A 49,709-nucleotide genomic window follows, 5' to 3' on the forward strand; every position below is an offset into this window, starting at 1 on the left:
GGGAAAATTAATATCTATAGCTGCATCTCACATACGTCGCTAGAGACAGCACTACACTGCGGATAGATAAAAATACTGCATAGAACAGAACTACAGTCACTGAAATCTCGTCCCAATGTGCAAAAAGACATGATGCATAGATCGTTCCTTGGACTAAAGAGTAGCAATATTAAAAAATCAAGGCTTTTCTATTAATAACAATTGCTTAATCTGATTTTGGCGGAAATTTCCAGAATCCCGGCGGACCCTCAAGTTAACGCAACGAAAGTAAACAAGATAAATTAACACAACAAAAATGCCCACTTAATGTGGGCATTTTTATGGCTACAGAATAAGTTTATCTTTGAGCCAGCGCTTCTGAATCGCTTATCTCAAGACACCTATTCAAGATACAAAGATGATTACTTCACCCAAGGACTCAACACTAATGGCTGGGCACTGAAGCTGAGCGTGGTGATGCTTTCAAGTTCATTAGCGGCTAATTTATAACTGCCTTTTATCGCTTTTTCACGGCCATTAAGGCGTACATAGACTTCTTGTTCAGGTGAGAATTCAAAGTTTAAGCCAGTAATGGATTCCCTAAAATAACGCATCGGGAAGCCTTGCATAGCACCGAGCAGCGTGTCCATCTCAGTCATGATTTGTTGTAAGCGCGTTTTATCGTACTCGGCTAATGTCTGTTTTGCTCTAACTTGCATTGCAATACCACATCCCTCAGCGCTGCCAGCGAAATTCAGATTAACCAAAGCTCGCTGATCTTTTAAATCATCATCTAAGGGAATAAATAACCGCTGAGCATCAGTATACGTCAGTGGCGTTGAGGTTTTTTCACTGGAAATAGAACCACTTTGGATCAAACAATTCTTTTGCATTGGAACACTAAAAGCCACTTCCACGAGTTGATAACCGCCTTTATTGACTTGTTTTAACCTATCATAAAAGCCTTTATATTCAAGGGATACGGTTTCTGCAGCGGCGCTAGTTGCCAAAAAGAACAGGCTACTAAACAACAGTTTTTTATACATCGACATTCACCAAATATTTTTCATTATGACGTAACATATCAAGCAGCTCATCAATATAAGCTTCTTGTCTTTCAGAATAATTCACTAAACCGTAAATCAATTGATCCGCTGTTGGCTCTAGCTCCTGTGAACGTAAATCAGCTCGAATAGAGCGAAATAACGCATAGGCAGTATTAGAATTTAAATTACGCATATAGGATGAAACCGATTCATCGACCGATGAAAACACTTTCACCTCATGACTTTTACCCGAACCACGTGAGGACGGCACTATGCCGCAGCCAGAAGTAAAACACCATTCACCAAAAAAGTTAAAACCTTCTCTAGCAAAACGTGAACTCCCCCAACCCGATTCATTCGCGGCTTGAATTAACACCATAGATTCCGGCACGATATCTACACGTTTAAGTAAGCTTGCTAATGACTTAGCATCTACGTTACGCGCCGCATATTGGTATTTATCGAATAACGCATTGATCTGCGCTAATTCGGTATCAGATAAACTCTCACCATTATCGACTAAGGCAAGCATCTCATTGATAAAGCCACGCTCCATCAAGATAATGGCATTCTGTTGCTGAACAATCGGCCGCAGGAAATCAAAAAAAGCTTTCTTCTTTTCGGTAATGTCGCTGATCGCTGAAAAGTCAGGGACTTGCGTAACAGGATCGACATCGCTAACGAATTGGGGCGCAATAGCGGATGAGTCATTCGAGTGAGGAATGATCCAAACTCGTAATGCAAAAATCGCCACTATGACCATGGCTAATGCCAATGTAAACGAACCGATTCTACCCGTTTTCAATCATTCACCTTAGGTGTAACGCCCTTATTGGGCAAATAAAGGCCGGATTATAAGCTATTTGTCAGATTTCACGAAATTTGCCCATCATCATGATCACGAACTCAGGTACAATATTACGCCTGAGGCACCATTATCGAGTCGAGCTTGCTATTACGCCGTCATTTATAGATGCAAGCATTTGACTGAGTATTTATACTAAGGTTCCTTAGCGTTATCACCATTGCACAACGGCTCATGAGTCATCCCGCTTATAGCGACAATGGATGGCTATGACATTAAATTTTCGGGTATTCAGGAAGGAAAAACCCAGATGCAGCATTTGATGTTAAATCAATTTGAACGTGTCGTCGCCATTGGCGGAGGCCATGGTTTAGGCCGAGTATTATCCTCGCTCGATTTTTTAGGCAACCGCCTTACAGGGATTGTCGCCACCACTGATAATGGCGGTTCTACTGGTCGACTGAGAGCCGAGCAAGACTGTATTGCTTGGGGTGATTTACGTAACTGCTTATCCCATTTAGCTAATCGTCCTTCCGTTGGCTCGCAATTGTTCGAATATCGTTTCCAAGGTGCCACTGAACTCAGTGGCCATAATTTAGGTAATTTAATTTTACTGGCTCTTGATCAACTCTGCGTTCGTCCATTAGAAGCAGTTAATCTCATCCGTAACTTACTTAAGATAGAAACCCAACTTATTCCCATGTCAGAGCAGCCCACTCACTTAGTGGCCCTGCAAGCCTGTGGCAGTAAAGTCTTTGGGGAGATCAATGTCGACAGTATGGATGAAGCGCCTATCGCGCTCTGCCTTGAGCCACAGGTCGATGCCACCTTTGAAGCCTGTGAGGCCGTTCGGCACGCAGATTTAGTTATCCTAGGCCCTGGGAGTTTCTTAACCAGTATCATGCCGCCGCTGCTGTTACCTAAGTTCGCGAAAAGCCTCGCCGCTACTAAAGCACAGGTGATCTTTATCGATAACCTGGCCGAAGAGGCCTCACCCGCGGGTCGGTTTAGCATTGAGCAACGTATCGCTTGGTGTCACCAAGTGATTGGCAAGCCCATTATTCACAAAGTACTTCGCCACGGTGAACAAACGCGTTTAGGGCCACTGATCAACTATTTTCCGTTGAAGAACCGCCATAATCCCAATCTACATGATCAAGCGAACTTATTAGATGCATTAAGCGCCCTGCTGCGGATCAATGATCTCACTCAACAACCGCTTGCCTGCTAACGCTTACCTGTTAATCATTCAATCGAAATAATAAAGGACAGCAAGTGCTGTCCTTTATATTGTAAAGCTAAAAGGAATGTCCCTTTAGTCTGTCTATAAGGCTGCAATAACCATTACAACACTTGTGCTATGGCTTTACAGATAACAGGCATATTCGTCTTAGTCATGCCTGCAACGCTAATGCGTCCAGAGCCGACAATATAAACACCAAATTCGTCTTTCAAACGTGCCACTTGGGCTTTGTTTAAACCTGAGAAACTGAACATGCCATTTTGGCGAGAAATAAAACTGAAGTCCTGAGTCACACCCTCAGCCTTTAAGCTATCAACAAACAGAGTACGCATTTCGGCGATACGTTCACGCATCTCTTTGACTTCCTGCACCCACATGGCTTTCAGAGCTGCATCATTTAATATCGTGCTGACGATCAGTGCGCCGTGGGCTGGCGGATTAGAATAGTTGGCGCGTATGGTACGTTTCACTTGGCTAAAAGCACGTACGGCAGCATCAGCATCTTCAGCCACCACAGTCACGGCGCCAATACGCTCGTTGTATAGACCAAAGTTTTTAGAGAAAGAGTTAGCGACCAGTAACTCAGACACTTTAGACGCGACTAAACGCAGACCTGCCGCATCTTCTTCAATGCCAGCACCAAAACCCTGATAAGCAAAGTCAAACAGTGGCACGAGTTTCTTATCAGCACACAATTGAGCAACAAGTTCCCATTGCGCCAACGTTAAATCGATACCCGTTGGGTTATGGCAGCAACCGTGTAGCAGCACGACATCGCCCGCATTGGCGTGAGACAAGTCAGTCATCATGGTATCGAAATCGATGTCATGGGCTTCTGCTTTGTAATAACCGTACTCTTTAACCGTTAAACCCGCCGTTTCAAAAATATTTTGATGGTTGGCCCACGTTGGATTGCTCACCCAAATAGTGTGCGAATCGGTATTACGCAGTAAAAACTCAGCAGCAATACGCAGTGCTCCTGTACCACCAGGAGCTTGCGCTGTGGCAGCACGGCCAGAAGAAATTAATGCACTGCCTTCGCCGAACAACAAGGTTTGTACTACACGGTTATAAGCTTGAACGCCTTCAATGCCTAAGTAGTTTTTGGTCTTCTCTTGCTCAAGTAAAATGGCCTCGGCTTTTTTCACTGAAGCCAGAACGGGAGTCTGTCCTGCCTCATCCTTATAAATGCCAACACCAAGATTAACTTTATCCTGACGCGGATCAGCTTTAAAGGTATCGGTTAAACCAAGAATTGGATCAGCGGGTGCGAGTAATACTTGAGAGAAAATCATGACTACGTATCCTAATATGCGCGTGTAGGGGAAATTTCGGCTTATTTATACCACTGTCTTTAAGGGGGTAATAGCGACTTAAGCCCCTTCTTAGGGAAATTATTACACTATTGTCGATTCAATAATAAAAAGTACATTTTATTACGCAATTATTATCCAAATAGTGACATTACTTAAATAAAGCCATTTACAACATCTAGATCACAAAATCACTCAGTTTTGTATTGTAGAAAAGAAACAGGTCAGAAGTCGCAATACTGAATGAGTAAAATAGTGGGCTTGGGCCTAACCAATCTATAGCTGTAGTGATACTAGATTAAGAATCATGAAATGTAGATGTAGATGTAGATGTAGAAGTTACAAAGCAAAAAAGCCCTGACATCAGTCAGGGCTTTTTTGTTTTTTGGTACCCGAGGCCAGACTTGAACTGGCACGCTGTTACCAGCGAGGGATTTTAAATCCCTTGTGTCTACCGATTCCACCACTCGGGCAAACTCTTTATATTAACAACGGGAATCATGTCATTAATACTTTAATCTATGGAGGCGCGACCCGGAGTCGAACCGAGATCGACGGATTTGCAATCCGCAGCATAGCCATTCTGCCATCGCGCCCAAACTGCCAAATTTATTAAAATTTGGAGCGACATATCGGGTTCGAACCGATGACCTATACCTTGGCAAGGTATCGCTCTACCAACTGAGCTAATGTCGCCTATCATTGCGCTTAATCATTTGAACTCATGCTCGGCATGCTTTCCCCTGACTGCGGATTGGCATTCTACCGATTTAGACCTCAGAGTCAATCAACAATTTTTAAAAAATGATCTAAGCCGCATCGTTTGCCCAATAAACCGCCACACCTCAGTAAAGTTGATGTTTCATTCATCAATTTAGGCTTTGTACCGATACTGATGCCGATGCTACCGCTAATTAAACGCGGCAGATAAACAGGGGATCATGGAGTCGAGTCCAATAAAATTGTAGAAGTATAGAAAAACAAAAGCGCCCTATTGGGCGCTTTATTCAAAGGTTAGGCAAAGTCATTAATCACTCGAGCAAAAACTACGCGGGCAATTTACGCAGGTAGTGATAGCGTCGTTAAACCTAACATAGTTTGCATTACGCCAACCACTTGGCAACTGTAACCAAATTCGTTGTCATACCATACATAAAGAATGGCACGCTTGCCTTCTGCAATAGTCGCTTGTGAATCAACCACACCCGCGTAGCGAGAACCCACTAAATCGCTCGATACAATCTCAGTAGAGTCTGTGTAATCAATTTGATTTTGCAGTGGTGATTGTAACGCCGTATCTTTCAGATACTCGTTAAGCTCATCTTTACTGGTTTCAGCATTCAGGTTCATGCTGATGATCGCCATAGAGACGTTAGGCGTCGGCACACGAATCGCGTTACCTGTTAACTTACCAGCTAATGCAGGCAAAGCTTTAGCAACCGCTTTTGCTGCACCCGTTTCAGTGATCACCATGTTTAATGGTGCACTACGGCCACGACGGTCAGCGGTATGATAGTTATCAATCAGGTTTTGATCGTTGGTATAAGAATGAATCGTTTCAACGTGACCATTCTCGATACCATATTTATCATTCACAGCTTTCAGTACTGGCGTAATAGCATTGGTGGTACAACTCGCCGCTGAAACGATAATGTCTTCAGGGGTAATATCGCCTTCGTTTACACCGTAAACGATATTCTTAATCGCGCCTTTTGCAGGAGCCGTCAGTAATACTTTGCTGGCACCAGGGCTCTTAAGGTGTAAACCAAGACCCGCTTCATCTTTCCAAATACCCGTGTTATCAACAATCAATGCATCATTGATGTCGTATTTAGTGTAATCCACTTCGTCGGGTGAATTAGCATAGATCACTTGGATATAAGTGCCGTTGGCTATGATGGCGTTGTTCTCTTCGTCAACTTCAACAGAACCATTGAAAGGACCATGAACTGAGTCACGACGCAGTAAACTCGCGCGTTTTTCTAAATCGCCTTTCTTACCGCCACGTAAAACGATAGCGCGTAACCTTAACTTATTGCTGCGACCTGTGCGTTCAATCAGCAAGCGTGCCAATAAGCGACCGATACGGCCAAAACCATAAAGCACGACGTCACGCGGCGCGACATCATCGGCATGGTCGATAGCATCGGCCAATTCTTTTGCCATATAGCTTTCAATTTCGCTGACATCAGTATGGTCGCGCCAGTAATTGACAGCGAGTTTACCAATATCCACTTTACATTGTTTAACTGCGAGTTTGCTCAAAGCTTGAACGAAGGGGAAACTCTCGCGTAAACGTAATTTTTCACCGACATGACGACGAACTAAACGGTGCGCTTTAATGATTTCAATCGTAGAAGCATTGAGTAACGGCTTGCCGTAGACCACGACTTCAACGCCTTGGTTACGGTACAACTTGCCTAACAAAGGCTGCATCGCCTCTGCCATTTCAAAACGTTCTTGCCAACTTTGTAGGTGTTTATCAGCGCTCATTTACAGATCCTTTATCCCACTTTTCAATAAAATGTACTGAAAGGTTTGAGTAACATGACGAAAAGACCAATAATCTAATGCGGGTTTTAGGGAAAACCCTGTTTTGGTCGGCGCCATTGTAATGAAAGTCGCGCTTTGTTGCCAGTAAGATATTTTCTGTAAATCTGTAATTTTATTAGAAAAATTATCGTTTGGAGAGTGTTTTGAGACAAAATCTAGTAATAATTACATCATTTACCTTAGGGATGAGCTTTTTCGGTCTTTTCGGTTGTGATAATGACCGAAATATCTCAGCAATTTGTAAAAATAATCCTGAAATTTGTGCCGATTTGCATAAGGACAGCTGGTGTTTGACTGAAAAGACCAAGCTTATCCAAAACCGCTACATGTTAAAAGACAACGAAAACCTCACAGGTAAGCAGCTCTACTCACAATTAACCTACCTTGAGGATTACAGCCGTTGCATTGAACTCGCCTCTGGCGTTCAGCATATCATCCACACCAATCGCACAGCAGATAGAGCCAGAGCCTTTAGACTAAGCACTCAAAATTTAAGTTTACTACAAGATCAAACCCGTGAACGGCAAGACCCTTTTATGTCCTATTACCAATGGACTCGCTTTGGCGATACCGCTGCGTTAAATAGATTATTAGAACAGGAAAACGCCGGCGAAGTGACTGACCCCTTTCTACTTGCCCAAGTCGCAACCTATTACAGCAATCGAAATGCCATCAAAGCGCAACAACTCTATCTTAAAGTCTTTGCGGAGATCCAATACGATGATTTCGACGTTAACTGGTTACTTGGGCTCGCATCTGCCTATCGCCAGCAACAGGTTTTAGATAAATCCTATATGCTAACAAAAGCAAATTTACTACTTACGCAGCAGAAGTATTCTGAAGAAAAAATGCTAGCCTTGCTCGGTGGCAATAAAACGCTGGCGACTGAACTCGATTTAAAAGCCCAAACCCTTATCGATGCGCTAAAAAAGGGCACTTATTCTATGAGCCCAGTAAGACAATGGCTTGATCCTCAAGCGGTTGCCCAAGCGCCAACTGTAACTGAGGTGGTGCCGCCTGCGCCTGTCGAAAAAGTAAACTAAGCAACTGATGGCAAAATGTTTGCCATCTTGTAATTTTTTACCCAATTAACGCGTAAAAAATGGCGATTTCGCGACCGATGTAAAAAAATACCTAATTTGTTAATCAAGACAGCGGAAAAATGCCGATTTAACTTGACGATAGCTGTCAGTTTGGTAATTTTACTACCAGTTAAATTTTATAATCACCAGAGGGATATGAGATGACTATCCGTGTAGCAATAAATGGCTATGGCCGTATCGGTAGAAACGTATTACGCGCCTTGTACGAAAGCGAAAAAGCTTATCCAATCAAGATTGTCGCTATTAATGATTTAGGCGACGCTTCAATCAACGCTCACCTGACAAAATACGATTCTGTTCATGGTCGTTTCAATGCGAAAGTTGACCATGATGCCGAAGCTATTTATGTGAATGGCGATAAGATCCTCACTTTCCAAGAACGTGATCCTGCAAAACTGCCATGGGCAGAGCTACAGGTTGACGTGGTTTTCGAATGTACCGGTATCTTCACTTCTAAAGAAACCGTTCAACCACATTTAACCGCTGGCGCGAAGAAAGTGATTATTTCTGCTCCAGGTAAAAATGTGGATGCCACAGTTGTTTACGGTGTGAACAACAACGTGCTGACGTCAGACATGACAGTGATTTCAAATGCTTCTTGTACAACAAACTGTTTAGCCCCTTTTGCTAAGCCGTTAAATGACGAGATTGGTATCGAATCAGGCCTGATGACCACCATTCACGCTTATACCAACGATCAACGTTTATCTGACGTGTACCATACAGATTTACGTCGTGCCCGTGCTGCGGCACTGTCAATGATCCCAACTAAAACTGGCGCAGCTGCTGCTGTAGGTTTGGTTGTACCTGAATTACAAGGTAAGTTCGACGGTTTAGCGGTTCGTGTACCTACAGTTAACGTATCACTCGTGGATTTATCTTTCATCGCTGCCCGTGACACTACAGTTGAAGAAGTGAATGCCATTATTGAACGTGCTGCCAGCGTTGCGCCATTGAGCGAAGTGTTAGCGGTAAACAAAGAGCCATTGGTGTCTATCGACTTTAACCACAATGCGTTTTCTTCGAACTTTGACGCCACTCAAACCCGTGTAAACGGTCGTTTAGTGAAAGTGATGTCTTGGTATGATAACGAGTGGGGATTCAGTAACCGTATGTTAGATAACGCGGTTGCACTGATGAACGCCAAGTAAGTAAGCGTAAAGTAATCTAGTCACTAGATTCCGCGTTACTCAATTAAGCCTCGCATTTGCGGGGCTTTTTATTGTCTTAAATTTGATGAAACAACAGACATAAAAAATCCCCACGCTATGGTAGGGATTTTTATTAGGCTGAAGAAAAGCTAAATAATGGGCTTAGGCATTACCCTTCACTTTCATATTCAGTGTCTTGGCAAAATCAAGCATGCGCGTCAGCGGGATCAGCGCTTTAACTCTTAAGTCTTCATCCACAAAAATCTCATGGGTGGTTTTATCGCTGTCGGCGAGTGACGCTTCAATGGCCTGCAAACCGTTCATCGCCATCCAAGGACAGTGGGCACAGCTCTTACAGGTTGCGCCATTTCCGCCCGTTGGAGCTTCAATTAAAATTTTACCTGGCGCCGCCTGCTGCATTTTATAAAAAATGCCGCGATCGGTTGCCACGATAAAACGCTCATTCGGCATGGTCTGCGCTGCTTTAATCAGTTGACTGGTCGAGCCAACTGCATCGGCCATTGCCACCACACTGGCTGGCGACTCAGGGTGCACAAGAATCGCCGCATCTGGGTAAACGCTTTTCATATCGCGCAACGCGTTCGATTTAAACTCGTCGTGAACGATACAATCGCCCTGCCACATCAACATGTCGGCGCCCGTCTGCTTGGCAATATAGCTGCCTAAATGACGATCTGGTCCCCAAATGATCTTTTTGCCTTCGCTGTCTAAGTGCTCAACGATTTCAAGGGCAATGCTCGATGTCACCACCCAATCGGCGCGCGCTTTAACCGCAGCCGAAGTATTGGCGTAAACCACCACAGTATGATCTGGGTGCGCGTCGCAGAAAGCGCTGAACTTATCGATTGGGCAACCTAAGTCCAATGAACAAGTGGCTTCTAAGGTCGGCATTAAAATGGTTTTTTCTGGGCTTAAAATCTTGGCGGTTTCGCCCATAAACTTGACCCCAGCAACGATTAAGGTTTTTGCTGGGTGATCGCGGCCAAAGCGCGCCATTTCTAAGGAGTCTGAAACGCAGCCGCCAGTCTCTTCGGCAAGGGCTTGGATTTCAGGATCGGTATAATAGTGGGCAACCAGAACGGCATCTTTTTCAATGAGCAGTTGCTTGATACGCGCCTTGTAATCGGCTTTTTGCGCATCGGACAAAGGCACTGGTTTAGGCGGAAACGGGTAATCAATGGTTTCTATTGTTGGAGCAAATGGGCTGGGGGCTAACTGACTCATAACACATCCATCAGGATAACTACGTTCGGGAATTATACGTAATCGGGATCAAAAGATTAACCCATTTGTGCAAAGCAAATAAAAAAGGACGCTTTTAGCGTCCTTTTAGTGTCAGTTATTCGTGCCAGCGGCTTAGCGCATCGCTAATAACATCTCTTGAGGCTGCTCAAGATACTGTTTCCACAGATTACAGAAGCGAGCAATCGTACCTCCATCGATCACTCTATGGTCACCTGACCAGCTCACTTGCATGATTTGGCGAGCTTCGACTTCCCCTTTCACGTTAAAGCGCGGTAGGGTTTGCAACTTACCTAAGGCCACAATCGCCACCTCAGGTTTGTTGATGATAGGCGTCGCCACTGTGCCACCTAAGGCGCCAATGTTCGATATGGAAATCGTGCCGTCTTTCAGATCCGCTGGCGCCACGCGGCCGCTGCGGGCAGCTTGGGTCAGGCGGGTGATTTCTGCCGCCACTTCTAAAATACTCTTGTCCTGCACGTCTTTGATGTTAGGCACTAAAAGACCGACTTTAGAATCCACCGCCATGCCGATATTGTGACGCGCCTTGTAAGTTAGTTCAGTGCAATCAGCATTCACTTGACTGTTCATCACAGGGAACTGACCTAACGCGAGCGACATTGACTTCATGAAGAAAGGCATCATGGTCAGCTTCACTTCATCTGACGAATACTTCACTTTCATGCTTTCACGCAGTGCAACTAAGTCTGTTAAATCAAACTCTTCGCAATAGGTAAAGTGCGGAATGCTCGACACAGATTCCACCATCATGCGTGCCATCACAGCTTTTACGCCGCGAATCGGCTCAACCGTGTCAGCGCGTTGAGTCACTGTAGATGTTGGAACTTGGGTTTGAGATGCTTGAGTCGCTTGAACTGGCGCCTCTTTTACCTGAGTCGCACTTGATGCAGAAACATTGCTCGCGCCTTGTTGGAAGCGAGTGATATCTTCCTTATACACACGGCCGTGCTTTCCTGTGCCAAGTACTTGGCTCAAGTCGATATCTAAGGAACGCGCCATGCGACGAACTGCGGGGCTGGCTAAGGCTTTACCTTGGCGAGCAGGCTCTGCACTCACAGCCTGCGCTGCAGGTGCGGCATTGGCCACAGTATCTGTATTTATTGTCGTCGCAGGTGCAGAAGCCATCTGCTCAACTTCAATGGCAAATAAAGGCGCATGTACTTTAGCTAGCTGACCTTTGCGATAATGCAGTTTGGCTATTTTACCCGCTTTAATGGCAGGAATTTGCACCAGCGCTTTATCTGTCATCACGTCGGCAATCGGTTGATCTTCCTCAACCCAATCACCTTCACTCACCAACCATTCGACTAGCTCACATTCAACTATGCCTTCGCCGATATCTGGTAGCAAGAATTCTTCAATGCTGACAGACGAACTGGATGACGTGGTCGCGTTTGTGACTGCCACTGGCTCAGCAGCTTTTGCGATTGTCGCAGCTGCAGCCGCAACAGATTCTTCGCCCGCGATTTCAACGGCATCTTCAATTTTTACGGCATAGAGCGGCGCATGCACTTTCGCAATATCGCCCTTGGCGTAATACAGCTTAGTGACTACGCCCGCAAAAGGCGCTGGGATTTGAACAAGTGCTTTGTCTGTCATGACATCGGCAATCGGCTGATCTTCAACGACTGTGTCGCCTTCTTTGACCAACCATTCAACCAACTCACACTCCACAACACCTTCGCCAATATCCGGCAAAATAAAATCTTTAATCATACCGGACTCCTAGAAGGTCACTGATGCTTTGATGGCTTCAAACGTTTTGAATGCATCTGGCATGTATTCTTTTTCATGAATGAGTGGGTACGGGGTATCTAAACCACAAACGCGGCTGATGGGTGACTCTAAATACAAGAAGCATTCTTGCTGAATCGTCGCCGCTATCTCACCAGCAAAACCACCGGTTAATGGCGCTTCATGGTTAACCAGTAAACGTCCGGTCTTTTTGACTGAATCGGCAACGGTATCGATATCCCAGGGTGACAAGGTGCGTAAATCGATAACTTCACAGGAGATCCCTTCTTTAGCGGCCATGTCGGCGGCTTTTTCAAGGATTTCCATTTGCGCGCCCCACGCCACTAAGGTGATGTCTTTACCTTCGCGAACCACTTCAGCCTTACCCAGTTCAATTTCATAATCGCCCGCTGGCACTTCGCCAACCGATGCACGATATAAACGCTTAGGCTCAAAGAAGATCACCGGATTTTTGTCACGGATTGACGCCAACAGCAGACCTTTGGCTTGCTCAGGGTTACGTGGCACCACCACTTTTAATCCCGGTGTCTGGGTAAAATAAGCTTCGGGTGATTGAGAGTGATAATGGCCGCCCGCGATACCGCCGCCATAGGGCGTACGGAACACTAATCCACCGACATCGAACTCATTACCGCTACGGTAACGGAACTTAGCCGACTCGTTAACGATTTGATCAAACGCCGGAAAGATATAATCGGCGAATTGAATTTCAGCCACGGCGGTCATGCCATTTGAGGCTAAACCATTGGCAAAACCGGCAATACCTTGCTCTGTCAGCGGCGTATTAAAGCAGCGAGCGCGACCGAATTTTTCTTGAAGACCGGAGGTGGCGCGAAATACCCCGCCAAAGTGGCCCACATCTTCACCAAAAACCACCATGCGTTCATCGGCTTGCATGGCAATCGACAAGGCCTCATTGACGGCCTGTAACATATTCATTTCAGCCACGGCTTATAGTCTCCCTGCACTTTTTGGATAGGCTTGCGGATATTTCTTGATATGTTCTTTAAGATCGGCGAGTTGCTTTTTCAGCACTGGCGTCGGCTTGTCGTACACATCTTCAATAATTTCATCCAGCATAGGCACAGGAATTTTTTCAGCCACTTTTACCGCAGCCAATACTTCTTCACGATATTTTTCATGCAGTTTCACATCATCCGCTTCAGCCAACCAACCTTTGTTGATAAGCCATAATTTGAAGCGTTTAACCGGATCGTGTTGCTGCCACTTGGCTTCTTCATCTTTCGAGCGATAACCTGAGGGATCGTCTGAAGAAGAGTGTGCGCCGAGACGGTAAGTCATGGCTTCAATCAGCACTGGGGCATTATGCTCAATCGCATAGGCACGGGCTTGCTGGGTTGCCGCTAACACGGCCAACATGTCATTACCATCAACACGAATGGTGTGCATGCCATAACCGACACCACGGCTGGCAATACCGTTACCGGCAAACTGCTCTTCAGTGGGGGTAGAAATCGCGTAGCCATTGTTACGACAGAAGAAAATCACTGGGCATTTCAGTACCGCGGCCATGTTTAGACCGGCATGGAAGTCCCCTTCCGATGCAGCGCCTTCGCCAAAATAACAAACCGCGACTTTGCGCTTACCTTGCATTTTTAAGCTGTAGCCCACACCAGTCGCCTGCGGGATTTGCGTGGCTAAAGGTGAAGAAATCGTTTGATAATGCAATGCCGCACTGCCGTAATGGATTGGCATTTGGCGACCTTTACCAAGATCTTTCTCGTTACTGAACATCTGATTCATAAACTGTTCAGTAGTAAAGCCACGATAACGCAGCGCCGCATGCTCGCGATATTGCGCGAGGATCACATCTTCTTGATCGAGTGCGGCCACACTGCCGACAATAGCCGCTTCTTCACCCGTACAGGTCATGTAGAAGCTGATGCGCCCTTGACGCTGGGCGCCAAGCATACGTTCATCAAGTACCCGAGTGAATACACAGGTATCGTAAATTTTAGTGGCTAAGGTTTCATCTATCACAGGCAAAACCGCGGTTTCATAAGTGGTGCCGTCGGCTTGTAGAATTCGAAGGATAGGAATGTGTAGCGATGCCTTATCCAAGAAGCCGACACGGTGCACTGTATCAGTGTTGAGTGTTGCTTTGCTCATATTGTGCTCTTGTTATCTCATTACGCATCAAAGCGTTTTGATGCGTCTGTTTATACGAATATGCCCGACGGACATTACGTTAACGTAAACTACCTATCAACCATTGGCATAGCTCAAACCACAAGTTATCCCTGCCACGCATGTATATATTGCTTTACAAGCCTAACGCACGTCCGCATTCACCGCAGGGATCAGGCAAATCACAGTGCGATTGCCAATAGGCACTTTGGCATTAGGGAACACGACAGACTCAAACTCGTGCTCCACTTTAATTTCTTGCCCACCTTCCCGCGCTAAAACAAAGCCCTTCGGGAAAGCTCTGAAGTTTTCGACATCAGTTGCGAAGGTAAATTCAAAATCATCGAAATGTTTATTGATGACGCGGCACACTTGGTACAAGTTAACCAAATCGGCATCAAATTCATCCAGCGCCAACGGCTTAGCGGTGATCAAGCGCATGAACATTTCATGGGTGGCGATAAAACGCGTCATGTCGTTCTGGCCCATGGGATACACCTTGCCAAGCTCAATGGTAAAGGCATCGGCGCCGTAGTGTTCGGAGGAAAAATAGCTAAAGGTCGTGGTCGGTTCGTGGTGAAAAAGTACCGTATCAACGCCGCTTGCGGCTAGAAACATGATTTGCTCGCCGCTAAAGGCGCGCCCTGGACGATAGGGATAAATAGCGAACTTTTCATGCTTCGAGGCGCGCATCGCCGTGTGCAGATCATAATGAATGCGCTGACGACCATCGGCAACCGCGGTATAAAAACGGTCGACATAGGCTTCGAGTTTTTTGGCGCGTACTCGCTCAGGGTTCACTAACCCTGGTGGATTGGAATGCTCACCACTAAAGAGACGATTCATATTCTCATCGATAATCCGCGTGCCGTTATTAATCGCTAATGGATTACCAATCAGGAATAAAGTGCGCTGTTTCGCGATGATCTTTTGCTGTAAAAGCTGCTTAATTAAGCCATTGCAGAGTTCAATGGGCGCGGTCTCGTTACCGTGAACACCGCAGGAAAGCACAATATCTTTTCCTTCATTCTGTATTGGTTCGAAAACAATAACACCGGTATCCCACACTTCCACTTGAGTATGATCGCCTAAGTTAAATGAAAATTCGCCATCGAACTGTTCAGGATGGGCTAAGGTGAGCGCTAAAAAATCCTTTGAATCTAACAGAGCTTGTAACACAGAATTCTCCTTATAATGATGTGTAACAGTATTGGCGCAATAGCATAAGTACAGGCAGTAATAACCACTTAAGCATTTATCTCACCGCGGTTAATCTCACTCGCACCTAAAAAACGGCTTCAATACTAACACATGTTTTTAGTGCTGTTCTCAGACATTTATTGCCGTAGGACCCAGTTTTAAGCGGAATGACATTCAACTAAGCTGATTGTTAAATTCTTAGGACATTCCCTAAGAATTTCCCATGATAAATATTCCAGCTTGAGGCTTGCTTTTGCACTCAAGTTTTATCACAATCCTTAGCCATCTAGACTTCTATTGGATTTAATTATGGCGTTAGCAACCTTTGGTGCCGGCTGTTTCTGGGGCGTAGAGTATTTTTTTAGACAAGTGAACGGCGTATCCAATGCCACCTGCGGCTATATGGGCGGCAATAATGCGGCGACGAGCTATGAAGAAGTCAAAAAAGGCAAAACGGGCCATGCCGAAGTGGTGCAAGTGGAATTTGACCCTGCCCTTGTCAGTTATGAAAACTTGCTCGATGTATTTTGGAAAAACCACAACCCAACGAGTCTGAACATGCAAGGCGGAGATATTGGCACCCAATATCGCAGCACCATTTTCTTCCACGACCGTGAGCAAAAAGTGGCCGCAGAAGCCTCAAAGTTAGCTTTTGCCCGCTCAGGTCGTTGGGGATTGCGCCATATCGTGACTGAAATAGTACCATTACAACAGTTCCATGTGGCAGAGGAATATCACCAAAATTACATTGATAAGAATAACTTACCGAGTTGTCATATCGAGTACTAAATACAGTCAAATCAGCATGAGATCAACTACTCATAACTGACATTAGACACAAACAAAAACGCACTCAAATCTGAGTGCGTTTGTTTTTGATACTTTATAAACCTACTGCTGCATTAAGCGTTCAGCGCCTTATCAATTAATGCCTGCGCATCTTTGATGATTTCAGCTAAATGCTGCTCACTGATAAAACTCTCGCCGTAGATCTTAAATAACGCTTCCGTGCCCGATGGACGCGCCGCAAACCAACCATTCGCCGTAGTCACTTTGATGCCACCAATGGCCGCATTATTGCCCGGCGCATGAGTTAACACGTTTTCGATTGCCTCACCCGCAAGCACAGTGGCATTTAAGGTTTCTGCATTCAATAACGCAAATTTGGCCTTGTTTTCAAGACTGATTGGGCTATCGATACGCTTATAGAAACTTTGGCCAAATTGTTTTACTAGCTCTTGATGGCGTTGACCTGGAGTTTTACCTGTCACCGCAAGAATTTCTGCGGCAAGTAACCCTAAAATGAAGCCGTCTTTATCCGTGCACCACGTTGTGCCATCACGGCGTAAAAATGCCGCGCCAGCGCTCTCTTCACCGCCAAAGGCGATGGTGGCTTCGGCTAAACCATCGACAAACCACTTAAATCCCACAGGCACTTCGAGTAATTTTTTGCCGTGGAAAGCACAGATTCTATCGATAAGCGCACTCGATACTAAGGTTTTACCTATTGCTAAGCTATCGCTCCAATCCGGTCTGTGCGTCAGTAAATAATCGATAGCGACCGCAAGGTAGTGATTAGGGTCCATCAAGCCGGTACCAGGGCAGACAATGCCGTGACGGTCATAGTCAGGATCGTTACCAAGGCATAAATCATAAGATTCTTTATGGGCGAGTAACCCTGCCATCGCATAGGGAGACGAGCAATCCATGCGGATTTTGCCGTCTTTATCCAGCGGCATAAAGCTAAAGCTTGGGTCAACTTTATCATTAACTAAGGTGATATCGAGCCCATAACGCGCGGCAATCGGAGCCCAGTAGAAAATCCCTGAACCACCGAGCGGGTCCACACCGATACGCAGCTTAGCGTTGGCAATCGCCTGCATGTCGATGACATTGTCTAAATCAGCCACATAAGGCGTGATCAAATCAATGGCGTTGACATAGCCTGATGCCAGCGCTTCGGCATACGCTAATTTTTGCACGCCAGCTAACGCTTGGCGCAAGTAATCATTGGCCCGCGATTCAATCCAAGCGGTGATATTACCTTCGGCCGGTCCACCATGGGGTGGATTGTATTTAATCCCACCATCTTGAGGCGGATTGTGGGAAGGCGTAATGATCAAACCATCGGACAGGGCCGCCCCCGTAATATTGGCTTCACGATTGGCGCAAATAACCCCATGGGACACCACTGGCGTTGGCGTAAATCCATCGTTCTGTTGGATTTTCACTGTGACTTTATTTGCCGCCAGCACTTCAATTGCCGACAAATAGGCCGCATAGGATAACGCATGGGTGTCAATCCCAAGGATCAGCGGCCCATCGATATTTGCCGATTGACGGTAGTCAACCACAGCTTGGGTAATCGCCCAAATGTGTTGTTGGTTAAAACTGCCATTGGAAGCGCAGCCTCTGTGCCCAGAAGTGCCAAAGGTGACGCGTTGTTGTACGTCATCCATATTTGGCGTGATGCTGTAATAATGGCTCATCAGTTTTGGAATATTGACCAGATCCGTCTGATTAGCGATTTGTCCTGCCCTTTGATGTATTGCCACCTATGGCTCTCCTGCACTCAATTACAATTAGAAAAAGTAGAAAAATGTCGTACTAACCAGGCTCACCCGAGGATTAAACGCGCTCGGCGATGCCCGCTGCTACTGTCGCATCACAACCAAATTGCACTAAAACTTCCGATAAAATAGTGCGTTTCTTGGCGGTATTGTTGTTACTCGTTACCCAGAAACCACTTGCACCAATTTCTTTTGGGTTAGCCGAAGCACTCGCTTCGAGCAGTTGCTCCTTAGAGCGAGCAAAATACAAACGATCGCGCCCTTGGATCTGCAAAATTTGTGAGAATTGCTCTGGGGCTAATTGATACAAACTTTCGAGCAAAAACAGAAAACGACCTACTGCGCCTTTTTGCTGCGATAACTGATGTTCATCGACTAAGCGACTAAAATCATTCACTGCTGGCACTGTTTGCGCCGCGATGGGCTGAATAGGTTCAGCTTCAAGACTGGGTTGGCTAATCGCCAAAGGCTGGGGTTGTTCGACCGCATCGACGGACAGGCCGAGTAATCGACGAAGAATGTCAGAGGCGCTCTCACCAATTCGTTCTGTTTTGCTGGCAATATGACGATAGAGCTCTTCATCTACTTCGATATATTTCATAACCTTAATTATCCTTTGTTATTCGACAGGCTTAACCGAAAAAAGTGTACCACAGCGATCGGGGCAGATCATTGCGATCTGTTACCAGTGTATCTATCTCTATCAATCTGATAAAGCGCCATTATTCTAAAAGTGCGGGAAATAGCACAGCAAACTAGCAGTTAATCGACAATTGCCGAAAAAGCACACAAGTTACTGGCCGCCCCCACTATAGAAATGGCAACTGACTTGTCAAGCCAACGGCATTAAGGGCACAATTCGCGTCACGCTAAGCTAAAAATCTCCAACAGGAATCACCATGAACTTTGTTTCCACAGGCCAAGGACCCGCAGTGCTCTTGATCCACGGCTTGTTCGGTAATCTAGATAACCTCAAAGGTCTAGGGCAAGTATTAGAAAATCAGTATCAAGTTATTCGTGTCGATGTGCCCAATCATGGTTTAAGTGAGCATTGGGATCAAATGGACTACCCTCGCCTCGCCACTGCAATGATCCGCTTGCTAGACGAACTGGCTATTGAACGCGCCCATATTGTGGGTCACTCCATGGGTGGTAAAATCGCCATGGCGACGGCGTTAGCCTTTCCAGAACGCATTATCAGTATGGTGGCAGCCGATATCGCCCCCGTCGCCTATGAGCCAAGACACGACACAGTGTTTGCGGCATTAGAAAGCCTGCCCTTAGAAGGCCATACCGACAGACGCTTTGCCCTAAACCACTTAATTGACAATGGTATTGACGAAGCAACGGCACAATTTTTACTCAAAAATCTACAACGCACTGATACTGGTTTTCGTTGGAAAATGAACTTAAGTGGTCTAAAGGCTTGTTATCCTAATATTATTGGCTGGCAAAATCAGACGCCAAATCCAGTACAAAGCTATGCTGGACCAAGTCTATTTATTCGCGGCGGCGACTCAAATTATGTCACTAGCGAGCACAGAAGCGCTATCATGGCGCAATTCCCCGCGGCACAGGCAAAAACACTTGAAGGATGTGGTCATTGGTTGCATGCACAAAAACCCGTCATTTTTAACCGGATCGTGTCTGAATTTATTGACAAACATTCAATGTAAATCAGCAGCAAACTCGACCGAAAGCATATGGCAGCCGCCATCTTGTTGTGATATATTCGCGCCTCTTTTGGCCTTAGAACACTCTCAAGGACTAAGAAAGTATGTTATCTCAGTACATGGAACAAATTGAAACCATCGGCCTGAACCTGTTTTTTGCCTCGATATTTTTCTTTATCGGCATGGCCATCCACGATGTGCTTAAACAAGGTAACGTGCCAAAATTTGGTCGATTTATTGTTTGGTTAGTGTTATTTCTCGGCTGCGCCGGGTTTATTGTAAAAGGTATTATCCAGATCACTTGGGAAGGCTCAGGGATCGGTTAACAATAAGAACATGGCAAAAGAAGCGACAGACAGAACCACTATTGACCTTTTTGCCAACGAAAAGCGCCGGGGCCGACCACGTAGCAATCCTTTGTCCCGTAGCCAACAGCTTAAGGTCAACAAACGCAATCAAATCCAGCGCGATAAAGCCAACGGATTAAAGCGAATAGAGTTAAAGGTGTCACAAGATTTGTATGACGCCTTGAATGAGCAGGCATTGGCCAGTAACATCAGCCGTAGCCAGTTAATCGAATTAATTCTTCAGCAACAAGTTGAGTGCTGAACGAGTACCAGCAAGATTAACCTAATAAGTGAACTAGACATTAAAGGATAGACAATGGCAACTGTAGGTCTTTTTTTCGGTAGCGACACAGGTAACACCGAAGCTGTAGCCAAGATGATCCAGAAAAAACTGGGTAAAAAAATGGTTGAGGTGAAAGATATCGCCAAAAGTACCAAAGAACAGATTGCAGAGTATGACTTGCTGCTGTTCGGCATCCCGACCTGGTATTACGGTGAAGCGCAATGTGACTGGGATGATTTCTTCCCTGAATTAGAGCAAATTGATTTTACTGACAAACTTGTCGCTATTTTTGGTTGTGGTGATCAAGAAGATTACGCTGAGTACTTCCTTGATGCCATGGGCATGGTTGGCGATATTGTTCAGGCCCGTGGTGGTATCATCATCGGCCATTGGCCAACTGCAAGCTACAATTTTGAAGCCTCTAAAGGTCAAGTCGATGACGACCACTTTATTGGTTTAGGTATCGATGAAGATCGCCAGCCAGAGCTGACTGAAGAACGTGTTGATGCTTGGGTTAAGCAAATTTACGAAGAAATGTGTTTAGCTGAATTAGAAGATTAATTCTGTTAACCATTTGATTAAAGCGGCTTTAACGCCGCTTTTTTTATGCATATATTTCTGACTAAGAATAACGACATACCACACTCATGAGCAACACACCTCGCTCCAATCATTGGGATATTTTTTGCACCGTCGTTGATAACTATGGCGATATTGGCGTCACTTGGCGTTTAGCCAAACAAATAGCCAATGAGTATCAGATCCCCGTTAATTTGTGGGTCGACGACCTCGCAAGCTTCTCGCATATCTTACCGACACTCGATCCACTAAAAGCCACTCAAACCTTCAATGGTGTGAATATTATTCATTGGAAAGAGCCTTTACCTATAGAGTTTGTCGCAGGAGCAGTGCTCATCGAAGCCTTTGCCTGTGAACTCCCCGAACAGGTAAAAGAGCAGCTGGCTTATTTACATCAGAACGCCCCAAAATCTGTACCTGTTTGGCTGAATTTAGAGTATTTAAGCGCAGAGGATTGGGTTGAAGGCTGCCATGGTTTGCCATCGTTACAAGCCAATGGTTTGAAAAAGTATTTCTACTTTCCCGGTTTTAGCGCCAAAACGGGTGGACTCATTTGCGAGCAAAATTTGTTTGCAGAGCGTGATGCTTGGCAAGCTGATACTGCCAATAAATTGCAGCTTTTTACTGATCTAGGTCTTAAGGACATTCAGGCACAAGACACAGTGATTAGCGTTTTTAGCTATGAGACCGAGGCGCTACCCGCATTATGTGAGTTATGGCAGCAATCGGTAGAAAAAATCCATGCGCTGCTCCCAAAGGGGCGTAGCTTAAACAGTCTGACACATTTACTGCCCTGTGAGATTGCCGATCTAGTGCCGGGTCAACAGATAAATCATGGTAATTTAACCCTGCACATTTTACTTATGACAGACCAACAGGGGTTTGATCGCCTGCTCTGGAGCTGTGATTTTAATATCGTGCGCGGTGAAGATTCCTTTTTACGTGCCCAATGGGCCGCAAAACCCTTCATTTGGCACATTTATCCCCAAGAAGATGATTATCACCTCGTAAAATTAGAAGCTTTTCTCAAACTTTACTGCGATAATCTGCCACCTAAAATTGCTTGTTATTGGTCTGAATTGAATCTCGCGTTCAACCAAGCACAGCAATCAGCCGTGAGCCTTAACTGGCAAAACCTTAATCCTGTTAATTTGCCCTTGTTGCATCACCATGCTAAACAATGGCCAATTAATGCATTAAATGCTGCAGATCTCGCTACTCGACTAGTTCAGTTCGTTAAAAACAGCTAAGATACTGCGCGAAAACAGAAAAATCTAAATATAGGAAATAGTGTAATGAAAACTGCTCATGAAATCCGTCCTGGTAACGTGATCATGTTAGATGGCAGCCCATGGGTTGTGCAGAAAACTGAAACAACTCGTTCTGGCCGTAACGCTGCTATCGTTAAGTTAAAGTTGAAAAACTTACTGCTTAACTCTGGTACTGAAACGACTTTCAAAGGTGAAGATAAGTTAGAAGACATCATCCTAGATCGTCTTGACTGCACATATTCTTACTTTGCAGATCCTATGTTTGTATTCATGGATGCAGAATACAACCAATACGATGTAGAAGCTGAAAACCTAGGTGATGCAGCGGCTTATATCGTTGACGGTATGGAAGAAACTTGCCAAGTGACTTTCTATGATGGCAAAGCTATCTCTGTTGAAATGCCAACCACTATCGTACGTGAAGTGATCTACACTGAGCCTTCAGCTCGTGGCGATACTTCAGGTAAAGTGATGAAGCCAGCGACTATCACTGGCGGTGGCACAGTAAGTGTTGCTGACTTCGTGAAAGTAGGCGACAAAATTGAAATCGACACTCGTACTGGTGAATTCAAGAAGCGCGTTTAATCGCCCTTCTCGTTTCCAGACACAAAAAAGCCAGTGCTTGCACTGGCTTTTTTGTTGCTGTTTTTTTAGTGATGTGTCGAGTCACTCAAGGGAATAGGTGTTATCCAGCAAAATCCCCTCATTAAATAAGCGTTAGCATTGCGGCCCTAAGAAACGTCGCTCCCAAGCCCCTATCTCACTCAAATAACTTTGGAATTCAATTTCCTTCACCGATACAAAGCCAGTGACAAAATCGTCCCCGAGTAAGCGTCGTGCCGAATCACTTTGGCGCATTTGCGTTAACGCAGCTAAAAATGTCTGCGCGAGGTCATGGCTGCTCTCATAAGCGCTCCCAGTTTCTGGTGCACTTGGCGATAATTTTTCTTCCATTCCGGCAAGGCCCGCTGCCAAAGATGCGGCAATCATCAGGTACGGATTAGCATCGGCGCCCGCAATGCGATTCTCTACCCGTCTCGCTACTGGAGCACTTAATGGCACACGTAAGCCAGTGGTGCGATTATCAACGCCCCAACTTAAATTAATCGGCGCTTGACTGCCGGAAATGTAACGTCTAAATGAATTGATATTGGGTGCGAATAACAACATTAAATCAGGTAGATACTTTTGTAATCCGCCGATATAGTGGTGAAAACGGTCAGTGTCGCTACCATCAGCATGGCTGAAAATATTATGACCTTTATCATCGACGACACTTTGATGTAAATGCATAGAACTGCCGGGTTGACCCGCTATGGGTTTCGCCATAAAAATTGCATTCAAGCTATGTTTAATGGCGATTTCTTTCGCCGCGTATTTAAACATAAAGGCTTGATCCGCTAAGGCCAGCGGATCGCCATGCACTAAGTTAATTTCATATTGCGATAGCCCCATTTCATGGATCCAAGTATCACCTTTAATCCCAATCGCATCGATAGCGGCATTAAACTCATCCCAAAATGGTGCGAGTTCATTGAGCATATTCATGCTAAACGCGGATTGACCATTTTCAGCTCGGCCACTTTTTGAAATGGGTGCCTGATACGGCACACTCGGATCGGTATTGGCTTCAGTCAGATAAAACTCAATCTCAGGAGCCACCACGGGCGTTAACCCAAGGGCTTGGTAACGGGCTAACACATTTTTTAACATAGAGCGCGGCGCAAATGGACATAAATTGCCATCCAGTAATACGCAGTCATGGATGGCAAATGCGCGCGGCACTGTGCTCCATGGGATCATCTTGAGAGTGCTGTAATCGGGGATGAGTAAAAGATCAGGATCAGCATCGGGGAAAACTGGATCGTAGGAATACTCACCGGTAATCGCTTGCATCGAAATCGCTTGGGCAATACGTAATTCAGCACCCTGAGCAAAACTTCGGGCTGGCATAAGCTTTCCCCTTGGATAGCCTGAAATATCAGGGAATAAACACTCGACATCACGTATTGTGCCGTGCTCGAAAAACGCAGTAAGAAGAGTTGAGTCCATTTGATTCGTTTGCCACTAATGTTGAAAATAATACCCTGAAGGATGCAAAGTATAATCAGGCTTTGATTTGAAAAGCTACATGGCGACGATGAAATATGTAAAATATAAATGACAATTTCGTAAAATATAATTTGACATCAGTTGAAAATATTCATTTAACAGTGTAATCGTGTTTATCCTAGTTCAAGCCTCCTCACTCTTTACTCACCTTTTACTCATTCTAGCCGCCTAACCCCATTACGGCAGACATAAAAAAACCAGCCGTAGCTGGTTTCTTATATTAATCGTGACAGAAGTTATGCAATCACAATAAAGCCGATAAATGCTATTACTGCTGCGATAAGTGCATAAGGTAACTGAGTCACAGCATGGCTCACTAAGTTACAACCTGAGCCTTGGGCGGCCAATACGGTTGAATCTGAGTAGAAGCACGCTTGGCTACCAAATGATGATGCAGACAATAAGGCCCCAATGACTAATGGGATGTCCGCCCCAACGGCTTGCGCTAATGGCATCACGATAGGAATCGTCACGGCAAATATACCCCAGCTCGAACCTGTGGCAAACGCGAGTATAGCCATAGATAAAAACACTACCGCAGGCAGCAATTTAGGTGTCATAAATGGACTTAATGATTCAATGACATACTGTGGCAGTAATAACTGATCGCACACATCCTTAAACACAAACGCCGCAATCACAGTGCTAATGGCTGGTAGCATGCTTTTAAAGCCATCGATCATTTGGTCCATCATCTCTGAAAATGGCATCAAACGCTGCACTGCATAATAAGGAATCGTGATAACTAAGGTCGCCAGCAAGCCTTTCCACACGTCGATATCAAAGTACACGGTAAAGGCAACTAACAAACCAATAGGCACTAAAAAGTTATGCAGTTTGCCCTGATTATCGGCGTGCTTAAATTCCTCTTCTATGGCTTTAACCGCATATTCATCCGAAGTTTGCACTTGGTCGAAATCCACCTGCGCTTCAGCGGGTTCACCTTGGGCAGCGCGCAGCTGCGCAGTCTTCATTGGACCAATGGCGGGCACAATACCTAATGCGACAAGTAGCACCATAGCCACAGCTAACCAAGCATAAAGCATGTAAGGAATGGCTTGCATATAAACTGCAATGCCTTGACCTTCGGCTGCCACACCGTTATCCACCAGTAATCCACCAAAAAATACCGCCCAAGTTGATAATGGCACTAACACGCACACGGGCGCGGCGGTAGAGTCCACGACATAGGCGAGCATTTCACGGGACACTTTAAATTTATCCGTTACACGCTTCATGGTTTCACCCACGGTCAACGCATTGAGATAGTCATCGATAAAAATCACGATCCCAAGGATAAAAGTCATTAATAGGGAAGATTTAGGTCCTTTCGCCAATTTAAGTGCATTGCGGCCAAACGCTAATGCGCCGCCAGTTCGTACTAAAAGTGCGATGAGCGCGCCAAAACCACCACACACCAGAATCAACCAACCTATGGTTTCATCGGCCATAACCTTCAATGACACACTAGCAAAATTGTTTAAGACTTGACTGGGATCGAGTAACAGGAAACCGGTTACCGCACCTATGATCAAAGATAAAATAGGACGGCGTAACCAAATAGCTAACACCAATACCACCAAAGGTGGAATGAGACTTAACGCTGTCGGTTCAGACATGCACTTAGGTCCTCTAAATAAATCGCCTAAAAGGCAAATGGTTTTAGAATAACGTCTGAAATCAACACGATTTAGAACGTCAACACAGCTGCTTCATGATGACTAACCCTGAAGATAAAACCCGCGAATTGCTTGCTATCTAAGGTGCCTTGCCAAAAACATCGCGCAGAAAATAAAGCGCATCGAATATTGAGTCAACTATAAATTTAACTTGATAGAAAATAAATTTATTTCCCGCGAGACAATTTTACATAACCATATAATTTAGAAGACTTTTAACGCCATCGCAACTTAAACATTTATGATCTTCTTAGCTTAATAAGCATTCAATAAATATGCCTAATTATCACAAAATAAAATGCCGCTTGCATAAGTTTACCTTATCAAAAATCTGTGATTAAAAATCAACCATTAAGTATCAGCTAAAATACATTTTCTTCTGTCACGATTGATATGGCTAATATAGAGAAATTAAATATGGGTCAGCTAATGAAAACGCATTTTAATCTTTCGAAATGAAAAAACATAAACAAGATTCCCCTACCAACCCAATAGATAAACAATCTTAAAATCATGCCAATGTCAGAACATAAAACTTGTGCAGATTTCTTTAATCGACTGTTAAAGCATATTTAACTGAGGGGTATTTATAAAAAAAGCGCAATTCTGTGCTTATCCCCCCTTTCATCTGCAATGAAATTTCGTTATGGTGCGCTAACTTAAGCCAAAACTTTATGCATGTTCCGAGGTGTAAATGCGCCCTATCATCAAATCCAACAAGCTGGATACCGTTTGCTATGACATCCGCGGCCCAGTGCACAAGGAAGCCAGACGTTTAGAAGACGAGGGGCATCGAATCCTCAAACTCAACATTGGTAATCCGGCCCCCTTCGGTTTCGAAGCGCCTGAAGAAATTGTGCGCGATGTGATCCTCAATTTACCCAGTGCCCAAGGCTACTGTGAGTCAAAAGGATTATTCTCTGCCCGTAAGGCCATAGTGCAGCATTATCAAGCCCAAGGGATTTTTGGTGTCGATATCGAAGATATCTATATAGGTAACGGCGTTTCAGAACTCATTATGATGGCAATGCAAGGCCTGCTGAATACCGATGATGAGATCTTAATCCCCTCACCAGACTATCCCCTGTGGACAGCAGCGGCGAATCTCGCGGGCGGCAAGGCTGTGCATTATCGCTGCGATGAAGAAGCGGACTGGTTCCCCGATCTCAACGACATTAAAAGTAAAATTTCATCACGTACTCGCGGCATAGTGCTGATTAACCCGAACAACCCAACCGGAGCGGTATACAGCAGAGAATTACTGCTGCAAGTGGTTGAACTGTGTCGTCAACATGATCTGATCCTTTTTGCCGATGAAATTTACGATAAAATTTTATACGATGAAGCCAAGCATATTCCTGCTGCGGGTCTATCAGATGATATTTTAACTGTTACTTTTAACGGTTTATCAAAGGCTTATCGTGCAGCAGGATTTCGTGTTGGTTGGATGATGTTATCTGGCAATCTTAAGGCTGCTAAAAGTTACATCGAAGGCTTAGAAATGCTGTCCTCGATGCGCCTCTGTGCAAACGTGCCCAATCAACATGCAATTCAAACCGCGCTCGGCGGTTATCAGAGTATTAACGAGCTTATTTTGCCTAATGGCCGCCTCACAGTCCAAAGGGATGCCTGTTACGAATTACTTAACCAAATTCCAGGTGTGAGCGTTAAAAAACCAAAGGGCGCACTCTATGCCTTTCCGAAACTGGATATGAAGAAATTCAACCTAAGGGATGATGAGCGTTTAGTGCTGGATTTACTCAGAGAAAAGAAAATTCTGTTAGTGCACGGCACGGCCTTTAACTGGCCTGAGCCTGACCATTTACGAGTGGTTTTCTTGCCCTATAAAGAAGATCTGAAAAAAGCATTTACCGAGTTTGGCGCCTTCCTCGAAAACTATCGGCAGTAAGTTTATCCTCAGTTAACAGTTTGAGTCATAAAGCGATCCTAGTGGTCGCTTTATTTTTAGCTATTTCTTTAAATCCTCCACGCTCATGCTCACGTGTCATCCAAGGCTGTGATAATCTAAGACTTCACTAGCGTCAATACTGCCTATTCACTCGTATCATGTCTTCCATTGCAGCTTGTCGCCTACCGATTTCACTCTTTAGCAGGAAAACTATGAGTCACTTATTTGCGCATTTAGCTCGCATGAAACTTATCCAACGCTGGCCTTTGATGTACAACGTTCGCACTGAAAATGTTCAAGAACACTCGCTGCAAGTTGCCATGGTGGCCCATGCACTGGTGATCATCAGTAATAAGAAATTCGGCACGACGCTCTGCCCCCATCAAGCCACGAGTCTGGCGATTTTTCACGATGCCAGTGAAATTCTCACGGGTGACTTACCGACGCCGGTGAAATACTTCAATAAAGAAATTGAAGCCGAGTATAAAAAGATTGAGGCGATTGCCGAGCAGCGCATGTTAGATATGGTACCTGAGGAATTTAAAGAGGATTATCGCAGTCTGTTCATCAGCGATTACGCCGATCCCGTTTACAAGACCATAGTGAAATCGGCTGATACTCTGTGTGCCTATCTTAAATGCCTTGAGGAAAACCGCGCTGGCAACAGTGAATTTAATACCGCCCGCAAGCGACTTGAAGACATGCTGGCGACGAATCCCGATCCTGCAGTACAGTATTTTATGAACTGCTTTGTACCCAGTTTCACTTTGAATTTAGACGAAATTAACAAGATGCTTTGATTTTCCACTCTCGCTAGGAATGCATATGACTTCAAGTGTTTGGCAAGAACGCCGTCATGGTGAAGATAAACAACGGCGTAACGATCACCGCAGCCCCTACCAAAGAGACAGGGCGCGTATTCTCCACTCGGCCGCCTTTCGCCGCCTCCAGGCCAAAACGCAAGTGCTCGGCGTTGGCATGAATGACTTCTATCGCACCCGATTAACCCACTCACTCGAAGTCTCGCAAATTGGTACCGGCATAGCTGCTCAGCTCAGGCGCAAATATCCACAACATAAACAACTGCTTTGCTCTATGAGCTTATTAGAGTCCCTGTGCTTGGCCCACGATATTGGTCATCCTCCCTTCGGCCACGGTGGTGAAGTCGCATTGAATTACATGATGCGCGACCATGGCGGTTTTGAAGGTAACGGCCAAACTTTTCGTATTTTATCGAAACTTGAGCCCTATACATTAGATTTTGGGATGAACTTGTGTCGGCGTACCATGCTCGGGATTTTAAAATACCCAGCGCCGCACTCGAGGCTATTTGTCGCGGGTGAACATAATGAAATCACCAACCATAGACAGCTCAAGCCGTCACAATGGCCGCCGGTTAAGGGCATTTTCGACGATGATAACGACATCTTCGCTTGGGTGCTTGAGCCTTTATCTGAGGCAGATAGCCGTCGTTTTACATCAACTCAGCAAGGTTCACACCCCGCCCTGCACCACTATCCACATCTGCGAACCCAGTTTAAATCCTTCGATTGCTCGATTATGGAACTGGCAGATGACATCGCCTATGCGGTGCACGATCTCGAAGATGCGATTGTGATGGGCATAGTCACAACGTCCCAGTGGCATCAAGATGTGGCGCCGACACTGACGAACAGCAGTGATGCGTGGATAAAACAAGAGCTGGCAGATATTGGCAACAAGCTGTTTTCCCATGAGCATCACCTACGTAAAGATGCCATAGGCACACTCGTTAATGGCTTTGTCACCGCTATTGTTATCTCAGAAGATGACGTGTTCGAAGAACCATTATTGCGCTTTAATGCGACGTTAGAGCCGGAATTTGCCATTGCGCTCAATGTGCTCAAGCAACTGGTTTATAAATACGTTATTCGTAAACCCGAAATCCAAATGCTCGAATATAAAGGCCAGCAGATTGTGATGGGCTTATTCGAAGCCTTCGCTTCCGATCCCGAGCGTTTACTGCCACTGAACACCCAAGAGCGCTGGCGCGAAAGTGAGCAACAAGGTTTAAACAGTCACAGAGTGTTGGCGGACTATATTTCGGGGATGACAGATGAGTTTGCAGGCAGACTATATCAGCAGTTGTTTAGCCCAAAAGCCGGCTCAAATGTAGAACTGAGCAAGGAAATGTAGGCAAGCAGACATTGCGCGGCCCGACTTGCTATAAAGCCAGACTGTTTGTAAATGCTCGTGTTACTGTAAAAACCAGACTTTCTACAGAGTCAGCGATCGCAGCCGTTCTTTATCAAAATGCGAAAGATAAAAGACAAAAAACCACCTTGTGGTGGTTTTTTATTTTGTCACTATTTCAAACTCGATTTATAAAGCGCCAATGGCATCTTTACAAAGTTGAGTGATACGATCCCAATCGCCGTGTTCCATTGCATCCGTTGGCGCAATCCAACTACCACCAATACAATCGACGTTTTTCAGCGCTAAATAATCTTTATAGCTGCTTGGCGTAATGCCACCTGTTGGGCAGAAGCGAATATCCGCTAGCGGACCCGAGAAGGCTTTAAGAGCATCAACACCACCCGAAGCTTCAGCTGGGAAGAATTTAAAGTGGGTGTAACCGAGCGCCATCCCCGTCATCACTTCTGAAATGCTCGCAACCCCTGGAATTAAAGGGATTGGACCATGCATACCCGCTTTGAGCAGTTCAACCGTCGCGCCTGGGGTAATAATAAACTGCGCACCCGCGGCAATCGCAAGATCAAGCTGAGCTTCGTTTAAGATAGTCCCTGCGCCGACTAAGGCCTCAGGCACTTCTTTGGCGATTTTAGTGATAGCTTCGAGTGCACAAGGCGTACGCAAAGTCACTTCTAACACGCTAATGCCGCCGGCAACCAGTGCTCGCGCTAATGGCACCGCATGTTCAATCTTGTTAATCACCATAACAGGAACAATAGGGCTGCGTTTAAAAATATCTTGTGGCTGTAGTGACCAGTTATTCTCAAGCATTGCGTTATTCTTCCTTTGTATTAATAAAGTTCATCGATGGCATTAGTACAACGCGCACCAGTTTCTGGACTACTTAGATTTGAACGTAGCGCACTAAATAACTCGCGGCCCATGCCATAACGTGAGCGATGTAAATCCACAATTCCCGCGGCTCTGGTGGCAAGTTCAGCTTCAGAGACAAGCAGGCTCAGTTCGCCTGTTAACGCATCGACACGGATCAAGTCGCCATCTTGGACTTTGGCAATTAAACCGCCATCTAAGGCTTCTGGCGTTAAATGAATGGCCGCAGGGACTTTACCCGACGCACCAGACATGCGACCGTCGGTCAGCAGCGCGACTTTAAAGCCTTTGTCCTGAAGCGTTCCCAATAATGGGGTTAACTTGTGCAGTTCTGGCATACCGTTAGCTTTCGGGCCTTGACCTTTAACCACCACAACACAATCTCTATCCAAAGCACCGGCTTGGAACAAGGCATCGAGTTTGTTTTGATCGTCAATCACCACTGCGGGCGCTTCAACGACACGATGTTGTTCTTGTACTGCTGACACTTTGATCACAGCGCGGCCTAAGTTACCTTTGAGTAATTTTAAGCCACCGTTGCCTTGGAAAGGTGATGCGACTGACGTTAACACTTCAGTATCTAAGCTAGTCGTTGGACCATCGACCCAGCGCAGTTCACCGTCGAGCAGCCTTGGCTCTTGGGTATAACGGCGTAAACCAAAACCCGCAACGGTATCCACATCTTCATGCAATAGCCCCGCATCGAGCAATTCTTTGATTAAGTACGCCATGCCACCGGCTGCATGGAAATGATTAATATCGGCATGACCGTTTGGATACACGCGCGCCACTAATGGTACAGCATCGGATAATTCAGAAAAATCATCCCAGTTCACAATAATACCGGCAGCACGAGCCGCGGCGACAATGTGCATCGTCAAGTTAGTAGAACCGCCAGTAGCCAAAAGTGCCACAATGCCGTTAACCACAGATTTTTCGCTGACCACTTCACCGATTGGGGTATATTGGGTGCCCATTTCGGTTAAACGACACACTTGCTTAGCTGCCATCTTATTTAACGCTTCGCGCAGTGGATCATCAGGATTCACAAATGACGAGCCAGGTAACTGCAGGCCCATCACTTCAAGCATCAACTGATTCGAGTTTGCCGTGCCGTAGAAAGTACAGGTTCCTGCACTGTGGTAAGACTGGGCTTCAGCTTCTAACAGTTGCGCGCGATCCACTTTACCTTGGGCAAATTGCTGACGAATACGGGCTTTTTCTTTGTTCGGGATACCTGATTTCATCGGCCCAGCAGGCACGAATAACATAGGCAAGTGACCAAAGCTTAAGGCGCCGATAAGCAAACCTGGTACGATTTTATCGCAAATGCCGAGCAGTAAAGCGCCATCAAACATGTTGTGAGACAAGCCCACAGCCGTTGCCATCGCAATCACTTCACGACTCAGTAAGCTCAATTCCATACCGGGTTGACCTTGAGTCACACCGTCACACATGGCCGGAACACCGCCCGCCACTTGTGCAACACTGCCGACTTCCTGACAGGCTTTTTTAAGCAATTCAGGATAGCTTTCATAGGGTTGGTGCGCAGATAACATATCGTTAAATGCCGTCACTATGCCGATGTTCGCCTTATTCAATTGACGCAATGCATTTTTGTCGTCTGGATTACAGGCGGCAAAACCATGGGCTAAGTTGCCACAGCTCAATGAGCTACGGTGTACACCATGGTTACGAGCATCATTCAATGCGGCGAGATAACCTTCACGTGACGCTTTGCTACGGGCAATAATTCTGTCGGTAACAGCTTGAACTACTGAGTGTATTTCTACTGAGTGCATAGTGACTCCTTAAGCGCTCCAGAACACATCAACGGGCGTTTTACGCTGCGCTAATACGGCTCTGATAGGCATAGCATGGACATCATCACTTTCTAACGCTTGACGATATACGGATAATTTCTGTTCCCCGACCAAGTGCAGATAAATTTGTCTGCTGTTCAGAATCGCACTCTTAGAGAGCGTAATTCTACCATGGGGCGCTGTGGTGGGGTTCGTCGCCACACACAGGGCTTGGGTTGTGAGCGCATTTTCAAGCTCAGCACTGCAGGGAAACCAAGAGCAGGTATGACCATCGTTACCCATGCCTAACACCACCACATCAAAAGGACGTGGGAAGTTAGACAAGGACTCGGCGGCCATATCGGCGCCCGCTTCTGCAGTCGAAAACATGTTTTTTAAACCGCGGAATTTGGCATTCGCCGCACGGTTTTGTAATAAATGTTCACGCACGAGACGCTCATTAGAAGCATCGGCGTCGGCTTCAACCCAGCGCTCATCGGCAAGCGTGATATAAACATCACTCCAATCGATGGATTTCATGCTCAATAGTTGAAATAACTTAAGCGGCGTCGAACCACCGGAAACCACTAAGCTCGCTTTTCCGCGGGCATCGACGGCTTCCTGCAACTGGCTCGCAATTCTATTCGCAAGCTGTTGTTCTAACGCACTTGGCGTATCGAAAGATTTGAATACGGTTTCTTTAATCATCAAAGTCTCCTACTCGTCCCACGAACGGCCATCTTTGGTGATCAAAGCAACTGACGCAACTGGACCCCAAGTACCCGCAGGATAAGGTTTTGGTTTTTCGTTACTTTGTTCCCACGATTGGATAATGCCATCCACCCAAGTCCATGCCTGCTCGACTTCATCGCGGCGCACGAACAGCGCTTGATTACCGAGCATAGCTTCGAGTAATAGACGCTCGTAGGCATCGGCGATACGTTCATTTTTGAAGGTATCGGAGAAGCTCAAATCGAGTTTAGTGGTTTGTAGACGTTGTTTTTGCTCCAAACCTGGCACTTTGTTCATCATCTGGATTTCAACCCCTTCATGGGGTTGCAGACGAATAGTCAGCTTGTTGGGTGGCAGATTACGGTAGCTTGAGCGATACAAGTTATGCGGTGGGTTTTTGAAATACACCACAATTTCAGAGCTCTTAAACGGCATACGTTTACCGCTACGTAAATAGAAAGGCACGCCCGCCCAACGCCAGTTGTCGATATCCACACGAATAGCCACGAAGGTTTCTGTGTGTGATTGAAGGTTGGCGCCTTCTTCTTCTAAATAACCCGGTACTGGGCTGCCCTTTAAGAAGCCCGCACTGTACTGACCGCGTACGGTATTTTCATACACATTGTCAGAATTAATCGGACGCAGTGATTTGAGCACTTTGACTTTTTCATCACGGATGCTGTCAGCGTCTAAGTTAACGGGTGGATCCATAGCAACGAGCGTTAACACTTGCAGCAAATGGTTCTGGATCATGTCACGCATCTGACCCGCTTTGTCGAAGTAACCCCAACGGCCTTCGATGCCCACTTCTTCTGCGACTGTGATCTGGACGTGGTCAATCGTACGGTTGTCCCACTTAGAGGCAAATAAAGAGTTAGCAAAACGCAGTGCAATCAAGTTCTGTACGGTTTCTTTACCTAAGTAATGGTCGATACGGTAAACCTGACGTTCTTTGAAGTAAGCGGAAACTTGGTCATTGATAACGCGAGAAGAGTCTAAATCTGAGCCGATGGGCTTTTCGAGCACCACGCGTGAATCTGGGTGGATAAGATCTTGTTCATGCAAACAACGGCATATGTCGCCGAATATTGCAGGTGGCGTAGCAAAGTAACTGACCATAACGCGCTCTTCTGGTTTGAGCAGATCATGGAAGGCACTGTAGCCCGCTGAATCGGTAAAGTTAGTGCCTATATAGTGGCAGCGGGACAGGAAACGTTGGAGAGTCTCTTCGCACAAAGGCTCTTTCACGAAGGTGTTTAATGCAAGCGTGACTAATTCGATAAACTCATCTTGAGTAAACTCGTCTTTCGCGACACCGATCACTTTCGTATCTTTATCGAGAAGTTCAGCTTTATCTAGCTGGTATAAAGAAGGTAACAACTTGCGTCGTGCCAAATCGCCTTTAGTACCAAAGAGTACGAAGTCACAAGCTTTGGCGCCTGATGTTGTTTTGCCCATTGCGTTACGATCTCCTTTGTATGTCGTGTCCCTTCATGTCGATGAAGAAATCCACACTTTTGTTGTAATATAACAACAGAATTTGTTAAATGCATCTATTTTTATAAATATTAACATTCTTGCTAACTAGTCACTTGCTGCATAAATCTGATATGCTTTTTGTGCTTAAATTACTGAAGGTAGTAAAGTCTTATTTCAAAATTGTACTGAAAAGTTACTACATAGAGTCTATTAGTGGGCCGCCAGTCTTGATCTGCTCCCACGAAATAAAAATAAATAAAATTACATTCTCAATTTAGCGGACATACGCGTATGAATACCCTAGAAAAGGTTCAAAAAAGCCTCACCCATTTTAGTAAATCAGAACGCAAAGTTGCAGAGGTGATCTTAGCATCACCACAGACAGCTATACATTCTAGCATCGCCACACTGGCTAAGATGGCAGATGTCAGTGAACCTACTGTGAATCGTTTCTGCCGCCGCTTAGATACTAAAGGTTTCCCTGATTTTAAGTTACATCTAGCGCAAAGTCTTGCGAACGGTACACCTTATGTGAGCCGCCACGTTGAAGAAGATGATTCGACTGAGTCTTACACGACAAAAATATTCGAATCTTCAATGGCTTCGCTCGATACCGCACGTCAAAGCCTAGACATTTCAGCCATTAATAAAGCCGTTGATATTCTCACTCAAGCTAAGACTATTTCCTTTTTTGGCCTAGGCGCATCCGCTTCAGTTGCCCATGACGCGCAAAATAAATTCTTCCGCTTTAATGTCCCTGTCATCTGTTTTGACGATGTTCTAATGCAACGCATGAGTTGTATTAACAGTAATGAGGGCGATGTGGTGGTATTGATTTCCCACACTGGCCGCACTAAGTCATTGATTGAAATAGCGCGTTTAGCGAGAGAAAATGGTGCAGCTGTGATTGGTATTACCGCCCGCAACTCGCCTTTGTCAATGGAATGTACACTGCCCGTGACAATGGAAGTGCCAGAAGATACTGACATGTATTTACCTATGGCCTCGCGTTTAGCCCAATTAGTCACTATAGATGTATTGGCAACGGGTTTTACCTTACGTAGAGGCCCACGTTTCCGCGATAATTTGAAACGAGTGAAAGAAGTGTTAAAAGAGTCTCGCATCAATAAAGATCCGATACTGTAACTCACTTCCTTTTCTAAAAATGGCTAGTGTTGCTCCTTAACCTAGCCATTTATCGTGCAAATATCAGCGATACCTCACAATTTTCATACATAACTTTAGATCAATTTGATTGTAACTTTACTACAAAATTTGGAATTGCATGGTAATATAGTCCCAAGATTTTTTTTAACTTTAACGGAGTATCCTTATGTTCCGCAGAACCAAAATCGTCACCACTCTAGGTCCCGCTACAGATCGTGATGATAATCTACGCCGCATCATCGCGGCAGGTGCAAACGTTGTACGTCTTAATTTCTCCCACGGTTCCCCCGAAGATCATCTAAAACGAGCAACTCAAGCGCGCGAAATCGCTAAAGAGTTAGGCGTTCATGTGGCCATTCTTGGTGACTTACAAGGCCCTAAAATCCGCGTTTCTACTTTCAAAGACAATAAGAAAGTACAACTCGTATTAGGTCAAGCCTATGTACTTGATGCCGAGTTAGCCAAAGGTGAAGGCGACGAGACCCAAGTGGGTATCGATTACAAGCAATTGCCAGACGATGTGACTGTTGGTGATATCCTGATGTTAGATGATGGCCGTGTTCAATTACGCGTTGAGCGTGTTGAAGGCCGTAAAGTGCATACCACAGTGACTGTGGCAGGCCCTTTATCTAACAACAAAGGTATTAACAAACAAGGCGGCGGACTTTCTGCTGCTGCGCTGACCGAAAAAGACAAGGCTGACATTCTCACTGCAGCAATGATCCAAGTGGATTATTTAGCCGTGTCTTTCCCGCGCAGTGGTGCAGACTTGGACTATGCACGCGATCTTGCTCGTCAAGCAGGTTGTAATGCGTTGATCGTTGCTAAAGTTGAACGTGCTGAAGCGGTTGCGACCGATGCCGCTATGGATGATGTTATCTTAGCGTCTGACGTTGTTATGGTTGCCCGTGGTGACTTAGGTGTTGAAATTGGTGATGCTGCACTCGTTGCAGTGCAGAAGAAGTTAATCGCCCGTTCACGCCAACTGAATAAAGTCGTCATCACTGCCACCCAGATGATGGAATCGATGATTTCAAGCCCAATGCCAACCCGCGCCGAAGTGATGGACGTGGCGAACGCTGTGCTTGATGGTACCGATGCTGTGATGTTATCTGCTGAAACTGCTGCCGGTGACTTCCCAGAAGAAACCGTTAAGGCAATGGCAAACGTGTGTGTTGGCGCTGAATCTCACCCAAGTGTGATTGTGTCTAAACATAGATTAGATGTGCGTTTCACTTCAGTTGAAGAGACCATTGCGCTATCAACTATGTATGCAGCAAACCACCTAGAAGGCGTTAAGGCGATTATCGCTCTGACTGAATCAGGTGCAACACCACAGTTGATGTCTCGTATCAGTTCTTCACTGCCAATCCTAGGTTTATCACGTCACGCAACAACCTTAGCCAAAATGGCCTTGTACCGCGGCGTGTTGCCAATTTACTTCGATTCAACTATCCACCCAGCCGATGAGCTAGCGCAAAAAGCGTTAGAAGCATTAACTGCGGCTGGTTATTTGAATAGCGGTGATATGGTGCTGATGACCAAAGGCGATGCAATGGAAACCATCGGCGGCACTAACACCTGTAAAGTGTTGATCGTAGCTTAAGTTGCTTAAGCTTCTTCTAACAACTCAAGCTCGTTAGAAAACAGCCAATAAAAAACCACCTCATGAAGGTGGTTTTTTTATATTGACTGTTTTCTGTAAGTGCAGATTTCTGTTGGTGAAAATTTGTTGGTCTCTCATTTCAGAGGTAAATCCAAACGGCCCAAGCGGCTTAGCTATCGAACTTAACACCGCTTAGACCAAACTGCGCTAACATCAAACACTAATAATCACTATAACGCTTCGAAATCATTCACATTAATTGCCGCTAAGCGCAGCTTATCAGCATGCTGTAACTTTTGTTCTTCGTCGGCAGTGATAACGCCAGTCTCGAGTGCTTTTGCGAACAAGACTAGATTCGGCACTTTTGCAGGCAACTCACCGGCACGCTGCGCTTTCTTCAGTTTTTTATAGATATCTTTACAGGCATATTGCGCGATAAATGCTTGCTCTACTTCAGCAATACCGCCCTTATCCCCTTCAAATTCAGGACATAAGAAAGTAATACGTTCACGAGCAGGGCCAGGCTTCAACATGCCGCTAACTAAATCGGTCGCCATTTTGTCGCTCGGTGCAGTGAAGTGATTACCCAGCGGGAAAATTAAGCCACGCAGTAACCATGCCACAGGACGGCTCGGGAAGTTACGAATCGTGTCTTCCAACGCTTTCGCCGCCAAGTGCAAACGATTGGCCATTACATAACGTACCGCAGGCAAATCGTCCTGTTGACGGCCATTATCTTCAAATAACTTCAAGGTCGCTGAGCCTAAATATAACTGGCTGAGCACATCACCCATACGTGCTGAGAGCATTTCTTTGCGTTTTAAATCGCCGCCCATGATCAGCATTGATAAATCTGTCATTAAGGCTAATGCAGACGAAATACGCGACATATCTTTATAATACTGCTTAGTTTCACCGCTCACTGGCGCACTGCCAAAACGGCTACCGCTTAACGCGCTAAACAAAGCACTGAAAGCATTACGCGTGGCATAACCCATGTGACCCATTAATAACGCATCAAAACGCTCTAAGGCTTCATGTTGGTTTTCCATCGCTGCGGCTTCCATTTCGGCAAGCACGTAAGGATGGCAGCGAGTCGCACCTTGACCAAAAATCATCAATGAGCGGGTTAGAATATTCGCGCCTTCCACAGTGATCGAAATTGGATTCGACATATAAGGGTGGCCTAAATAGTTTTTAGGTCCTAATTGAATGCCCTTACCCGATTGAATATCCATGGCATCGTTCATCACTGAACGGCCTAATTCAGTCATGTGGTACTTAGCTATCGCGGTCACGACCGAAGGTTTAACTTTAAGATCGATACCCGTGGTTGTTAAACGGCGTGCGGCTTCTAACTGATAAGTGTTGGCAATAATACGCGCCAGCGCTTCTTGCACCCCTTCAAACTGGCCAATTGCCATACCAAACTGGTGACGCACATAGCTGTAAGCCGTTGTCGTCTTCGTCGCCATGTGACCAGAAGCCGTTGCCAATGCTGGCAATGAAATACCGCGGCCCGCTGACAGACACTCAACCAGCATACGCCAGCCTTTACCGGCAAACTCAGGGCCACCGATAATCCAATCGAGCGGAATAAACACTTCTTTACCTTGAGTAGTACCGTTCATAAACGCCATACCCAGCGGATTATGACGACGACCAATAACCACACCAGGATGATCCGTTGGGATCAACGCACAGGTAATGCCTAAGTTTTTCTTATCGCCAAGCAGACCTTCAGGATCGCGCATTTGGAACGCTAAACCCAGAACTGTTGCTACAGGCGCCAACGTGATATAACGCTTATCCCATGTAAGTTTAAGCCCAAGCATTTCTTCGCCGTTGAAAGTATCACGACACACAATACCTACATCGGGTATAGCGCCGGCATCACTGCCCGCTTCTGGACCTGTTAATGCAAAACAAGGAATTTCATCGCCTTTAGCTAAAGCAGGTAACCAACGTTCTTTCTGCTCGCTCGTACCATAGTGGGTCAGCAACTCACCAGGGCCTAAAGAGTTCGGCACCATTACTGTAACAGCAGCGCTTACGCTGCGGCTGGCTAATTTGCTGACAATGGTCGAGTTTGCATAGGCAGAGAAAGCTTTACCACCAAATTTCTTCGGAATGATCAGTGCGAAGAAACCTTCTTTCTTAAAGTATTCCCACAGCTCCGGCGGTAAATCCTTGCGGTTATGCACTATGTCGAAATCATCGATCATCGTCAGTGCTGTCATCACTTGATTATCAATAAAGTCTTTTTCTTCTGCAGTTAGCGTGGGTTTGCCATAGCTATGCAAGGTATTCCAGTTAGGATTTCCGCGAAATAACTCCCCTTCCCACCAGACATCACCCGCTTCCATCGCTTCACGCTCTGTATCGGAAAGTGGCGGCAAGACCTTCTTGAAAAAACTAAAAACTGGGCGGGTAATAAACTGCATCCGGATATTTTTCACCGCAAACAACACGACAATGGCTATCAGGGCAAGAATTATAATCGTCAACATTATCAAGACCTTTTAATTAAGAAGAAACGGGGACTGATACGCCAGCCGCCATGTAGGGGATCACTTTACGGATCACGGCTTCGATGTCGTTATGCTCACCAAACTCAGCAGCAGCAATGTCATTTAGGGCATCAGCGGACGCCATAGTGAACACGATAGTGCCTAAGGTAAAGTGTAAGCGCCAAAACATTTCAGCGGGTGGAATATGTGGTGCACTGGCCGAAACGGCTTTAACAAAAGCATCCAGATGCTGGCCGTAATGGGTCGTAATAAACCAACGTAAATGCCCTTGGCTTTCGATATAGCCACGGCCTAAAAGCTGCAGGAAGATCGTGGTACCTTCGGTACGTAGCGCGTTTAAATCCAATAAAGGATCGACCAAAGAAGACAGGATCTCTTCGAGTGTAGCTTGTGCTGGAGCGGCATTTAAACGGTGAATTTGGCTTGAAGCAGCAGGCATGAATACGTCTAAATAGCGGGCTAACACTGCACGGATCAGCTCTTTTTTAGAACCAAAGTGATAATTGACCGATGCTAAATTCACCTCAGCTTTGCTGGTAATGAGTCGCAAGGAAGTCTCAGAAAAGCCCCGTTCGGCGAACAGTTTTTCTGCGGCATCAAGTATTCTAGTTTTTGTATCGGATCGACTTGCCATTCCGTGACCTTGAATTAATTTAAAACACTCGTTTAAATTAAACATTGGCACCACGGATGTCAAACTAAAATTGGACAAATTCACCGCTTTCTAGTCTGTGATACAAGCGGTATGTCGTACATGTCCGAATAAGTGTTAAAAACAAGTCAACTAACCCTTGTGCAATAACCCTGTGGTTTAGGTAAACTGTGTAACACAAAAACAACAAGGAAAACTAGACATGGTTATTTCATTGAATCGTCGCAGTAAAATCGCCCTCACAGTGGCACTCGCACTGGGATTAACAGCCTGTAATGATGCACAAAGTAAAACAGACAAAACAGCTACTGCAGAAGCAGCTGTCATCAATACCGCCCCAGATAAAGCACAAGCCATTGCTTTTATTAATGATGCAGAAGCCAAGATGGCCGAATTATCGATTGAATCTAATCGCGCCGAGTGGATTTACAGCAACTTTATTACTGATGATACCGCGGCTCTGTCTGCCGCAGTCGGCGAAAAGGTCAGTGCAGCGTCGGTAAAATTTGCAACCGAGGCGGCTAAGTATGCCAATGTGCAACTCGATCCCGTAAATGCCCGCAAGCTCAATATCCTGCGCAGTGCGTTAGTGTTACCCGCGCCGCTCGATCCTGCGAAGAATACCGAGCTAGCGCAAATTAGTTCAGAGTTAAATGGCTTATACGGCAAAGGAAAATACTGTTTTGCCGACGGCAAGTGTATGACTCAGCCTGAGCTATCGAGCTTAATGGCCGAATCACGTGATCCCGTAAAATTACTGGAAGCGTGGAAAGGCTGGCGTGAAATAGCTAAACCCATGCGCCCCTTGTTTCAACGCGAAGTTGAACTGGCCAATGAAGGCGCGAAGGATCTCGGTTATGCCAACCTGTCTGAACTATGGCGCAGTCAATACGATATGAAGCCCGATGACTTTTCACAGGAACTCGACCGTATTTGGGGCCAAGTTAAGCCACTTTATGAATCCTTGCACTGCTACGTACGGGGAGAATTGAATAAAGAGTACGGCGATACCGTCGCACCAACCACTGGACCCATCCCGGCACACTTACTTGGCAACATGTGGGCCCAGCAATGGGGTAATGTGTATGATCTCGTCGCCCCTGACAATGCTGATCCGGGTTACGATGTCACTGAGTTACTGGCAAAGAAAGGCTATGACGAGCATAAAATGGTGAAACAAGCCGAAGGCTTCTTCACATCATTAGGGTTCGCACCATTGCCAGAAAGTTTTTGGGCACGTTCTCTATTCGTTCAACCAAAGGACCGTGATGTGGTTTGTCACGCTTCGGCGTGGGATCTCGATAATCTCGACGATATCCGTATTAAAATGTGTATCCAAAAAACTGCCGAAGATTTTAGCGTTATCCACCACGAACTTGGGCATAACTTCTATCAACGCGCTTATAAGCAACAACCATTCCTGTTTAAAAATAGCGCTAACGACGGTTTCCATGAAGCAATTGGTGACACGATTGCACTGTCAATCACGCCAAGCTATTTAAAGCAGATCGGCTTATTAGAAGAAGTGCCTGATGCATCTAAGGATATCGGCCTCTTACTAAAACAAGCCTTAGACAAAATTGCTTTCTTGCCCTTTGGCCTGATGATAGATCAGTGGCGCTGGAAAGTGTTTAGCGGCGAAATCACGCCTGCCCAATATAACCAAGCTTGGTGGGATCTGAGGGAAAAATACCAAGGCGTCAAAGCACCGACTGAACGTAGTGAAGCAGATTTTGATCCGGGTGCTAAATACCATGTACCAGGCAATGTACCCTACACCCGTTACTTCCTAGCGCATATTTTGCAATTCCAATTCCATCAAGCGCTGTGTGAAACTGCAGGCGATAAAGGTCCGATACACAGATGCAGTATTTATGGTAATCAAGCCGCGGGAGAGAAACTCAATAAGATGCTCGAGTTAGGCTTAAGTAAACCTTGGCCAGAAGCATTGAAAGAAGTCACCGGCAAAGAAGCCATGGATGCAAAAGCGGTGCTCGATTACTTCGCCCCACTTAAAACATGGTTAGATGAGCAAAATACCACCGCAAACCGCCAGTGTGGTTGGTAAGGCTTCATTAAATCATCACCCAATAACATAAAACAAAATGCCCAATAAAATTGGGCATTTTTATTCAATACTTATCTGTTTAATCTAACGCCATCCCATGCCTTTACGATTAGCTTCACGGTTTTCAAGCTTGAGCTGTTCTGACTTAGTTAACATCACATAAAGTGCCCCAGCACCGCCCTGCTCGGTTTTCGCCGAATGATAGGCAAGCACCATATCGAGTTGTGATAACCAATAGCACACAGCGGATTTGAGCAATCCCGCAAAGGGTTGACTCTGATAGCCTTTACCGTGGATCAACATGACACAGCGTTCACCATGTGCCTGCGCTGCCAGTAAATAGTTAAGGACGGCATCACGAGCTTGGTTTAACCGATAAGTATGCACATCAAGCTCCATCTTGATGCTGTATTGCCCCATTCGGAGTCGTTTAAAAACGCCGCCTTGTACTCCCTCACGCTTAAAGCTCACAATGTCATCTGGCGCTTGCTGTGGAAACGCTTTTAAATCCAGTGGCATACACGCTAGGAAGGCTTCCCGTTCTAAAGCATCGCGTCTGTGTATTTGCTCAGCCGTCAACGCTTTCGGTGCTAAATTTACCACTGGCATATCGCCTTTTAGTGGTACGACTCCAGCCATTTCCTCAAAAAACAGTGCTGATTCATCATCCAGCATGGCAAGCTCCTTTACTTCACACTCTTGTATAGAAACACACTTTGTAAACATTCAAGGCTTTAGTTCAGCGGGCGCCTCCATTATAGTGACGCCATGATTGCCAGATTAGAATAAAGTAATGAAATTTTTGCCGCTAGTCCTGATGTGCTTATTGTCACTGCCAAGCTTAGCCAATCCAGCTAAAACTCATACAAAATCCACTGATGATCAATTGATCAATGCTAATTACCCTTTGTTTATTAGCGCTTTTAATCAATTGTCTCCTGAGGTGACCCGTGAGATTTACGCTGATGACGCTAGCTACTTATCAGAGAGTCAAAGTAAAGAAATTTACTATGGACGAGACAATATTGTCGCCATTTACAAGAAGTTTTTCGATAAAATCCGCGCCAAAAAAGCCACTATTGACGTGGATTTCCGCATTACTAAACGCAAAATTATCGGTAATGGTGCAATAGATACAGGCTATTATTTGGTTCGATTTTACCCAGCACAAGAAACTGGCGAACCTGTGAGTGAATTTGCGGGCAAATTTGCTATTGGTACAGAAAAAGTCTCATCCACCCAATGGAAAGTGAGCTTAGATACCAATAACCGCGCAGAACCTAGCTATTATCTGAATGCGAAACCGGTACCTAACTTGTATTATGGTCGCCAATTTCCGCCTTTACCTGCGGGTAAAAAATTACCCTAATGTTAATGCCTATTACGTTTAAATGGACTATCTCACATCTAACGCATTTAGATAGAAATCGAATAAATTTAAACAAATACAATTAAATTAAAGATTTAGCCAATATGACTACAACTAAGCAAACCTGTCCCTGTGGCAGTGGGCTAAGCTATCAAGATTGCTGTGGTCCACTGCATACGCATGTAGACACTGGGCAAGTGATTGCCCGTACACCTGAACAGCTTATGCGCTCACGCTACTGCGCATTTGTATTGAAAAATTTTGATTACATTTTAAAAACACATCATCCAGACTATCTAAATGGCCTTACTCTCACGAGCCTCAATGCTGGTCCTCATCCACATTGGTTAGGATTAGATGTACAGAGCAGTACTGAAACACCAATCCACAATGCTCAAGCGGCGATAGCTGAACAACGACATGGCACTGTTACTTTTAAAGCTTGGTATAAGCTCGATGGTGAAATTGATGCTATCTATGAGCGATCAGAATTCATCTACCAAGCAAGTCGCTGGTATTACAGCCAAGGCCAGCAAATGACGGCTAAATTACCCGGTAGAAATGATCTCTGTATTTGCCATAGTGGCAAAAAATTCAAACAATGCTGCTTAAAATCTCGATAGGTATACAGTGCTGAACTGCACTGGAAAATTACGATGAAGGTTTATAGTGCTAATTGAACAAGCACAGAGATGAATAATAAAGGCAACCTAGATTACAAACCTAGGTTGCCTTTATTTTATCGTGAGCAGCACATTTGAAATAATTGTGACTTAGTGGGTTATGTGTAACTTTAGTGAGTTATGACCGAAGCGCTTTTAGCCGACAAGATAAATTGTGCAAACTCAGGCTCCCGTAATGCAGGACTATAGAGATAACCCTGTGCCTGATGGCAAAAACTTTTCGCTAAAAATGCTTCTTGCTCAAGGGTTTCAACCCCTTCTGCCGTCAAAGATATATTTAATGCATTCGCCATGGCGATAATGGCTGACACAATTTCGCGACTTTCACGGCTGACGGTAAGATCTGAAATAAACGAACGATCAATCTTAAGTTTACTGATCGGAAACTGCTTCAAATAACGCATAGAGCAGTAACCCGTCCCAAAATCGTCAATCGCGAGCCCTACGCCTAATTCCGCTAATTCTTGGCATAACAAGGTCGCGTGGCGAATATCACCCATCAATTCAGTCTCAGTGATCTCTAAGATTAACGTCTTAGGTTTCAAGCGATAACGCGTCAACAACTGCCACACTTGCTCGAATAAATTACCACTGAAGAACTGGCGGGCCGATACATTCACATGCATTGTCATATCTGCATTATGATGCTGCCATAGGTTCAACTGTCGACAAGCGGCCTCTAAAACCCAACTGCCGATAGAATTAATCATCCCCGACTGCTCAGCAATATCAATAAAGGAAGCTGGAAATAACACACCTCTTTTAGGGTGGTGCCAACGGATTAAGGCTTCGGCGCCAATATAGGTATTCTGCTCAAGATCCCTCAGTGGCTGATAATAAAGCTCAAACTGACGACCACGGATCGCACTGTGTAAATCACGTTCTATCTGCGCATCCTCTTTAAATGCACTCAATAACGTGCTGTTAAATACTTGGATTGCAGTGCCTTTTTTCTTTTTAGCATACTGCACTGCAATATCGGCACAGGTTAATGGGGCAAACAAACTCGCCACAGAGGCAATATCAACCACAGCTAAAGCAGGCTTTGGTTCGACTTGCTCACGGCCGATTAAAATAGGCATGGCAAGATGTTGATACAGGCGCGTACTAAAATAATCGAGATCGTAAACCGCATTATCATCGGTCAATAGCACTGCAAATTCATCGCTGCCGACGCGGGCAATTTCGGTGGCCTTATTAATCTCAGAAAAATGTTTCAAACGGCGGGCAATTTCTATCAACAAACTATCGCCATTTTCATGACCATAGGTATCGTTAAAACGCTTAAATCCCACTAAATCAACTAATAACAACAGTCCCTTCGTGGTACGTTCAAGGACTCGATTAAAATGAGTACGGTTATGGAGACCCGTTAATCCACAACGCCAAGCAAGCCGTTCAAGCTCTGACTTATAGTTATGCTCGTCGGTATTTTCTTCACACGAGACCAAGGCATAATGATTACCGCGATCGGTAATGAACTGACTCAGCACGTATGTCAGCCAATAACGACTGCCATCGGCACGACTAAACTGCACTTCGCCTTTGGCAATTTCGCCCCTAAAGATTTGCGCTAGGGTTTGCTCGGCTAACTGGGCATGCTGCTTGAAAAAAGCCAACTCACGGATATTCGCGCCGATAATCTGCTCACGGGGCATGCCGGTGATTTCACTGTGCGCCTGATTCACATACTCAACTTTTTCAGTATGCAGATTAATTAACATACTGATTTGTCGCGATTGTTCAGTGGCACAGCGAAATAAACTCAAACTTTCTTCTTTATCGTAGCTGTGTTTTGTCGCTAAGGTCAGGGCTAATTGGTCGGCCATCTGGCACGCGAGGTGAATTTCACTGTCATGCCAGTGGGGAGTCAATTGTGCCCGCTCGATGCAGAGCACACCTTCGAGATGGCCATTGATACGAATGGCGATGTCGAGACTCGAGTTGATTTGCCGCGGGATAAAATAGCACTCAGCCAATTCACTTAAACGTGGATCGGTGAGGGCATTGCCTGCATCGATATGGCGCAGAGTTTTGAGCTCGTGTACATACCGTGGACAATCTTGTAGTAACTTAGGTCTATGAATGTCTTGCAACATCATAGAACCAAATTGTGCAACGAGTGATTGGGTTTGTTGATCAGATGAAAAAGTCCACACTGATACCAAGGAAACCGCTAAATTCTGGCACAACAACTCTGTGGTTAACTCTGCCGTCTTTGTGAAATCGCCCTGCTGTTTTGCAGTTGACTGTACCAAAGACTCCAATAAATGCTGATGCTGACGTCGCTTCACGCTGGTTCCCTACAAAACTTCGTGTTGGGCTAAAGGTCTTTGCTGTTAGCAAACTTACCTTGAAATTTAGAATTAAGCTGATTGAATTATTCTTATTTGGAGGCAGATTACACTAACTGTTGCAAGCACAGCAACATGTGGCACAATTTATTACAATTTGGTTAACAATAGCAGCATTTTTAGGCAATTAGCGCGATTTCTGTGACATCTATGACCGACTAAAAACTAAAGTGCTGCTTTAAAAATTACAGGCCGTTTTCCAATTGAAAAATCATTTTTTCCGCGCTGACATTGAAGGTCAGCAGTAAGTCGACGCCTTCAGCTTTAGTCACAAATTCAGTTTGCACTTCAGCAAATCGAGTTTGAGCGCGTGTTGCCATGCTTTCGGCATCCGCTTGAGCGCTATCGCCAACAAAATTTAACGTCAATAACGTATCGTGCTCATCAATAACGGCGCCGATATCGACAAAGCTGCCGCAATCGGTGCAAGTGTCATTCACTGTCGGGCTCTGTGCTTCTATTATGCCTTTCATCTGTATTCCTTAATGTATAGAGCGACTGATTAACGGCATCACTAAAATATGCTCGTTAAATTTTTAACGCGGTAAATTTTAACTCGATAGGTTAATACGAATTATAGGTAATTAAGCTTCAAGATAACTGGCTTTAGCTCACGCTTATTTATCGAAATGGATCAGATTGACTTGATGGGTATTGAAGACCACTTGCGGGAAGACGGCCTTAGGCTGAGGCGAGCAAAGGCACAAGATTACGTTGGATTGCCAATTGATCAGCAAAGTGCATGATCTCGACTTTAGGTGCGGTTAATTGGCCCCTTTGTCTCAGCTGAGTGACATGGTCACAGTTACTTAACGCTTCTGCCATTGCGGCTGGCTCGCTGCCACGGATGACTAAGGCTTCCGGTCGCAATGCTTGTTGTAATTGAAACGCACGTGGACCTTGAGCCAGAAAAATACTGCTGTTATCAACCACTGGTTCAGCAGACGATAAATCCGCCATTAAACTTTGCTGCGGTGGCAATTCGAACTGACGTTGTAATTTTTGCGCCATATCAAGTTCATTTTGCCATTGGAATTGTGCCATGTCCCGAGCGTCAACCGACAGTAACGACAGCAACAGGGCGAATTCGCCCCGTCTGTCGTTTTCTATCGCCGCGTTTAAGCGGGTGCCAATTTGGGCTTCGTTGACTAAAGGAACATCAATTTGCATAAAAAAACATCGTCAAAACAATTCGTTGTTAGTTAATCGACCATTTGATACATAACTTTAGGAATATTTTTAAATTGGGTATTTACATGGAAAAGGTTTCTGACTACTATGGCGGCCGCAATTGAGGAGGGGTTCCCGAGTGGCCAAAGGGATCAGACTGTAAATCTGACGGCTCAGCCTTCGAAGGTTCGAATCCTTCTCCCTCCACCATTTGCACTGCAAGTTTTATCGTGTTGTTCGAAAATGATGTAGAGTTTTACAAAAGCGTTAAAGGTATTAGTGGAGGGGTTCCCGAGTGGCCAAAGGGATCAGACTGTAAATCTGACGGCTCAGCCTTCGAAGGTTCGAATCCTTCTCCCTCCACCATCTTTATCTCTAACGCAGATAATCATTTTTCAAAAGCTAAACATGGCCAATGTTTAGTTTTGTCTTGATAAACAAGTCCGTTATTGATGATGTTTTGAAAGACAATTTTAAAAGTTAGTTGTAAAGCTAATAAAGAAAGTTTGTGGAGGGGTTCCCGAGTGGCCAAAGGGATCAGACTGTAAATCTGACGGCTCAGCCTTCGAAGGTTCGAATCCTTCTCCCTCCACCATTTCTTTGACTCTCGCATATCCTTCTTGTTCCACTTCCGCATAGTCTGTTCCAACTTAATCTGACTGTTCCAGCTTAATCTGATTAAATTCTTGGCATTTCTATATTAAGTAAACTTCTTGGTGGACGACATTTTTGATTTCAATTACGTCGTGTTCTACTTTAAGCGAATGACTTCAAGCTCATCCAGTAAAGAATCCGCCTTCTTAGAAGGCGGCTTTGACTTGCCCCTGGAAGGGGCTATTCCAAGAACCTACATCATCTGCAACGACAATTGAGCCTCATGTTCCTGATCTTGTTTATCTTGATGGCGCACATATCGTCTAATGATTTCTTCATTAACACCTACTGTATCTACAAAATAACCTCTGGCCCAAAAGCTATTGCCCCATAGCTTTTTACGTACATGAGGGAATTTATTGAATAACCTTATCGC

General features: G+C 45.2%; 41 protein-coding genes, 6 tRNA genes and 1 pseudogene. 21 read left to right on the plus strand and 27 right to left on the minus strand.

The window, feature by feature from the left end; all coding sequences use genetic code 11:
- Positions 1 to 401 precede the first annotated feature (401 nt).
- Together L5M49_RS20710 and L5M49_RS20715 are read right to left on the minus strand one after the other, a co-directional pair.
- The gene (locus L5M49_RS20710) at positions 402 to 1,025 is read right to left on the minus strand and encodes a DUF2987 domain-containing protein (RefSeq protein ID WP_263266773.1); all 624 of its coding nucleotides are present in this window, start codon (positions 1,023 to 1,025) and stop codon (positions 402 to 404) included.
- On the minus strand, positions 1,018 to 1,830 hold the full coding sequence (locus L5M49_RS20715) for a glucosaminidase domain-containing protein (protein WP_263266774.1): 813 nt from the start codon (positions 1,828 to 1,830) through the stop codon (positions 1,018 to 1,020). Before L5M49_RS20715 ends, L5M49_RS20710 begins: the two co-directional genes overlap by 8 nt.
- Before the next feature lie 310 nt (positions 1,831 to 2,140).
- Here L5M49_RS20715 and L5M49_RS20720 point away from each other — a divergent pair, with 310 nt between their 5' ends.
- Positions 2,141 to 3,061 (plus strand): YvcK family protein, encoded by a 921-nt coding sequence (locus L5M49_RS20720; RefSeq protein ID WP_263143457.1) that lies wholly within the window; start codon positions 2,141 to 2,143, stop codon positions 3,059 to 3,061.
- 113 nt (positions 3,062 to 3,174) lie between these two features.
- On the opposite strand, the gene L5M49_RS20725 is transcribed toward L5M49_RS20720, so the two are convergent.
- The 5 genes from L5M49_RS20725 to L5M49_RS20745 all read right to left on the minus strand — a co-directional run bounded on the left by L5M49_RS20725 (position 3,175) and on the right by L5M49_RS20745 (position 6,879).
- Positions 3,175 to 4,368, minus strand: a complete 1,194-nt coding sequence (locus tag L5M49_RS20725) for an amino acid aminotransferase (RefSeq protein ID WP_105252476.1) — start codon at positions 4,366 to 4,368, stop codon at positions 3,175 to 3,177.
- A gap of 404 nt (positions 4,369 to 4,772) precedes the next feature.
- Positions 4,773 to 4,859, minus strand: a tRNA-Leu gene (locus L5M49_RS20730).
- A 49-nt stretch (positions 4,860 to 4,908) separates the two neighbouring features.
- Positions 4,909 to 4,982 (minus strand) — tRNA-Cys (locus L5M49_RS20735).
- 24 nt (positions 4,983 to 5,006) lie between these two features.
- Positions 5,007 to 5,082, minus strand: a tRNA-Gly gene (locus L5M49_RS20740).
- Positions 5,083 to 5,445: 363 nt separating this feature from the next.
- Positions 5,446 to 6,879, minus strand: a complete 1,434-nt coding sequence (locus L5M49_RS20745) for a glyceraldehyde-3-phosphate dehydrogenase (protein ID WP_028759978.1) — start codon at positions 6,877 to 6,879, stop codon at positions 5,446 to 5,448.
- A gap of 203 nt (positions 6,880 to 7,082) precedes the next feature.
- On the opposite strand from L5M49_RS20745, the gene L5M49_RS20750 reads away from it, so the two are divergent.
- Together L5M49_RS20750 and gap are read left to right on the plus strand one after the other, a co-directional pair.
- Entirely contained in the window at positions 7,083 to 7,982 is a 900-nt protein-coding gene (locus L5M49_RS20750; RefSeq protein WP_263182346.1) for a DUF2989 domain-containing protein, read from the plus strand.
- A gap of 200 nt (positions 7,983 to 8,182) precedes the next feature.
- Positions 8,183 to 9,193, plus strand: coding sequence for a type I glyceraldehyde-3-phosphate dehydrogenase (gap, locus tag L5M49_RS20755; protein ID WP_006081590.1), 1,011 nt, complete (start codon positions 8,183 to 8,185; stop codon positions 9,191 to 9,193).
- A 162-nt stretch (positions 9,194 to 9,355) separates the two neighbouring features.
- Here gap and nadA read toward each other — a convergent pair whose 3' ends face one another.
- From nadA to astE, 5 genes are all read right to left on the minus strand, one after another.
- Positions 9,356 to 10,438 (minus strand): quinolinate synthase NadA, encoded by a 1,083-nt coding sequence (gene nadA, locus L5M49_RS20760; RefSeq protein ID WP_028759980.1) that lies wholly within the window; start codon positions 10,436 to 10,438, stop codon positions 9,356 to 9,358.
- A gap of 132 nt (positions 10,439 to 10,570) precedes the next feature.
- A complete protein-coding gene (locus L5M49_RS20765; RefSeq protein ID WP_263266775.1) occupies positions 10,571 to 12,193 on the minus strand; it encodes a dihydrolipoyllysine-residue acetyltransferase in 1,623 nt (540 codons plus the stop codon).
- A gap of 9 nt (positions 12,194 to 12,202) precedes the next feature.
- On the minus strand, positions 12,203 to 13,180 hold the full coding sequence (locus tag L5M49_RS20770; protein ID WP_028759982.1) for an alpha-ketoacid dehydrogenase subunit beta: 978 nt from the start codon (positions 13,178 to 13,180) through the stop codon (positions 12,203 to 12,205).
- Between the two features lie 3 nt (positions 13,181 to 13,183).
- A complete protein-coding gene (locus tag L5M49_RS20775) occupies positions 13,184 to 14,362 on the minus strand; it encodes a thiamine pyrophosphate-dependent dehydrogenase E1 component subunit alpha (protein ID WP_006081586.1) in 1,179 nt (392 codons plus the stop codon).
- Positions 14,363 to 14,524: 162 nt separating this feature from the next.
- Positions 14,525 to 15,559 (minus strand): succinylglutamate desuccinylase, encoded by a 1,035-nt coding sequence (gene astE, locus L5M49_RS20780; protein ID WP_263266776.1) that lies wholly within the window; start codon positions 15,557 to 15,559, stop codon positions 14,525 to 14,527.
- Between the two features lie 330 nt (positions 15,560 to 15,889).
- Here astE and msrA point away from each other — a divergent pair, with 330 nt between their 5' ends.
- Positions 15,890 to 16,369 carry a peptide-methionine (S)-S-oxide reductase MsrA gene (gene msrA, locus L5M49_RS20785; RefSeq protein ID WP_263266777.1) on the plus strand — a complete coding sequence of 160 codons (480 nt, stop codon included), beginning with the start codon at positions 15,890 to 15,892 and terminating at the stop codon, positions 16,367 to 16,369.
- Positions 16,370 to 16,482: 113 nt separating this feature from the next.
- On the opposite strand, the gene pgm is transcribed toward msrA, so the two are convergent.
- Together pgm and seqA are read right to left on the minus strand one after the other, a co-directional pair.
- Complete coding sequence (gene pgm / locus L5M49_RS20790; RefSeq protein ID WP_263266778.1) at positions 16,483 to 18,135, minus strand: phosphoglucomutase (alpha-D-glucose-1,6-bisphosphate-dependent); 1,653 nt, start codon at positions 18,133 to 18,135, stop codon at positions 16,483 to 16,485.
- A 73-nt stretch (positions 18,136 to 18,208) separates the two neighbouring features.
- On the minus strand, positions 18,209 to 18,751 hold the full coding sequence (gene seqA, locus L5M49_RS20795) for a replication initiation negative regulator SeqA (RefSeq protein WP_198573466.1): 543 nt from the start codon (positions 18,749 to 18,751) through the stop codon (positions 18,209 to 18,211).
- Between the two features lie 298 nt (positions 18,752 to 19,049).
- Between seqA and L5M49_RS20800 the strand changes: the two genes are divergently transcribed.
- From L5M49_RS20800 to efp, 6 genes are all read left to right on the plus strand, one after another.
- Positions 19,050 to 19,826, plus strand: coding sequence for an alpha/beta fold hydrolase (locus L5M49_RS20800; RefSeq protein ID WP_263266779.1), 777 nt, complete (start codon positions 19,050 to 19,052; stop codon positions 19,824 to 19,826).
- Positions 19,827 to 19,927: 101 nt separating this feature from the next.
- A complete protein-coding gene (locus tag L5M49_RS20805; protein WP_006081578.1) occupies positions 19,928 to 20,149 on the plus strand; it encodes a DUF2788 domain-containing protein in 222 nt (73 codons plus the stop codon).
- 10 nt (positions 20,150 to 20,159) lie between these two features.
- Positions 20,160 to 20,432 carry a LexA regulated protein gene (gene ybfE / locus L5M49_RS20810; protein ID WP_006081577.1) on the plus strand — a complete coding sequence of 91 codons (273 nt, stop codon included), beginning with the start codon at positions 20,160 to 20,162 and terminating at the stop codon, positions 20,430 to 20,432.
- A gap of 54 nt (positions 20,433 to 20,486) precedes the next feature.
- A complete protein-coding gene (gene fldA / locus L5M49_RS20815) occupies positions 20,487 to 21,014 on the plus strand; it encodes a flavodoxin FldA (protein ID WP_006081576.1) in 528 nt (175 codons plus the stop codon).
- Between the two features lie 86 nt (positions 21,015 to 21,100).
- A complete protein-coding gene (gene earP, locus L5M49_RS20820; RefSeq protein WP_263266780.1) occupies positions 21,101 to 22,282 on the plus strand; it encodes an elongation factor P maturation arginine rhamnosyltransferase EarP in 1,182 nt (393 codons plus the stop codon).
- 45 nt (positions 22,283 to 22,327) lie between these two features.
- Positions 22,328 to 22,888 (plus strand): elongation factor P, encoded by a 561-nt coding sequence (gene efp, locus L5M49_RS20825; RefSeq protein WP_105252465.1) that lies wholly within the window; start codon positions 22,328 to 22,330, stop codon positions 22,886 to 22,888.
- Positions 22,889 to 23,020: 132 nt separating this feature from the next.
- On the opposite strand, the gene L5M49_RS20830 is transcribed toward efp, so the two are convergent.
- Together L5M49_RS20830 and L5M49_RS20835 are read right to left on the minus strand one after the other, a co-directional pair.
- Positions 23,021 to 24,355: a glutamine synthetase family protein gene (locus tag L5M49_RS20830; protein WP_317630127.1), complete on the minus strand. Its 1,335-nt coding sequence runs from the start codon at positions 24,353 to 24,355 to the stop codon at positions 23,021 to 23,023.
- Positions 24,356 to 24,651: 296 nt separating this feature from the next.
- Complete coding sequence (locus L5M49_RS20835; RefSeq protein ID WP_113939692.1) at positions 24,652 to 26,034, minus strand: Na+/H+ antiporter NhaC family protein; 1,383 nt, start codon at positions 26,032 to 26,034, stop codon at positions 24,652 to 24,654.
- A 754-nt stretch (positions 26,035 to 26,788) separates the two neighbouring features.
- On the opposite strand from L5M49_RS20835, the gene L5M49_RS20840 reads away from it, so the two are divergent.
- The 3 genes from L5M49_RS20840 to L5M49_RS20850 all read left to right on the plus strand — a co-directional run bounded on the left by L5M49_RS20840 (position 26,789) and on the right by L5M49_RS20850 (position 30,178).
- Positions 26,789 to 28,003, plus strand: a complete 1,215-nt coding sequence (locus L5M49_RS20840) for a pyridoxal phosphate-dependent aminotransferase (protein ID WP_105252462.1) — start codon at positions 26,789 to 26,791, stop codon at positions 28,001 to 28,003.
- 212 nt (positions 28,004 to 28,215) lie between these two features.
- Positions 28,216 to 28,803 carry a 5'-deoxynucleotidase gene (gene yfbR, locus L5M49_RS20845; RefSeq protein WP_011789435.1) on the plus strand — a complete coding sequence of 196 codons (588 nt, stop codon included), beginning with the start codon at positions 28,216 to 28,218 and terminating at the stop codon, positions 28,801 to 28,803.
- Positions 28,804 to 28,828: 25 nt separating this feature from the next.
- Positions 28,829 to 30,178, plus strand: coding sequence for an anti-phage deoxyguanosine triphosphatase (locus L5M49_RS20850; protein ID WP_263266782.1), 1,350 nt, complete (start codon positions 28,829 to 28,831; stop codon positions 30,176 to 30,178).
- Positions 30,179 to 30,364: 186 nt separating this feature from the next.
- Here the strand turns inward: L5M49_RS20850 and L5M49_RS20855 are convergent, their stop codons facing one another.
- The 4 genes from L5M49_RS20855 to zwf are packed head-to-tail and all read right to left on the minus strand — an operon-like array spanning position 30,365 to position 35,058.
- A complete protein-coding gene (locus tag L5M49_RS20855; RefSeq protein WP_028759995.1) occupies positions 30,365 to 31,006 on the minus strand; it encodes a bifunctional 4-hydroxy-2-oxoglutarate aldolase/2-dehydro-3-deoxy-phosphogluconate aldolase in 642 nt (213 codons plus the stop codon).
- A gap of 20 nt (positions 31,007 to 31,026) precedes the next feature.
- On the minus strand, positions 31,027 to 32,853 hold the full coding sequence (gene edd / locus L5M49_RS20860; RefSeq protein ID WP_263182370.1) for a phosphogluconate dehydratase: 1,827 nt from the start codon (positions 32,851 to 32,853) through the stop codon (positions 31,027 to 31,029).
- A 24-nt stretch (positions 32,854 to 32,877) separates the two neighbouring features.
- Entirely contained in the window at positions 32,878 to 33,576 is a 699-nt protein-coding gene (gene pgl / locus L5M49_RS20865; RefSeq protein WP_105252460.1) for a 6-phosphogluconolactonase, read from the minus strand.
- Between the two features lie 9 nt (positions 33,577 to 33,585).
- Positions 33,586 to 35,058, minus strand: coding sequence for a glucose-6-phosphate dehydrogenase (gene zwf / locus L5M49_RS20870; RefSeq protein ID WP_028759998.1), 1,473 nt, complete (start codon positions 35,056 to 35,058; stop codon positions 33,586 to 33,588).
- A gap of 312 nt (positions 35,059 to 35,370) precedes the next feature.
- Here zwf and L5M49_RS20875 point away from each other — a divergent pair, with 312 nt between their 5' ends.
- The gene (locus L5M49_RS20875) at positions 35,371 to 36,225 is read left to right on the plus strand and encodes a MurR/RpiR family transcriptional regulator (RefSeq protein ID WP_006081563.1); all 855 of its coding nucleotides are present in this window, start codon (positions 35,371 to 35,373) and stop codon (positions 36,223 to 36,225) included.
- A gap of 187 nt (positions 36,226 to 36,412) precedes the next feature.
- Positions 36,413 to 37,852, plus strand: coding sequence for a pyruvate kinase (pyk, locus tag L5M49_RS20880; RefSeq protein WP_105252459.1), 1,440 nt, complete (start codon positions 36,413 to 36,415; stop codon positions 37,850 to 37,852).
- A gap of 230 nt (positions 37,853 to 38,082) precedes the next feature.
- Here pyk and L5M49_RS20885 read toward each other — a convergent pair whose 3' ends face one another.
- Together L5M49_RS20885 and L5M49_RS20890 are read right to left on the minus strand one after the other, a co-directional pair.
- Positions 38,083 to 40,362 (minus strand): acyl-CoA dehydrogenase, encoded by a 2,280-nt coding sequence (locus L5M49_RS20885; protein ID WP_168825236.1) that lies wholly within the window; start codon positions 40,360 to 40,362, stop codon positions 38,083 to 38,085.
- A 16-nt stretch (positions 40,363 to 40,378) separates the two neighbouring features.
- A complete protein-coding gene (locus L5M49_RS20890) occupies positions 40,379 to 41,017 on the minus strand; it encodes a TetR/AcrR family transcriptional regulator (protein ID WP_028760001.1) in 639 nt (212 codons plus the stop codon).
- Positions 41,018 to 41,237: 220 nt separating this feature from the next.
- Here L5M49_RS20890 and L5M49_RS20895 point away from each other — a divergent pair, with 220 nt between their 5' ends.
- Positions 41,238 to 43,103, plus strand: coding sequence for a M2 family metallopeptidase (locus L5M49_RS20895; RefSeq protein WP_263266783.1), 1,866 nt, complete (start codon positions 41,238 to 41,240; stop codon positions 43,101 to 43,103).
- Positions 43,104 to 43,187: 84 nt separating this feature from the next.
- On the opposite strand, the gene smrA is transcribed toward L5M49_RS20895, so the two are convergent.
- Positions 43,188 to 43,778 (minus strand): DNA endonuclease SmrA, encoded by a 591-nt coding sequence (gene smrA, locus L5M49_RS20900; protein WP_263266784.1) that lies wholly within the window; start codon positions 43,776 to 43,778, stop codon positions 43,188 to 43,190.
- A 118-nt stretch (positions 43,779 to 43,896) separates the two neighbouring features.
- On the opposite strand from smrA, the gene L5M49_RS20905 reads away from it, so the two are divergent.
- Together L5M49_RS20905 and L5M49_RS20910 are read left to right on the plus strand one after the other, a co-directional pair.
- Positions 43,897 to 44,472 (plus strand): DUF4440 domain-containing protein, encoded by a 576-nt coding sequence (locus L5M49_RS20905; protein ID WP_028760004.1) that lies wholly within the window; start codon positions 43,897 to 43,899, stop codon positions 44,470 to 44,472.
- Positions 44,473 to 44,576: 104 nt separating this feature from the next.
- Positions 44,577 to 45,095, plus strand: coding sequence for a YchJ family protein (locus L5M49_RS20910; protein ID WP_263266785.1), 519 nt, complete (start codon positions 44,577 to 44,579; stop codon positions 45,093 to 45,095).
- A 170-nt stretch (positions 45,096 to 45,265) separates the two neighbouring features.
- Here the strand turns inward: L5M49_RS20910 and L5M49_RS20915 are convergent, their stop codons facing one another.
- The 3 genes from L5M49_RS20915 to L5M49_RS20925 form a co-directional block, all read right to left on the minus strand.
- Positions 45,266 to 47,449: a putative bifunctional diguanylate cyclase/phosphodiesterase gene (locus L5M49_RS20915; protein ID WP_198573477.1), complete on the minus strand. Its 2,184-nt coding sequence runs from the start codon at positions 47,447 to 47,449 to the stop codon at positions 45,266 to 45,268.
- Positions 47,450 to 47,694: 245 nt separating this feature from the next.
- The gene (locus tag L5M49_RS20920; protein WP_219233569.1) at positions 47,695 to 47,982 is read right to left on the minus strand and encodes a DUF406 family protein; all 288 of its coding nucleotides are present in this window, start codon (positions 47,980 to 47,982) and stop codon (positions 47,695 to 47,697) included.
- Between the two features lie 208 nt (positions 47,983 to 48,190).
- Entirely contained in the window at positions 48,191 to 48,679 is a 489-nt protein-coding gene (locus L5M49_RS20925; RefSeq protein ID WP_263185589.1) for a VC2046/SO_2500 family protein, read from the minus strand.
- A 125-nt stretch (positions 48,680 to 48,804) separates the two neighbouring features.
- Between L5M49_RS20925 and L5M49_RS20930 the strand changes: the two genes are divergently transcribed.
- The 3 genes from L5M49_RS20930 (at position 48,805) to L5M49_RS20940 (ending at position 49,274) form a co-directional block, all read left to right on the plus strand.
- Positions 48,805 to 48,889: transfer RNA gene (locus L5M49_RS20930), tRNA-Tyr, on the plus strand.
- Positions 48,890 to 48,960: 71 nt separating this feature from the next.
- Positions 48,961 to 49,045 (plus strand) — tRNA-Tyr (locus L5M49_RS20935).
- A 144-nt stretch (positions 49,046 to 49,189) separates the two neighbouring features.
- Positions 49,190 to 49,274 (plus strand) — tRNA-Tyr (locus tag L5M49_RS20940).
- A 252-nt stretch (positions 49,275 to 49,526) separates the two neighbouring features.
- On the opposite strand, the pseudogene tnpA reads toward L5M49_RS20940, so the two are convergent.
- Positions 49,527 to 49,709: pseudogene (gene tnpA / locus L5M49_RS20945) on the minus strand (IS200/IS605-like element ISSod23 family transposase); the annotation flags it as partial.

Source organism: Shewanella sp. SM74, assembly GCF_025653725.1.
GTDB lineage: Bacteria > Pseudomonadota > Gammaproteobacteria > Enterobacterales > Shewanellaceae > Shewanella > Shewanella oncorhynchi.

Bases quoted from the DNA above. Each gene is read 5' to 3' on its own strand.
- L5M49_RS20710 (WP_263266773.1), bottom strand. From the start codon at position 1,025: ATGTATAAAAAACTGTTGTTTAGTAGCCTGTTCTTTTTGGCAACTAGC.
- L5M49_RS20720 (WP_263143457.1), top strand. From the start codon at position 2,141: ATGCAGCATTTGATGTTAAATCAATTTGAACGTGTCGTCGCCATTGGC.
- L5M49_RS20725 (WP_105252476.1), bottom strand. From the start codon at position 4,368: ATGATTTTCTCTCAAGTATTACTCGCACCCGCTGATCCAATTCTTGGT.
- L5M49_RS20745 (WP_028759978.1), bottom strand. From the start codon at position 6,879: ATGAGCGCTGATAAACACCTACAAAGTTGGCAAGAACGTTTTGAAATG.
- gap (WP_006081590.1), top strand. From the start codon at position 8,183: ATGACTATCCGTGTAGCAATAAATGGCTATGGCCGTATCGGTAGAAAC.
- nadA (WP_028759980.1), bottom strand. From the start codon at position 10,438: ATGAGTCAGTTAGCCCCCAGCCCATTTGCTCCAACAATAGAAACCATT.
- L5M49_RS20765 (WP_263266775.1), bottom strand. From the start codon at position 12,193: ATGATTAAAGATTTTATTTTGCCGGATATTGGCGAAGGTGTTGTGGAG.
- L5M49_RS20775 (WP_006081586.1), bottom strand. From the start codon at position 14,362: ATGAGCAAAGCAACACTCAACACTGATACAGTGCACCGTGTCGGCTTC.
- msrA (WP_263266777.1), top strand. From the start codon at position 15,890: ATGGCGTTAGCAACCTTTGGTGCCGGCTGTTTCTGGGGCGTAGAGTAT.
- seqA (WP_198573466.1), bottom strand. From the start codon at position 18,751: ATGAAATATATCGAAGTAGATGAAGAGCTCTATCGTCATATTGCCAGC.
- L5M49_RS20800 (WP_263266779.1), top strand. From the start codon at position 19,050: ATGAACTTTGTTTCCACAGGCCAAGGACCCGCAGTGCTCTTGATCCAC.
- L5M49_RS20805 (WP_006081578.1), top strand. From the start codon at position 19,928: ATGTTATCTCAGTACATGGAACAAATTGAAACCATCGGCCTGAACCTG.
- ybfE (WP_006081577.1), top strand. From the start codon at position 20,160: ATGGCAAAAGAAGCGACAGACAGAACCACTATTGACCTTTTTGCCAAC.
- fldA (WP_006081576.1), top strand. From the start codon at position 20,487: ATGGCAACTGTAGGTCTTTTTTTCGGTAGCGACACAGGTAACACCGAA.
- earP (WP_263266780.1), top strand. From the start codon at position 21,101: ATGAGCAACACACCTCGCTCCAATCATTGGGATATTTTTTGCACCGTC.
- efp (WP_105252465.1), top strand. From the start codon at position 22,328: ATGAAAACTGCTCATGAAATCCGTCCTGGTAACGTGATCATGTTAGAT.
- L5M49_RS20830 (WP_317630127.1), bottom strand. From the start codon at position 24,355: ATGGACTCAACTCTTCTTACTGCGTTTTTCGAGCACGGCACAATACGT.
- L5M49_RS20835 (WP_113939692.1), bottom strand. From the start codon at position 26,034: ATGTCTGAACCGACAGCGTTAAGTCTCATTCCACCTTTGGTGGTATTG.
- L5M49_RS20840 (WP_105252462.1), top strand. From the start codon at position 26,789: ATGCGCCCTATCATCAAATCCAACAAGCTGGATACCGTTTGCTATGAC.
- yfbR (WP_011789435.1), top strand. From the start codon at position 28,216: ATGAGTCACTTATTTGCGCATTTAGCTCGCATGAAACTTATCCAACGC.
- L5M49_RS20850 (WP_263266782.1), top strand. From the start codon at position 28,829: ATGACTTCAAGTGTTTGGCAAGAACGCCGTCATGGTGAAGATAAACAA.
- L5M49_RS20855 (WP_028759995.1), bottom strand. From the start codon at position 31,006: ATGCTTGAGAATAACTGGTCACTACAGCCACAAGATATTTTTAAACGC.
- pgl (WP_105252460.1), bottom strand. From the start codon at position 33,576: ATGATTAAAGAAACCGTATTCAAATCTTTCGATACGCCAAGTGCGTTA.
- zwf (WP_028759998.1), bottom strand. From the start codon at position 35,058: ATGGGCAAAACAACATCAGGCGCCAAAGCTTGTGACTTCGTACTCTTT.
- L5M49_RS20875 (WP_006081563.1), top strand. From the start codon at position 35,371: ATGAATACCCTAGAAAAGGTTCAAAAAAGCCTCACCCATTTTAGTAAA.
- pyk (WP_105252459.1), top strand. From the start codon at position 36,413: ATGTTCCGCAGAACCAAAATCGTCACCACTCTAGGTCCCGCTACAGAT.
- L5M49_RS20885 (WP_168825236.1), bottom strand. From the start codon at position 40,362: ATGTTGACGATTATAATTCTTGCCCTGATAGCCATTGTCGTGTTGTTT.
- L5M49_RS20890 (WP_028760001.1), bottom strand. From the start codon at position 41,017: ATGGCAAGTCGATCCGATACAAAAACTAGAATACTTGATGCCGCAGAA.
- L5M49_RS20895 (WP_263266783.1), top strand. From the start codon at position 41,238: ATGGTTATTTCATTGAATCGTCGCAGTAAAATCGCCCTCACAGTGGCA.
- smrA (WP_263266784.1), bottom strand. From the start codon at position 43,778: ATGCTGGATGATGAATCAGCACTGTTTTTTGAGGAAATGGCTGGAGTC.
- L5M49_RS20905 (WP_028760004.1), top strand. From the start codon at position 43,897: ATGAAATTTTTGCCGCTAGTCCTGATGTGCTTATTGTCACTGCCAAGC.
- L5M49_RS20910 (WP_263266785.1), top strand. From the start codon at position 44,577: ATGACTACAACTAAGCAAACCTGTCCCTGTGGCAGTGGGCTAAGCTAT.
- L5M49_RS20920 (WP_219233569.1), bottom strand. From the start codon at position 47,982: ATGAAAGGCATAATAGAAGCACAGAGCCCGACAGTGAATGACACTTGC.
- L5M49_RS20925 (WP_263185589.1), bottom strand. From the start codon at position 48,679: ATGCAAATTGATGTTCCTTTAGTCAACGAAGCCCAAATTGGCACCCGC.